The organism is Planobispora rosea (assembly GCF_014648175.1).
GTDB lineage: Bacteria > Actinomycetota > Actinomycetes > Streptosporangiales > Streptosporangiaceae > Planobispora > Planobispora rosea.
In genome coordinates this window covers 113,250-167,478 of the sequence record NZ_BMQP01000017.1, presented here as the reverse complement: position 1 = coordinate 167,478, position 54,229 = coordinate 113,250, and the positions used below count along the sequence as shown (strand labels likewise).

General features: G+C 71.5%; 55 protein-coding genes (1 of these 55 running past the window's edge). 27 read left to right on the top strand and 28 right to left on the bottom strand.

Annotated elements, in window-relative coordinates; all coding sequences use genetic code 11:
- Positions 1-1,237, bottom strand: a 1,237-nt coding sequence (locus IEZ08_RS19020) for a histidine kinase N-terminal 7TM domain-containing protein (RefSeq protein WP_189242591.1), incomplete at its 3' end; no start/stop codon positions are given.
- A 207-nt stretch (positions 1,238-1,444) separates the two neighbouring features.
- Between IEZ08_RS19020 and IEZ08_RS19015 the strand changes: the two genes are divergently transcribed.
- Positions 1,445-2,467 carry a putative dsRNA-binding protein gene (locus tag IEZ08_RS19015; protein WP_189242590.1) on the top strand — a complete coding sequence of 341 codons (1,023 nt, stop codon included), beginning with the start codon at positions 1,445-1,447 and terminating at the stop codon, positions 2,465-2,467.
- Between the two features lie 71 nt (positions 2,468-2,538).
- Here IEZ08_RS19015 and IEZ08_RS19010 read toward each other — a convergent pair whose 3' ends face one another.
- From IEZ08_RS19010 to IEZ08_RS18985, 6 genes are all read right to left on the bottom strand, one after another.
- Positions 2,539-2,730: a zinc finger domain-containing protein gene (locus IEZ08_RS19010; protein ID WP_141704306.1), complete on the bottom strand. Its 192-nt coding sequence runs from the start codon at positions 2,728-2,730 to the stop codon at positions 2,539-2,541.
- A 93-nt stretch (positions 2,731-2,823) separates the two neighbouring features.
- On the bottom strand, positions 2,824-3,480 hold the full coding sequence (locus IEZ08_RS19005; protein WP_084781118.1) for an RNA polymerase sigma factor: 657 nt from the start codon (positions 3,478-3,480) through the stop codon (positions 2,824-2,826).
- 202 nt (positions 3,481-3,682) lie between these two features.
- Positions 3,683-4,537 (bottom strand): SDR family NAD(P)-dependent oxidoreductase, encoded by an 855-nt coding sequence (locus IEZ08_RS19000; protein ID WP_229803273.1) that lies wholly within the window; start codon positions 4,535-4,537, stop codon positions 3,683-3,685.
- The gene (locus IEZ08_RS18995) at positions 4,534-5,769 is read right to left on the bottom strand and encodes an acyl-CoA dehydrogenase family protein (RefSeq protein WP_068928038.1); all 1,236 of its coding nucleotides are present in this window, start codon (positions 5,767-5,769) and stop codon (positions 4,534-4,536) included. The genes IEZ08_RS19000 and IEZ08_RS18995 overlap by 4 nt, the downstream gene beginning before the upstream one ends.
- 207 nt (positions 5,770-5,976) lie before the next feature.
- Entirely contained in the window at positions 5,977-6,678 is a 702-nt protein-coding gene (locus tag IEZ08_RS18990) for an SIR2 family NAD-dependent protein deacylase (protein WP_189242589.1), read from the bottom strand.
- Between the two features lie 146 nt (positions 6,679-6,824).
- Positions 6,825-7,919 (bottom strand): phosphotransferase family protein, encoded by a 1,095-nt coding sequence (locus IEZ08_RS18985; RefSeq protein ID WP_068928040.1) that lies wholly within the window; start codon positions 7,917-7,919, stop codon positions 6,825-6,827.
- A 144-nt stretch (positions 7,920-8,063) separates the two neighbouring features.
- On the opposite strand from IEZ08_RS18985, the gene IEZ08_RS18980 reads away from it, so the two are divergent.
- The 6 genes from IEZ08_RS18980 to IEZ08_RS18955 all read left to right on the top strand — a co-directional run bounded on the left by IEZ08_RS18980 (position 8,064) and on the right by IEZ08_RS18955 (position 13,620).
- Complete coding sequence (locus IEZ08_RS18980) at positions 8,064-9,056, top strand: phosphotriesterase family protein (RefSeq protein ID WP_068928041.1); 993 nt, start codon at positions 8,064-8,066, stop codon at positions 9,054-9,056.
- 326 nt (positions 9,057-9,382) lie between these two features.
- Positions 9,383-9,796 carry an isoamylase early set domain-containing protein gene (locus IEZ08_RS18975; protein ID WP_068928042.1) on the top strand — a complete coding sequence of 138 codons (414 nt, stop codon included), beginning with the start codon at positions 9,383-9,385 and terminating at the stop codon, positions 9,794-9,796.
- A 237-nt stretch (positions 9,797-10,033) separates the two neighbouring features.
- Positions 10,034-11,095: a polysaccharide deacetylase family protein gene (locus IEZ08_RS18970; RefSeq protein ID WP_229803271.1), complete on the top strand. Its 1,062-nt coding sequence runs from the start codon at positions 10,034-10,036 to the stop codon at positions 11,093-11,095.
- Positions 11,096-11,114: 19 nt separating this feature from the next.
- Positions 11,115-12,014, top strand: a complete 900-nt coding sequence (locus IEZ08_RS18965; protein WP_189242597.1) for a 1,4-dihydroxy-2-naphthoyl-CoA synthase — start codon at positions 11,115-11,117, stop codon at positions 12,012-12,014.
- Between the two features lie 96 nt (positions 12,015-12,110).
- Entirely contained in the window at positions 12,111-13,148 is a 1,038-nt protein-coding gene (locus IEZ08_RS18960; RefSeq protein WP_068928045.1) for a DUF2293 domain-containing protein, read from the top strand.
- Positions 13,149-13,242: 94 nt separating this feature from the next.
- Entirely contained in the window at positions 13,243-13,620 is a 378-nt protein-coding gene (locus IEZ08_RS18955; protein WP_068928046.1) for an MmcQ/YjbR family DNA-binding protein, read from the top strand.
- Between the two features lie 19 nt (positions 13,621-13,639).
- Here IEZ08_RS18955 and IEZ08_RS18950 read toward each other — a convergent pair whose 3' ends face one another.
- Together IEZ08_RS18950 and IEZ08_RS18945 are read right to left on the bottom strand one after the other, a co-directional pair.
- Positions 13,640-14,224, bottom strand: coding sequence for a hypothetical protein (locus tag IEZ08_RS18950; RefSeq protein WP_068928047.1), 585 nt, complete (start codon positions 14,222-14,224; stop codon positions 13,640-13,642).
- A 151-nt stretch (positions 14,225-14,375) separates the two neighbouring features.
- Positions 14,376-14,993, bottom strand: a complete 618-nt coding sequence (locus tag IEZ08_RS18945) for a MarR family winged helix-turn-helix transcriptional regulator (RefSeq protein WP_229803269.1) — start codon at positions 14,991-14,993, stop codon at positions 14,376-14,378.
- Between the two features lie 72 nt (positions 14,994-15,065).
- On the opposite strand from IEZ08_RS18945, the gene IEZ08_RS18940 reads away from it, so the two are divergent.
- The 3 genes from IEZ08_RS18940 (at position 15,066) to IEZ08_RS18930 (ending at position 18,502) form a co-directional block, all read left to right on the top strand.
- Complete coding sequence (locus IEZ08_RS18940) at positions 15,066-16,235, top strand: flavin-dependent oxidoreductase (protein ID WP_189242588.1); 1,170 nt, start codon at positions 15,066-15,068, stop codon at positions 16,233-16,235.
- A 131-nt stretch (positions 16,236-16,366) separates the two neighbouring features.
- Positions 16,367-16,816, top strand: coding sequence for a DUF3237 domain-containing protein (locus IEZ08_RS18935; RefSeq protein WP_229803267.1), 450 nt, complete (start codon positions 16,367-16,369; stop codon positions 16,814-16,816).
- An 87-nt stretch (positions 16,817-16,903) separates the two neighbouring features.
- Positions 16,904-18,502 (top strand): CocE/NonD family hydrolase, encoded by a 1,599-nt coding sequence (locus IEZ08_RS18930; RefSeq protein WP_189242587.1) that lies wholly within the window; start codon positions 16,904-16,906, stop codon positions 18,500-18,502.
- A 48-nt stretch (positions 18,503-18,550) separates the two neighbouring features.
- Here the strand turns inward: IEZ08_RS18930 and IEZ08_RS18925 are convergent, their stop codons facing one another.
- Positions 18,551-19,171 carry a LysE family translocator gene (locus tag IEZ08_RS18925; protein WP_068928052.1) on the bottom strand — a complete coding sequence of 207 codons (621 nt, stop codon included), beginning with the start codon at positions 19,169-19,171 and terminating at the stop codon, positions 18,551-18,553.
- A 197-nt stretch (positions 19,172-19,368) separates the two neighbouring features.
- Here IEZ08_RS18925 and IEZ08_RS18920 point away from each other — a divergent pair, with 197 nt between their 5' ends.
- Positions 19,369-20,094, top strand: a complete 726-nt coding sequence (locus tag IEZ08_RS18920; RefSeq protein ID WP_229803265.1) for a response regulator transcription factor — start codon at positions 19,369-19,371, stop codon at positions 20,092-20,094.
- 92 nt (positions 20,095-20,186) lie between these two features.
- On the top strand, positions 20,187-20,771 hold the full coding sequence (locus IEZ08_RS18915; protein ID WP_203863164.1) for a hypothetical protein: 585 nt from the start codon (positions 20,187-20,189) through the stop codon (positions 20,769-20,771).
- Between the two features lie 47 nt (positions 20,772-20,818).
- On the opposite strand, the gene kynU is transcribed toward IEZ08_RS18915, so the two are convergent.
- The 6 genes from kynU to IEZ08_RS18885 form a co-directional block, all read right to left on the bottom strand.
- Positions 20,819-22,063, bottom strand: coding sequence for a kynureninase (gene kynU, locus IEZ08_RS18910; protein ID WP_068928054.1), 1,245 nt, complete (start codon positions 22,061-22,063; stop codon positions 20,819-20,821).
- 114 nt (positions 22,064-22,177) lie between these two features.
- Positions 22,178-23,149: an amidohydrolase family protein gene (locus IEZ08_RS18905; protein ID WP_189242586.1), complete on the bottom strand. Its 972-nt coding sequence runs from the start codon at positions 23,147-23,149 to the stop codon at positions 22,178-22,180.
- 3 nt (positions 23,150-23,152) lie between these two features.
- The gene (locus IEZ08_RS18900) at positions 23,153-23,668 is read right to left on the bottom strand and encodes a 3-hydroxyanthranilate 3,4-dioxygenase (RefSeq protein WP_068928056.1); all 516 of its coding nucleotides are present in this window, start codon (positions 23,666-23,668) and stop codon (positions 23,153-23,155) included.
- Positions 23,665-24,102, bottom strand: a complete 438-nt coding sequence (locus tag IEZ08_RS18895; RefSeq protein WP_068928057.1) for a RidA family protein — start codon at positions 24,100-24,102, stop codon at positions 23,665-23,667. Before IEZ08_RS18895 ends, IEZ08_RS18900 begins: the two co-directional genes overlap by 4 nt.
- 23 nt (positions 24,103-24,125) lie before the next feature.
- Positions 24,126-24,926, bottom strand: a complete 801-nt coding sequence (locus tag IEZ08_RS18890) for a 2-keto-4-pentenoate hydratase (RefSeq protein WP_068928058.1) — start codon at positions 24,924-24,926, stop codon at positions 24,126-24,128.
- A gap of 25 nt (positions 24,927-24,951) precedes the next feature.
- Entirely contained in the window at positions 24,952-26,394 is a 1,443-nt protein-coding gene (locus IEZ08_RS18885; protein ID WP_189242585.1) for a 2-hydroxymuconic semialdehyde dehydrogenase, read from the bottom strand.
- 189 nt (positions 26,395-26,583) lie between these two features.
- Between IEZ08_RS18885 and IEZ08_RS18880 the strand changes: the two genes are divergently transcribed.
- From IEZ08_RS18880 to IEZ08_RS18870, 3 genes are all read left to right on the top strand, one after another.
- Entirely contained in the window at positions 26,584-27,147 is a 564-nt protein-coding gene (locus IEZ08_RS18880; RefSeq protein ID WP_068928060.1) for a VanZ family protein, read from the top strand.
- Between the two features lie 128 nt (positions 27,148-27,275).
- Positions 27,276-28,028, top strand: a complete 753-nt coding sequence (locus IEZ08_RS18875; RefSeq protein WP_068928061.1) for a GntR family transcriptional regulator — start codon at positions 27,276-27,278, stop codon at positions 28,026-28,028.
- Between the two features lie 126 nt (positions 28,029-28,154).
- Positions 28,155-28,373: a hypothetical protein gene (locus IEZ08_RS18870; RefSeq protein WP_068928062.1), complete on the top strand. Its 219-nt coding sequence runs from the start codon at positions 28,155-28,157 to the stop codon at positions 28,371-28,373.
- A gap of 106 nt (positions 28,374-28,479) precedes the next feature.
- On the opposite strand, the gene IEZ08_RS18865 is transcribed toward IEZ08_RS18870, so the two are convergent.
- Complete coding sequence (locus tag IEZ08_RS18865) at positions 28,480-29,532, bottom strand: DivIVA domain-containing protein (RefSeq protein WP_506330643.1); 1,053 nt, start codon at positions 29,530-29,532, stop codon at positions 28,480-28,482.
- Between the two features lie 174 nt (positions 29,533-29,706).
- Here IEZ08_RS18865 and IEZ08_RS18860 point away from each other — a divergent pair, with 174 nt between their 5' ends.
- The 3 genes from IEZ08_RS18860 to IEZ08_RS18850 all read left to right on the top strand — a co-directional run bounded on the left by IEZ08_RS18860 (position 29,707) and on the right by IEZ08_RS18850 (position 32,202).
- Positions 29,707-30,249: a gamma carbonic anhydrase family protein gene (locus IEZ08_RS18860; RefSeq protein WP_189242584.1), complete on the top strand. Its 543-nt coding sequence runs from the start codon at positions 29,707-29,709 to the stop codon at positions 30,247-30,249.
- Positions 30,250-30,331: 82 nt separating this feature from the next.
- Entirely contained in the window at positions 30,332-31,786 is a 1,455-nt protein-coding gene (locus IEZ08_RS18855) for a hypothetical protein (protein ID WP_189242595.1), read from the top strand.
- A 254-nt stretch (positions 31,787-32,040) separates the two neighbouring features.
- Complete coding sequence (locus IEZ08_RS18850; RefSeq protein WP_176728638.1) at positions 32,041-32,202, top strand: hypothetical protein; 162 nt, start codon at positions 32,041-32,043, stop codon at positions 32,200-32,202.
- 87 nt (positions 32,203-32,289) lie between these two features.
- Here IEZ08_RS18850 and IEZ08_RS18845 read toward each other — a convergent pair whose 3' ends face one another.
- The 6 genes from IEZ08_RS18845 to IEZ08_RS18820 all read right to left on the bottom strand — a co-directional run bounded on the left by IEZ08_RS18845 (position 32,290) and on the right by IEZ08_RS18820 (position 38,636).
- On the bottom strand, positions 32,290-32,571 hold the full coding sequence (locus tag IEZ08_RS18845; RefSeq protein WP_068928066.1) for a metal-sensitive transcriptional regulator: 282 nt from the start codon (positions 32,569-32,571) through the stop codon (positions 32,290-32,292).
- Between the two features lie 18 nt (positions 32,572-32,589).
- Positions 32,590-33,666 (bottom strand): glycosyltransferase, encoded by a 1,077-nt coding sequence (locus IEZ08_RS18840; RefSeq protein WP_068928067.1) that lies wholly within the window; start codon positions 33,664-33,666, stop codon positions 32,590-32,592.
- Positions 33,663-34,466, bottom strand: coding sequence for a hypothetical protein (locus IEZ08_RS18835; protein ID WP_068928068.1), 804 nt, complete (start codon positions 34,464-34,466; stop codon positions 33,663-33,665). The genes IEZ08_RS18840 and IEZ08_RS18835 overlap by 4 nt, the downstream gene beginning before the upstream one ends.
- Before the next feature lie 217 nt (positions 34,467-34,683).
- Positions 34,684-36,801, bottom strand: coding sequence for a (Fe-S)-binding protein (locus tag IEZ08_RS18830; RefSeq protein WP_068928069.1), 2,118 nt, complete (start codon positions 36,799-36,801; stop codon positions 34,684-34,686).
- Between the two features lie 324 nt (positions 36,802-37,125).
- Complete coding sequence (locus tag IEZ08_RS18825; protein ID WP_229803261.1) at positions 37,126-37,827, bottom strand: TetR/AcrR family transcriptional regulator; 702 nt, start codon at positions 37,825-37,827, stop codon at positions 37,126-37,128.
- Positions 37,824-38,636 (bottom strand): sugar phosphate isomerase/epimerase family protein, encoded by an 813-nt coding sequence (locus IEZ08_RS18820; protein ID WP_068928070.1) that lies wholly within the window; start codon positions 38,634-38,636, stop codon positions 37,824-37,826. Before IEZ08_RS18820 ends, IEZ08_RS18825 begins: the two co-directional genes overlap by 4 nt.
- A gap of 292 nt (positions 38,637-38,928) precedes the next feature.
- Here IEZ08_RS18820 and IEZ08_RS18815 point away from each other — a divergent pair, with 292 nt between their 5' ends.
- Positions 38,929-39,627, top strand: coding sequence for a class I SAM-dependent methyltransferase (locus IEZ08_RS18815; RefSeq protein WP_068928071.1), 699 nt, complete (start codon positions 38,929-38,931; stop codon positions 39,625-39,627).
- On the opposite strand, the gene IEZ08_RS18810 is transcribed toward IEZ08_RS18815, so the two are convergent.
- The gene (locus IEZ08_RS18810; protein WP_189242583.1) at positions 39,621-40,187 is read right to left on the bottom strand and encodes a phosphatase PAP2 family protein; all 567 of its coding nucleotides are present in this window, start codon (positions 40,185-40,187) and stop codon (positions 39,621-39,623) included. The genes IEZ08_RS18815 and IEZ08_RS18810 overlap by 7 nt on opposite strands.
- Before the next feature lie 152 nt (positions 40,188-40,339).
- Here IEZ08_RS18810 and IEZ08_RS18805 point away from each other — a divergent pair, with 152 nt between their 5' ends.
- The 5 genes from IEZ08_RS18805 to disA all read left to right on the top strand — a co-directional run bounded on the left by IEZ08_RS18805 (position 40,340) and on the right by disA (position 45,429).
- Positions 40,340-40,720, top strand: coding sequence for a MerR family transcriptional regulator (locus tag IEZ08_RS18805; RefSeq protein ID WP_189242582.1), 381 nt, complete (start codon positions 40,340-40,342; stop codon positions 40,718-40,720).
- Positions 40,717-41,031, top strand: coding sequence for a thioredoxin (gene trxA / locus IEZ08_RS18800; RefSeq protein ID WP_084780813.1), 315 nt, complete (start codon positions 40,717-40,719; stop codon positions 41,029-41,031). Before IEZ08_RS18805 ends, trxA begins: the two co-directional genes overlap by 4 nt.
- A 109-nt stretch (positions 41,032-41,140) precedes the next feature.
- Positions 41,141-42,682 (top strand): alpha/beta hydrolase family protein, encoded by a 1,542-nt coding sequence (locus IEZ08_RS18795; protein WP_068928074.1) that lies wholly within the window; start codon positions 41,141-41,143, stop codon positions 42,680-42,682.
- A gap of 74 nt (positions 42,683-42,756) precedes the next feature.
- Positions 42,757-44,154 (top strand): DNA repair protein RadA, encoded by a 1,398-nt coding sequence (gene radA / locus IEZ08_RS18790; RefSeq protein WP_068928075.1) that lies wholly within the window; start codon positions 42,757-42,759, stop codon positions 44,152-44,154.
- A 189-nt stretch (positions 44,155-44,343) separates the two neighbouring features.
- Positions 44,344-45,429 (top strand): DNA integrity scanning diadenylate cyclase DisA, encoded by a 1,086-nt coding sequence (disA, locus tag IEZ08_RS18785; RefSeq protein WP_068928076.1) that lies wholly within the window; start codon positions 44,344-44,346, stop codon positions 45,427-45,429.
- Between the two features lie 128 nt (positions 45,430-45,557).
- Here disA and IEZ08_RS18780 read toward each other — a convergent pair whose 3' ends face one another.
- The gene (locus IEZ08_RS18780) at positions 45,558-45,989 is read right to left on the bottom strand and encodes a MerR family transcriptional regulator (RefSeq protein WP_307815256.1); all 432 of its coding nucleotides are present in this window, start codon (positions 45,987-45,989) and stop codon (positions 45,558-45,560) included.
- A gap of 21 nt (positions 45,990-46,010) precedes the next feature.
- On the opposite strand from IEZ08_RS18780, the gene IEZ08_RS18775 reads away from it, so the two are divergent.
- Entirely contained in the window at positions 46,011-47,603 is a 1,593-nt protein-coding gene (locus IEZ08_RS18775) for an MFS transporter (RefSeq protein WP_203863162.1), read from the top strand.
- 151 nt (positions 47,604-47,754) lie between these two features.
- Here the strand turns inward: IEZ08_RS18775 and IEZ08_RS18770 are convergent, their stop codons facing one another.
- Positions 47,755-48,450: a hypothetical protein gene (locus tag IEZ08_RS18770; RefSeq protein WP_068928079.1), complete on the bottom strand. Its 696-nt coding sequence runs from the start codon at positions 48,448-48,450 to the stop codon at positions 47,755-47,757.
- A gap of 112 nt (positions 48,451-48,562) precedes the next feature.
- On the opposite strand from IEZ08_RS18770, the gene IEZ08_RS18765 reads away from it, so the two are divergent.
- Entirely contained in the window at positions 48,563-49,438 is an 876-nt protein-coding gene (locus tag IEZ08_RS18765) for an HhH-GPD family protein (RefSeq protein ID WP_229803259.1), read from the top strand.
- A gap of 33 nt (positions 49,439-49,471) precedes the next feature.
- Here IEZ08_RS18765 and IEZ08_RS18760 read toward each other — a convergent pair whose 3' ends face one another.
- The gene (locus IEZ08_RS18760) at positions 49,472-50,563 is read right to left on the bottom strand and encodes an alkene reductase (RefSeq protein WP_189242581.1); all 1,092 of its coding nucleotides are present in this window, start codon (positions 50,561-50,563) and stop codon (positions 49,472-49,474) included.
- A gap of 102 nt (positions 50,564-50,665) precedes the next feature.
- Here IEZ08_RS18760 and IEZ08_RS18755 point away from each other — a divergent pair, with 102 nt between their 5' ends.
- Positions 50,666-53,362: a helix-turn-helix transcriptional regulator gene (locus tag IEZ08_RS18755; RefSeq protein WP_189242580.1), complete on the top strand. Its 2,697-nt coding sequence runs from the start codon at positions 50,666-50,668 to the stop codon at positions 53,360-53,362.
- A gap of 51 nt (positions 53,363-53,413) precedes the next feature.
- On the opposite strand, the gene IEZ08_RS18750 is transcribed toward IEZ08_RS18755, so the two are convergent.
- Positions 53,414-54,229, bottom strand: the 3' portion of a protein-coding gene (locus IEZ08_RS18750) for a TIM barrel protein (RefSeq protein WP_068928082.1). It continues 135 nt past the right edge of the window; 816 of the gene's 951 nt are visible here — the last part of the coding sequence; the start codon falls outside the window, past its right edge; it ends in the stop codon at positions 53,414-53,416.

Sequence of the window (54,229 nt, the reverse complement as noted above, 5' to 3'; positions counted from 1 at the left end):
CACTCAACGGCCGGCCCTGGAGCGCGCACTCGGCCGCCAGCCGGGCCAGCTCCTCCATCAGATGACGGCGGTTGTGCAGCCCGGTCAGCGCATCGCGCACCGCCTGCTCGGCCAGATCGGCCCGGAGCAGCTCGATGGTGCGCAACTGCTCGTGCAGGCGGGCGTTGGCCTGCTCCAGCTCCCGCCGCTGACCGTGCAGCTGGACGTTGGCCTGCTCCAGCTCCCGCCGCTGCTCGTTGAGCGCGGTGATGTCCCGCGCGACCACGGCCCAGCCGACATGACCGTCACGATCGTCGCGCAGCGAGCTGATCCGGACGTTCAGATCCACCCCGCTGTCCTTGTAGTTCGCGTAGATCCTGTCCGCCTCCGTCCCCTCGCTGAGGGTGACGTCACACAGCACGTCGTTCAGCGGCAACCCGGTGAGCCGGGCGGGCGGCTCCGGCATCAGCCCCCGTACCAGGTGGTCCGCCGCCGGGTTGAGGTCGAGGATCCGGCCCGACGCGTCGACCGTCACGATCATGTCGTCGATCATGTCGAGGACGTTCTGCCGGGCCACGGGCACCAGTTCGTACATGGGGAAACGGACCAGGAGGAAGTAGATCACCACCACGGAGACGCAGAACCCGACCGGGGCCAGGTCCACCCCTTGCACGACTTTCATCACGTTGAGGAGGTTGCCGAGGAACGGAGGGACAGCGCCCAGGAGGGTGAAGCCGTACAGTCTCCGCTGGCTGCGCGGTCCCCACGCCCAGGCACTGAACACGCGCACCATGGCGACCATGAGAAGAACGTAGGTGTAGGCGATGTGCACCCATATCAGCGGGCCGCCCTCCGCCATCCTCGTCCCCGTGCCCGGGAGGAAGAACAGGTGGTGCCAGGGGTTGGTCGCGCCCCCGACGATGACGAACATCGGTTCGATCGCCAATAGCAGGGCCGTACGGCGCGGCAGCCGCCACGCGCGGTTCACCATGGCCTGGGACACGACGAAGAAGCCCGCAGGAACGAGGCACACGCCGACGAACGCGAGGGTCGCCAGAATGTGGCGGGTCATACCGACCTCGACCTGGGTGAGGATCCCGCTGATCAAGGACCATTCCGCGATCGCCATCGAGACGACCGCCAGCGAACCGAGCAGGGGCGCCACGTGCCGGCGGCGCCAGGCGATGACTCCCACCGTGAAGGCGATGACCGTCGACAGCCCGAAGAGAGGCAGCAGGGCCAACGGCTCCACGTCCATGTCCCGCCCCCCTTCCGGCGCCGCGTGTTTCCGCAGTACTTCACAGCACCATCGGCCGCCCGGAGTCCGGGATGAGGAGTTTCCCGCCCCTGCCGGACACCGCCTCCCACAACGACCGTTCATCGCAGACACGGAGTGTCATCGACCCATCACAATATTCGGCGGATTCCCTGACAGGACCCGGTCTCTCTGGCAGGGTGGTAAGCCGTGAGCAGGACCGATCAGCAGCCCCCCGCGGATGAGGTTCCGCCCTCCCGGCGGCGCGGCGGGCTGGCCGCGATCCGCGGCGACGGCCAGGACAACCCCCGGTCATTCTTCTGCCGCGTCTGCCATCGGTGCGAGAACGGCCTGTGGGTGCCCGCGGGCTGGTATCTGCTGGAGCGCGCCCCGGGCGGCAAGGGCCGCCACATCCGGCTCGGGCTCTACTGCAGCGTGGCCTGCCTGGTGCGGGCCGGGGAGATGCTCCAGGCCGGCGCGGCCGAGCACGCCGCCCGGCTGGGCCTGCCCACCGAGGAGCAGGTACGGCGGGAGCGGAACCGGGCCGTCGAGACCGCCCAGACGCTGCTGGCCGGTGGGATGACCGTCCGCCAGGCCGCCGACTCCCTGAACGTGCCGACGTTCACCCTCAAGGTCTGGCTCAAGGAGGCCGGGGTCCACCTGGAGCCCGGCCCCGCTCCCGCGCCACAGAAGACGGCCCCTACACCGCAGAAGACGGCCCCCACGCCACGGGCAACCGCCCCCGCGCCGCAGAAGACGACTCCCCCGCCACGGGCAACCGCCCCCGCGCCGCAGGAGGCGGTCCCCGCATCGCAAGGGAGGAGAAGGGCCGCCGTGCCCCCGGTCATCTTCACGGACGCCTCCGCACCCACGGCGGGAGCCGGCCCGTCGTCAACGCAGGCCACCGCATCACTGGCGCAGATCGCCACGCCGCCAGCCCAGATCACCGTGCCGTCGCCGCAGGCCGCCCCGGCGTCAGCGCAGTCCGCCGTCGCGCCGGGCCGGAATCCGGTGAGCGTGCTGAACGAGCAGGCACAGAAGGGCCTGATCAGCACGGTCACATGGGAGACGGCGGTGACCGGGCCGGCGCACGCGCCGTCCTTCACCGTCACCGCCGCCACCCAGCCGGCCGGACGGCCCGGACCGGCGTCGGCAACCGGCACAGGTCCGAGCAAGACGGCGGCCCGCACGGCGGCCGCGGCGGCGCTGCTGGCCGTACTCGGCATCACCTGATCTCACTCCACCCGCCGGGCCATGAAGACCGAGTCCGCCGGGTGAACCGGACGCAGGCGGGTGAACCGGGCTCAGGGCGAGCTCTGCAGTTCCGGGGGGATCCACCCCGTCGCCGACCGCCAGTTGCGCTCGGCGATCGGCATCCGCCGGGAGGGGTGGATCTTCTCCCGTTCCGCGCCCTCCTGCAGGCAGCTCGTGCCCGGCAGCGCTCCGCACACCGGGCAGGACAGATGATGTCGTTCGGCTTCGGGCCGTCCACGCATTTCCGGCTCCTCTCCCGGCATCCGACCTTGGAATGGAGCCGATCCTACGCACCTGAACCACCCAAGGGAAACTGAGAGTGACATATAAATTACTTAAAGTAGTAACGGATGCGGTCGACTCCTGCCCTCGCGGTCTCCCGTGCCGTACCGCCCTGCCCGTCTCTGCGACCGGTGGTCCTCCAGGAGAGGGGCTTCACCGGGTGCCGTTCCGCAGGGCCGCGAACAGTTGGTCCGCGGCGGGCTGAGCCCACACGAGGTTTCCGGGTTCGGTGGGGTGGGGCCGGTTCGGGACCACGAGGAACCGCATGGTGGACGCCAGGTCGGCCTTCTCCAGGCTGCGGGCGATGTCGTCAGCGCACGGGCGAGCGCCGGACGGGCCGCCCGGGCGGTGACCCCGGCGGCCACCCGGTCGGCGGGAGACTCCACGCGCTCCTCCGTCGGGCTGCGCAGCAACGCCCGGTAGCGGGCCGCCTCGGTGCGATGGTGCCGGGACAGGAGTTTGGTGACGATGCCGAACAGCCACGGCCGGGCGTCGGCGTAGGCCGGGTCGTAGCGGTCCCGCCGGGCGAAGGCGACCAGGAAGGTCTCGCCGACCAGGTCGTCGGCGGTTTCGGGGCCCAGCCGGCGGGAGACGTAGCGGTACAGCATGCCGGAGTAGCGGTCGAACAGCGCCGCGAACGCCTCCGGGCGGCTCAGGGACTCCTTGACGAGGTCGGAGTCCCCGAGCTGGACGGTGGGCGGTGCGGTCATCGTGAGCACCATGGCATGGAGGCCGGCCTTCCCGTGGGGAACATGGTCAGCCCTGTCTCGCCACTACTCCCCGTCCGGGTTCACGGGTACTCCCCGTCCGGGTTCACGGGTACTCCCCGTCCGGGTTCACGGGTACTCCCCGTCCGGGTTCACGGCGCCTCGGACCGGCCGCGCGATGCCGGCTCCGGGCGGGGAGCCCGGATCACGCCCGTGGGCCGGGGGCCCGGCGGAAGGCGAAGGGCTGGCTCTCCCGGCCGGGGATCACGAACCAGCACTCGCCCGTGCCGTCGCTGTCGAGGAGCCGGAAGAACGCGTCGACGACGGTCGAGACCTCCAGGATCGGGAAACCGATCTGCTCCAGCAGGGCCTTCCCCTCACCCAGGATCGCCGTGTCGGCGAACGACGGGCACAGCGCCTGAACCTTGACGCCGCGCGGGGCGAGGTCCTGGGCGAGGGAGCGGACGAGCCCGACGACGGCGTGCTTGTTGGCGGCGTAGATGGGATCGGAGGGGATGCCGACGATGCCCGCCATGCTGGCGGTCGCCACGATCGTGCCGCCGCCGGAGGCCAGCAGCGCCGGGAGCGCGGCGTGCGCGCCGAACACCACCCCGTCGAGGTTGACGCCCATCGCCAGCCGGTAACGCCGGAGGTCGAAGTCCTCGCCCAGCCCGCAGCCCGAGGAGATGCCGGCGTTGAGGAAGGCCAGGTCGAGCCGGCCGTACCGGTCGACGGCGGTGGCGACGGCGGCCTCGTTCTCCTCCAGCCGCGTCACGTCGCAGCGGGCGAACACCCCGCCGACCTCCTCGGCGACGCCCTTGCCCGCGGCGTCGTCGATGTCGGCGACGACGACCTTCGCCCCGCCGGCGGCCAGCCTGCGGGCCACGGCCGCTCCGATTCCGTTGCCGCCGCCGGTGACGAGGGCGACCCTGCCCTCCAGCCGGTCGCTCCGGACGGCGCCGGCCGCCTCGGCGGGCCGGTTCCCGCCGACCCCGCTGAGCATCCCCGCGCCGTCCCCGGCGAACCGGTTGTCCGTCTGACTCGAATCCGTCTGGCTCAAAGCGGCAGCCCTCCCGTGGCGGCGTTGGTCGATCCGGTGGCCCGGTAGGCCGCGATCGTGCGTTCGGCGATGCGCATCTGGTGGATCTCGTCGGCACCGTCCGCGAAGCGGGCCCAGCGGGCGTGCTGGAACATGTGGGCCAGCGGCGTGTCGGTGGAGTAGCCGAGTGCGCCGTGCACCTGGATCGCCCGGTCCACGATCCGGTTGAGGCTGTTGGCCACGAAGTGCTTGGCCATCGAGACCTCGGTGCGGAAGTCCTCACCCTTGTCGATCTTCGAGGCGGCGTGCAGGACCATGAGCTTGCACTGGTAGAGCTCCATGGCCGAGTCGGCGATCAGCCACTGGACGCCCTGCTTCTCGGCCAGCAGCGAGCCGTGGCTGTAGCGGTTGAGCGCCCGGTCCACCATCATGTCGAGCGCCGTCTCGGCCTGCGAGATCCAGCGCATGCAGTGGGCCAGCCGGGCCGGGCCCAGGCGGTACTGGCCCAGGCGGTGGCCGTTGCCCCGGCCGCCGAGGATCTGACTGTCCGGCACCCGCAGGTCGGTGATGACGATCTCGCTGTGCCCGGTCGAGCCGTGCATCGTCTCGACCTCCCGGACGTCGTTCCAGCCCTCCTGCGGCAGATCGACGAGGAAGGCGGTGTTGGCCCCGCGGGCTCCCTCGGGCGCGTCCAGCTCGGTCTTGGCGATGAGGATGGCGAAGCTCGCCCGGCGGGCGTTGGAGATGAACCACTTGTGCCCGTTGATGACCCATTCGTCGCCGTCCTTGACGGCGTGCGTGCGGATGAGCGTGGGGTCGGAGCCGGCGACCTCGGGCTCGGTCATGGCGAAGCACGACATCTTCACGCCCTTGAGGAGCGGCTTGAGGTACTTCTCCTTCTGCTCGTCGGTCCCCCAGTGCAGCAGCGTGTGCATGTTGCCCTCGTCGGGGGCCGCGCAGTTGAGGATCCACGGCCCCAGCCGGGTCTTGGCCGCCTCGGACTGCACCATGGCCAGTTCGACGTGGCCCAGGCCCATGCCGCCCCACTCCTTGGGCATGTGCGGCAGCCAGAGCCCCTCGGCCTGCGCCTTGCCGCGCAGCTCCAGGATGGTGCGGATGTACTCCTCCCGGCTGGTGACCCTTCCCTCGTCGTCGAAGTCCTTGACGGCGGGGATGACGGTCTCCTGGATGAAGGTCCGCACTCGCCGGCGGATCTCCTCGTGCTCGGGGGCGAGGGTGAAGTCGATGGCCATGGGAACCCCTTCAGGACGGCCCGCAGGGAACGGTCACCTGCATTCCTACCGTACCGACCGGTCGGTCCGCCAGGGAGCCCGAACGGGAAGCGGGGCGAGGAGGCAGGGCGAGGAGGGGCGGGGAGGCGGGGCGGCCCGCCGTACGGCCGCCTGTACCGGATCCCCGTTCCCGCCGCCCGTTCCACGCGTCAGGTGCTCTCCCAGACGTCAGGTGAGAGCGGCGCAGAGGCGGGGCACGGCGGCGCCGATCGGCTCGTTGATCACCTCATCGGCCATGTGGTCGTACGGCGTCGGCTCACCGTTGACGATGACCAGCCGGGCGCCCGCCTCGACCGCGACCCGGGCCAGGGAGGCGGCGGGCTGCACCTGCAACGAGGTGCCGATCGCGAGGAACAGCTCGCACTCCTCGGCCGCCTTGATCGCCCGCATGAGGACGGCAGGTTCGAGGGCCTGGCCGAACATGACCGTGGTCGTCTTCAGGATCCCCCCGCACTCGTGGCAGGCGGGGTCGTTCTCCCCCGCCAGGACCCGGTCGATCGCCTCCCGGGTCGTCGAGCGGGCGCCGCACGCCGTGCACACCGCGCCGAACATGTTGCCGTGCAGCTCCAGCACCCGCTCCGGCGGCGATCCGGCGCGCTGGTGCAGGCCGTCGACGTTCTGGGTGACGATCCACGCGTCCGGCAGGGCGGCCAGGGCGCGGTGCGCGGCGTTCGGCTCGGCCCGCCAGGCGGGGCTGTCGCGGCGGAACAGCCACGAGCGGCGCCGGATCTCCGGATCCGCCATGTAGTGGTCGTAGGTGACGAGCTTCTCGTAGTCCGGGTCCCTGCGCCACAGCCCGTCCGGGCCGCGATAGTCCGGGATCCCCGATTCCGTGGAGATTCCCGCCCCCGTCAGCGCTGTCACGATCATGCGCACGAGGGTAGCCAGCCGGTATCCCGCATCGAAGTCGCCAAAGCCACCAACCTGGTCATACCGCGTGTCGGCGGCCGGGCACCCGCACGGCCCCGGGCGAATCGTCCGCCGGTCGTGCGGGTTCCGGCCGCCCGACCCGCCGGTCAGCCGGTACGGCCCGGCGCCCCGGCCCCGGCGAGCGCCGAGGCACGGGCGACCAGGATCCGCACCGCGTCACCGAACGCGGCGAACGCCGGGTTGGTGGTCTGGCCTGCGCGGTAGCGGAACCAGATCTGCTGGGCGATCACCGCCAGCCGGAACAGGCCGAACACCTCGTAGAACTCCCACCGTCCCATCGGCAGGCCGGTCCGGGCCAGGTAACGCGCCACGAACTCCTCGCGGGTCGGCATCCCCGGCAGGTGCGTGGGCTGGCGGCGCAGCAGGGCGTACAGTTCCTCGTCGTCCGCCGTGATCCAGTAGGCCATGGCCGAGCCCAGCTCCATCAGCGGATCGCCGACGGTGGCCATCTCCCAGTCCAGGACGCCCACGACCCGCGGCGGGCCGCTCATGTCCAGGACCAGGTTGTCGAGCTTCCAGTCGTTGTGGATCAGCCGGGTGGCCACGTCGTCCGGCTGGTGCCCGGCCAGCCACGCCATCACGGCCTCGCCGTCCGGGACGTCGTCGGTCAGCGCGCCCCGGTAGCGGCGCGACCAGCCCTCGACCTGCCGCCGCACGTATCCCGGTCCCTTGCCGAGACCGCCCAGGCCCGCCGTCTCCGGGTCCACGGCGTGCAGGTCGGCCAGGGTGTCGACCACGGTGTGGCCCAGAGCCCTGGCTCCCGCCTCGTCGAGCACCATCCCGGGCGGGAGCTCGCGGCGCAGGATCGTGCCCTCGACCCGCTCCATCACGTAGAACTCGCTGCCCAGCACGGCGGGGTCGTCACAGAAGGCCAGCATCTCGGGGACGGCCGCGAAGTGCGGCTTGAGCTGCCGCTGCACCGTGAACTCGCGCCGCATGTCGTGCGCGGAGGCCGCCTTGTGGCCGTGCGGCGGGCGGCGCATGATCAGGTCCTGCCCGCCGTACCGGAGCAGGTAGGTCAGGTTCGACACGCCCCCGGCGAACTGGCGGACCTCGGGGAGCCCGTCCAGGCCGGGGATCCGGTCCGCGAGCCAGGCGTGCAGGGCGGCGACGTCGAACGCGTCCTCCTGCCGGACCTCTCCGGCCTCCTCACGGCCCGGGGATCTCGTGGAGCCGCTCATGCGGCGTCCCGGAGGGCGGCGGTTGCGATGGGCACGGGAAACTCCTTCGTCGGGGCCGATGACAACATACCAAACGGTCGGTACGCTCACCGGAAGGGCTGCTCCACCGGGAGGGACCGCCCAGCCCGACGGAAGGGATCGCCCATGCCCCAGGTCCACACCGTCCGCGGCCCGATCGACACCGCCGAGCTCGGCCGCACCTACATGCACGAGCACGTGTTCGTCCTCACCGCCGACGTCCAGCAGAACCACCCCGGCGAGTGGGGCGACGAGGAGGAGCGGGTCGCCGACGCGGTCGAGAAGCTCCGCGCGCTGGCGGCGCAGGGCGTGCGCACGATCGCCGATCCGACCGTCATCGGCCTCGGCAGGTACATCCCGCGCATCCAGCGCATCGCCGAGCAGGTCCCGGAGCTCAACATCGTCGTGGCCACCGGCTGCTACACCTACGGTGACGTCCCCTTCTTCTTCCACTACCGGGGCCCGGGACTCGCCGCCGCACTCGGCACCGAGCTGCCCGACCCCATGGTCGACATGTTCGTCGGGGACATCGAGGACGGCATCGCCGGGACCGGGGTGCGGGCGGCCTTCCTCAAGTGCGCCATCGACCACGCCGGGATGACCGGCGGCGTGGAACGGGTGATGCGGGCCGTGGCCAAGGCCCACCGCCGGACCGGCGCCCCCGTCACGGTGCACACGCACCCGGGCAGCCGTACGGGGCTGGAGGTCAAGCGGGTGCTCTGCGACGAGGAGGGCGTCGACCCGCGCCGCGTCGTGCTCGGGCACAGCGGTGACACCACCGACGCCGACCACCTCACCGAGCTGGCGGAGGCCGGCTTCATCCTCGGCATGGACCGCTTCGGCATCAACCTGGACACCACCTTCGAGGCGCGCGCCGACATCGTCGTGGAGATGTGCCGGCGCGGGTTCGCCGGGCAGATGGTGCTCTCGCAGGACGCCTCCTGCTACATCGACTGGATCGACCCGGACGTCCTGGCCTTCCTGCCGCAGTGGCACTACCTCCACATCGACCAGGAGGTCCTGCCCTACCTGCGCAAGCACGGTGTCACCGAGGAGCAGATCACCACGATGCTCGTCGAGGTCCCCCGCCGCTACTTCGAGAACACCGGCGCCTACTGACCCCGGCCGGGCACCCCGGCCCAGCCTGCCGCCGAAGCCCGTCTGGTCCATTCATGTCCGGATAGCGGCACGCCGACGTAAATCCTGTCCAAGGACCAGTGTGTCCCCACCGTCCGCAGGGGACCAGAAATGAAGATTCTCATGGTCCGCCCGGCTCGGGCACCGCGGATTCCGGTCCTGCGTGACGACCTTCGCAACCGGCACGGACGGCCCTGCCCGCGACTCGCGGGGAAGGCCGCGCGTCAGGTCGAGGGTGCCCCCGCCCGTCCTCCGGAGCCCGGGCCACGGCCATGAGCCGATCAGGCAGCGAGTTCAGGAGGACTTCAGTGATCAAGCGTGGTAAGCCCACCAAGAACGGACAGGTCAAGCTCACCTTCTCCGTGCCGGCCGAGCGGGCCCCGGGTGGTGTCTCCCTGGTCGGCGACTTCAACGGCTGGGACCCGTACTCCCACCCGATGCAGCGGAAGAACGGCGCCTACCAGGTGAACGTCACCGTCCCCGCCGACCGGGACATCTGCTTCCGCTACCTCGCCCACGGCGGCGTGTGGTTCGACGACGAGGACGCCGACCGCCACGACCACCACGGCGGACACCTGCACGCGATCACGGTGCAGGCGCCCCCGGTGGAGATCGCTGAAGCACCCGGCGAGCGGGCGCCCCGGCCGAAGACCATCAAGGCCCCCACCACGCGGGTCGCGGGGAACAAGTCTCTCGTCACGTCCGCGCTCGCCACGTCGTAACCCGGGAACGCCGTGCCGTACCGCGGACGACGCGGCAGGGACACGTCGTCCCGCCGTACGGCCTCCCGTCTGCCGTGACCCCGGTTCCCCCCACCGACCCGTCCTCTCCCCGCGCCCCTTCCCCCCTGCCGTCCCTCCCGCCACACCCGCCGCCGACGAACTCTTTGCCTGACACGGAGATCAGCTCACGGGACGGCGGGGACAAGGTGCGTATCATCAGTGAGCTGGGGAGACGCGATGAGCCGTCTGAAGATTGGCAGGGCCGCCACCGCGGCCGTGGTGACGGGTGCCGTGCTGACCGGGTGCATGCCATGGGACAGCGACGACGAGGAGAAGGTGGTCTCGGCCGCCGCCAAGGCCAAGGCCGCGGCGGCGCAGAAGGCCGCCGCCCTCAAGGCGAAGAAGGACAGGGCCGCCAAGGCCAAGGCCAACGAACTGGGTCAGATCCCCGTTCTCATGTACCACCGGGTGATCGAGAAACCGTCGAACACCGACGACCGCACCCCCAAGCAGTTCCGCACGGAGCTGGAGCGGCTGGCCAAGGAGGGCTACGTCCCGATCACGGCCGCCGAGTACGTCACCGGCAACATCGGCATCCCGGAGGGGCGCCACCCGGTCGTCCTCACCTTCGACGACGCCTCGCCGTCGCAACTCACCCTGGACGGGAGCGGCGCGCCGGCGCCGAACACCGCCGTCGCCATCCTGCAGGACGTCGCCAAGCGGTACCCCGGGTTCCGGCCGGTGGCGACCTTCTACGTCACCCGTGACATGTTCGGCAAGGCCACGCCCGAGGAGCAGACGCAGATGCTCACGTGGCTGCACGACAACGGGTTCGACATCGGCAACCACACCTACGACCACGTCAACCTCCTCGGCAGGTCCAAGAAGGAGGTGACCGCGGAGATCGTCCGAGGTCACCAGCTCATCACCAAGCTGATCAACACCGCCCCGGTGACGCTGGCGCTGCCGTACGGCAACCAGCCGAGCACGAAGACGTGGGGCCTCAAGGGCAGCGCCGGGGACGTCAGCTACAACTACGGGGGAGTCTTCCTCGCCGGATACACCCCCGCGCCGTCGCCGTACGTCAAGGACTTCAACGCGGTCGGCATCCCCCGGATCCGGGCGATGGACAAGAAGGGCGACTGCGCCAAGTTCTGCTCCACCGCCTGGCTCGACTGGCTGAAGAAGAACCCCGGCGAGCGCTTCACCTCCGACGGCGACGCCAAGACGGTCGCCTACCCGAAGTTCAAGGCGCCCTTCATGGTCAAGCGTTTCGCCGACCGCGCCGTCGCCTACTAACCTTTCCCGGATGACAGGAATGATCTCGGAGCTGTTCGATCCGGCGGCATGGCGTGAGGTCGAGGGCTTCGACTTCACCGACATCACCTACCACCGCGCCGTGGACCAGGGGACGGTACGGATCGCGTTCAACCGGCCCGAGGTCCGCAACGCGTTCCGGCCCTCGACCGTGGACGAGCTCTACCGCGCGCTCGACCACGCCCGGATGAGCAGCGACGTCGGCTGCGTGCTGCTCACCGGGAACGGGCCCTCGCCGAAGGACGGCGGGTGGGCCTTCTGCTCCGGCGGCGACCAGCGCATCCGGGGACGCGACGGCTACAGGTACGCCGCCGGGGAGACCTCCGAGAGCGTCGACCCGGCGCGTGCGGGCCGCCTGCACATCCTGGAGGTCCAGCGGCTGATCCGCTTCATGCCGAAGGTCGTCGTCTGCGTGGTGCCGGGCTGGGCCGCGGGGGGCGGGCACAGCCTGCACGTGGTGGCCGACCTGACGCTCGCCAGCCGCGAGCACGCCCGCTTCAAGCAGACCGACGCCGACGTGGCCAGCTTCGACGGCGGGTACGGCTCGGCCTACCTGGCCCGCCAGGTGGGCCAGAAGTTCGCCCGCGAGATCTTCTTCCTCGGCGACACCTACACCGCCGAGGACGCCCACCGGATGGGCATGGTCAACGCCGTGGTCCCGCACGCGGAACTGGAGCGGACCGCGCTGGAGTGGGCCCGGAAGATCAACGGCAAGAGCCCCATGGCCCAGCGCATGCTGAAGTACTCCTTCAACCTGATCGACGACGGACTCGTCGGCCAGCAGCTCTTCGCGGGCGAGACCACCCGCCTGGCCTACATGACCGACGAGGCCGTCGAGGGCCGTGACTCGTTCCTGGAGAAGCGGGACCCCGACTGGAGCCCCTTCCCCTGGTACTTCTGACCGGGGCCTTCGCAGGCCGCGCCCGCCGCGGGTGCTCCCGCCGCGGGTGCTCCCGCCGCGGGTGCGGCCTCCGCCGGACTCCGGCAAGCTGGAGCGGTGGCGAAGCTTGACCGGAGGGTCGTGGAGGCGGCGGAGGCCGCGCTCGCGCAGCGGAAGTTCGTGACCGCGATCGACGTGCTCACCGGGGTGCGCTGGCTGCACACCCGGCACGTGGACACCTGGCGGCAGGGCAGGGCGGACACGCTGGAGCAGCTCGCGGCCGTGGACGGCGCGAAGATGGCCGACGCGGTGGCGATCCTGCGGCGGTGGGCCGAGGAGCGGGGTCTCGTGCCCAGCGAGACCCCCTACGTGTCGGCCTCCCGCGACCGGGGCCCGCTGCGCTTCCTCACCGACGGGGACGACGCCGCCTTCCGGATCCACTGGATCTCCCCGGAGATGAGCGAGGCCCGGCGCAGGCAGCTCGCCGAACGGCAGGCCAAGGCTCCCGACCTGATGGTGGTCGAGCCGCTGAAGGCCTGGGAGTGCGCGGAGTGCCGGGACACCGGCCCTTACCTGATCATGGAGGAGGGCGCTCCCCACTGCCTGACCTGCGCCGACCTGGACCACCTGGTCTTCCTTCCCGCGGGAAACGCGGCACTCAGCCGCCGGGCGAAGAAGGAGAGCGGGCTGGCCGCCGTGGTGGTCCGCTTCAACTCCCGGCGCAGGAGGTACGAGCGCCTGGGCATCCTGGTGGAGGAGGCCGCGCTGGCGCTGGCCGAGGAGCAGTGCCTGGCCGACGAGGAGGTACGGCTGCGCCGCCGGGAGCGCGACCGCGAGCGGCGGGCGGAGGAGGACGTGCGGTTCCAGGCCGGGATGGCCGCGGAGATCGTCAGGCTCTTCCCCGGCTGCCCGCCGGAGCGGGCCGGGGAGATCGCCCGGCACGCCGGTCAACGCGGCAGCGGCCGGGTGGGCCGGACCGCCGCCGCCCGCGTCCTCGACGAGAACGCCGTCACACTCGCCGTGATCGCCTCGGTGCGGCACCTCGACACCGACTACGACCGGATGCTGATGTCCGGAGTGCCCCGGACCGAGGCCCGCGACCGGATCCGGACGGACATCGACCGGGTGCTCGGCGCCTGGCGGGCCCCCGCCTGATCCAGGCGAAGGCGGGCCCCCGCCCGATCCGGGCGAAGGCGGGCCCCGCCCGATCCGGGCGAAACTGTCGGACCCCGGGCCCACAATGGACCGCATGGAGAAGTGGCGTGAGGTCCGCCAGACGGTGCGCGAGTTCGCCCTGCGCTTCCCGGAGGCCCATGAGGACCATCCCTGGGGCGACACCGTCATCAAGGTCAACAATAAGATCTTCGTCTTCCTCGGGGTCGAGGAACCGACCGAGAAGTGGAACCCCGCCCTCGGGGTGAAACTCCCGGAGTCACACGGCCACGCGCTCGCCCTCGACGGCGTCGAGCCCTCCGGATACGGCCTCGGCAAGGCCGGGTGGGTGACGATCCCGCTCATGGGCGCGCTGCCCGAGACCGAGGTGCTGCTCGACTGGGTCGAGGAGAGCTACCGGGCCGTGGCCCCCAGGAAACTCGTCGCCACGCTCGACGCCACCGCCCACGACTGACTCCGCGGGGGCGCGGCGCTCACGGCGACGTCAGCCCCGGCCGCGGACGCGCCCGCCCGGTCAGGGCCCACGCGGTCAGCGCCGTCAGCAGCATCACCGCTCCCAGCATCGTCTTGGCGGAGGTCACCGTGTTCACCGCCGCCGCCAGAGCATCCAGCCGGGAGGGGTAGGCCAGCAGCAGCGTCGCGATGCCGGCGTTCTCTCCGTAGTCGGCCACCAGATAGATCACCGGGACCACGACGCAGGTGGTGCGCAGCCAGCCGGGCGCCCCGCGCCGCAGGACTGCCAGGCGCAGCGCGGCCGCGGTGAACCCCACGTACACCAGGGGGAACAGGAGGTCGCCGCAGAGCAGGATCAGCAGATGGCCGCGGCGCCCGTCGGGGCCGTAGGCGGTCAGCATCGCGTACGCCTCCTGCGGGGTGTAGCCGCCCGGGCGCGGGTCGAACAGGTTGCGGCCCCCGGCCAGATCCAGGATGCCCACTCCCCCGTTCGCGTCGGCGAACATCGTCGCCGCCACGCTCATCGCCACCAGCAGGGCGACCAGGGCAGCCAGCAGCCAGGCCACCCGGCGGCCGGTGGCCAGTCGATCCAACAGGTCACTCATCCCCGGACCTCCTCAGCGCGGCCGGCGCCGCCTGTTCGATGACGTCTCGTGCCCGCCCTCGCCGGGCGGGTCCGGCGAGCCGGGCGCCGCCAGCGTAGCGAGGATGATCACGCGAAGCACCCGTCCGTCCACGATCTCCTTCCGCGGCCTCCTAAGGGCTGTCGTCCGGGCGGGCGGCGAGGATGCGGGTGAGCAGGGCGGTGAGGCCGGCCCGCTCGCCGGCGTCCAGTGACGAGAACCACTCCTGCTCCCGGCGGGTCTGCTCGGCGAAGGTCTCGCGGACGGCGGCCTCGCCCCTGGCGGTCAGCGCGACCGTCACCGCACGCCGGTCCTCGGGCACCGGGCGCCGTTCGACCAGGCCGTCCCGTTCCAGCGTGTTGACCACGTTGGTCACCGCCGAGCGGGACATCACGGAGATCTCGGCGAGCCGGGCGGGCTGGGTCGGTCCCAGCAGCCAGAGCTTGAACATCAGGCGGAAGCCGGGGAGCGTCCAGCCGCGCGGGCGGTGGATGCGCGTCTCCAGGTCGGTCACGAGCAGGTAGGCCAGCTGGAGCAGGCTGTAGGCCAGCTCGAACGCCTCGGGGTCGGCCGGGGGCGGCATGGCGGCCAGACGCTCCCTGGCGTATGCGGCGTACAGCAGATCCGCCCTGCCCCCCGGAGCTTCCGCACCCGCCAGGCCGGTCACGCCTCCGGACGTCCGCCCCTGCGCGCCTTCCAGGCCCACCGCTCCCGCGGCCTCCGGTCCAGGACCGCCGTTCACCGTTTCCACCGGGCAAGTCTTGCGCAGCCGCCCGTACGACGTGAATATTGTTACGGCCATAACAATGTTCGGGAGGTCCTCGTGCGCATCGTCATCGCCGGTGGCGGGATCGGCGGTCTGACCGCCGCTCTCAGCCTGCACGCCGCCGGGTTCGAGGACGTGACCGTCCACGAGGCCGCGCCGGAGATCCGGCCCCTGGGGGTGGGCGTCAACCTGCTCCCCCACGCGGTGCGGGAGCTGACCGAGCTGGGACTCGCCGACCGGCTGGCGGAGATCGGGGTGGCCACCGCCGAGCTGGCCTATTTCAACCGGTACGGCACCGCCATCTGGTCCGAGCCCCGGGGCCTGGACGCGGGATACGCCTGGCCGCAGTACTCGGTGCACCGGGGGCGGCTGCAGATGCTCCTGCTGGAGGCCGTCGTCGAGCGGCTCGGGCCGCGGGCCGTGCGGACCGGGAGCAGGATCACCGGCCCCGGTGACGAGGACCTGCTCATCGGCGCTGACGGCATCCACTCGGCGGTCCGCGCGCACCTGTTCCCCGGCGAGGGACCGCCCCCGTGGAACGGGCTGGTCCTGTGGCGCGGCATGACGTACGGCGAGCCGTACCTGACCGGGCGATCCATGATCATGGCCGGGGACGGGACGCAGAAGTTCGTCGCCTACCCGATCGAGACGGGCGGGCGCACCCTGATCAACTGGATCGCCGAGCGGCCCCTGGACGGCGAGGCCCCCGACCGGGGCGACTGGAACCGCCCGGCGGACCTGAAGGAGATCCTGCGGCACTTCGCGGACTGGCGCTTCGACTGGCTCGACGTGCCCGGGATCATCGCCGGGGCGGAGGCCGCCTACGAGTACCCGATGGTGGACCGCGAGCCGCTGCCGTACTGGACCTCGGGGAACGTCACCCTGCTGGGCGACGCGGCCCACGCGATGTACCCGATCGGGTCCAACGGCGCCTCCCAGGCGATCATCGACGCCCGCGTGCTCGCGCACTCCCTGGCCCACGGTGACCTGGCGGCCTACGAGGCGGCCCGGCGCCCCGCCACGACCGCCCTGCAGCTGTCCAACCGGCGGATGGGACCGGAGGTCGTGATGAAGCTCGCCCACGAGCGGGCGCCCGAGGGCTTCGACGACATCGAGAAGGTCGTCCCCTACGCGGAGCGGGCCGAGATCGCCGCCTCCTACAAGCGCACGGCCGGGTTCGACCCCGCCTCCCTCAACGGGCGGCCCTCGTGGAGCGTGACGCGATGAGCCCCGGGCCGTCTTCCGGACGGTCCCCCGAGCCCTCGCCCTCCTCCGCGCGGTCCTCTGCGCCGCTCCCTTCGCCGTCCGCTGTGCCGTGCGCTGCGCCGTCCTCTGTGCCGCGTCCGGGTGCCGCCCCGGTGAACCTCGAACCGCTCGCCACGTTCCACGTGGAACTCGACCCGATCCTCGACCTCGGGGACTCGCCGTGGGGCCGCCGCCGGGTGATCAACATCGTGGGCGGGTCGTTCGAGGGCCCCAGGCTGTCCGGTGACATCCTGCCCGGCGGGGCCGACTGGCAGGTCGTCCACCCCGACGGCATGGCCAGCATCGACACCCGTTACACGCTGCGCACCCACGACGGCGCCCACCTCTACATCTCCACCTCCGGGGTACGGCACGGCCCCCGCGAGGTCCTCGACCGCCTGGCCCGGGGAGAGACCGTGGATCCGGCGGAGTACTACTTCCGCCTGTTCTGCCGCTTCGAGACCGGTGACGACCGTTACCTGTGGCTCAACCGGACCCTCGCCGTGGCCTCCGGAATCCGCACCGCCGACGCCGTCCGCTACGACGCCTACACCCTCACCTGATCCGTCTCGCCCCCGCTTGATCCGTCTCGCCCCCACCTGACCGGCCGCCGTCCCGCCCCCGTTCCGCCTCCTCCCGAGGAACCCGCGATGCCGAAGCTGAACCGCTCCCCGCTCCCCCTGACCGCCGAGCACGACACCCCCATGCCGATGCGCGACGGCACGATCCTGCGCGGCGACGTCCACCGCCCGGCCGGGGGCGGGCCGTTCTCCACCCTGTTGGTGCGCACGCCGTACGGGGAGAGCACGTTCCGGTCGGTCCCGGTCGTCCCCGCGCTGGAGGCCGGGTTCGCGGTGGTGCTCCAGCACTGCCGGGGACGCGGCAGCAGCGACGGGGAGTTCCGGCCGTGGCTGGACGAGGGCGCCGACGGCCACGACACGATCGCCTGGATCACCGCGCAGCCGTGGTCGGACGGCGAGGTCGTCATGAGCGGCATGTCCTACCTGGCCGGGTGCGCCCTCCAGGCGGCGGCCACGCGCCCGCCGGGCCTGAAGGCGGTGGTCGCCTCGATGACGCCGCACGACTTCCACGACGGGCTGAAGTACCACGGCGGGGCGTTCGCGCTGGGCTCGGCCCTGAACTGGGGATCGATGCAGGCGATGCTCGGACTGCTGCACGGCATGGAGGCGGGCGAGGACGTCGGCGCCGGGTTCGGCACGCTCCTGCCCGTCCTGGGCGACCAGGCCGCCGCCGCGCGCACCCTGCCGCTCAGCGACATCCCGGGCATCCCGTGGTGGCACGACTGGATCTCCCACCCGGACCGCGACGCGTACTGGCGGGAACTGGCCGAGACGCTGCGGCACGACCGGATCGAGGTGCCGGTCATGCACGTGGCGGGCTGGTTCGACCTGTTCCTGTCCGGGACGCTGGAGAACCACCGCCGCCTGGGCGGCCCGCTGGTCATCGGCCCCTGGACCCATCTGGCACCGGGCGCCTCGGGCGCCGGACGGCTGGGCTTCGGGTTCTTCGCCTCGGCGCAGGCGATCCGGCTGGAGCAGCGGCAGCTGGCCTTCCTCAAGGGCGAGGACACCGGTCCCGCCGTGAAGATCTTCGTGATGGGTGACGACGTCTGGCGCGACGAGGAGTCCTGGCCCCTGGCCCGCGCGGTGGAGACCCGCTACCACCTGCACGCCGACGGCCTGCTGTCGCCCGCCGTCCCCACGGCCACGGACCCGGCCACGTTCACCTTCGACCCGCGCGACCCGGTCCCCACGGTCGGCGGCCCCCTCCTGCTGCCCGATCCCACGAACGTCGGCCCCCAGGACCAGCGCGACGTCGAGCTCCGTCCGGACGTGCTCTGCTTCACCACCGACGTCCTCACCGAGGACGTCGAGGTGACCGGGCCCCTGTCGGTGACGCTGCACGCCTCCACCTCGGCGGCGAGCACCGACTGGACCGCGAAGCTGGTCGACGTGCACCCGGACGGCCGGGCCATGAGCGTGATCGACGGGATCGTGCGGACCTCCGTACCGTCCGGGGTGCACGAGATCGACCTCGTGGCCACCAGCCAGGTCTTCAAGGCCGGTCACCGCATCCGGGTGGAGATCTCCAGCTCCAACTTCCCGCGCTTCGACCGCAACCCCGGCACCGGCCGCACCTCCGCCGAGACCGCCGCGCACGAGCCGGTCCTCCAGCACCAGGCCGTCTTCCCCGCCTCCTACATCACCCTGCCGATCATCCCCCGCTGAGGACGCCCCGGACGCCCCGGACTCCGCGAGCTCCGCGAGCTCCGCGGGTCAGGGCTGCTGCCAGGCCAGACGGATGGCGAAGCCGACCAGGAGCACCCCGGTGACCTGCTCGATCCTGGCCCGTACCCGGGGTGTGCGCAGCAGCGCCCCGACCCGGGCCACGATCACGTTGTAGAGGCTGAACCAGAGGAGGTACAGCCCGGCGAAGATCGCCGACAGCAGCAGGGCCCGGCCCAGGGTGTTGCCGTGGGTGGGCAGGAACTGCGGCAGGAACGTCACGAAGAACAGCGCGACCTTGGGGTTGAGCACATTCGACAGCAGGCCGTTGCGGATGTGCTGCAACGGGGAGCACCGCTCCGGCGCGGCGTCCGGGGTCAGGGCGGCGGAGGCCGTACGGCGGCTGGCGCGCAGGGACTGCACGCCGAGCCAGAGGAGGTAGATCACACCCACGACCTTCAGAACGGTGAAGGCGGTGGCGGAGGCCAGCAGCAGGGCGGAGAGCCCGACGGCCGCGGCGGTGGCGTGGACGGTCAGGCCGATCAGGCCGCCGAACATGGTCAGCAGGCCGGCGGTACGGCCGAAGGCGAGGGCGCTGCGGGTGATCAGGGCCTGGTCGGGCCCGGGAATCATGATCATTACAAACGCCGTGACCGCGAAGGTCGTCAGCATGGAACGGGGGTCTCCCTGAACGCGTGGTGAAACAAATGCCTTGTGGGCGCGTTCATCCTATTCATCCGAATACCCCGAGATTCACCCGGCCTGAGAAAATCGACGGAGGAATGTCCCCCGGCGTGGATCACACCGGCCAGAGTCCGCTGGGACATCCGCAGCGGGCACGAAGGCGGCGTCGGCGGCGAAGGAGACATGTGGACGAGAACGTGTCACTGGCCCGGCTTGCCCACCGGCTGGAGGAGGTGGTGGGCGAGCTGCGCGGCATCCCCGTCGGCGTCGAGCGGCTGGAGGACGGCGAACTCATCCTGCAGCAGATCGCCCACGCCATGGACACCTCCGACGAGGTGCGCGCCATGTACCCGGCGGGCACGCCGGAGGTGGGCCGCCGGGGGCGGAGAAACATGCCCGAATTCCTCGACGCCCTGCGACGCGGCATGCGGGCGCGGCTGATCGTGCACACGAGCATGATGGACGACCCGGTCAGCACGGCCCGGATCAGGGAGATGCACGCCGGCGGCACCCTGTACCGGATCACCGACGAGCCGGTCCAGCAGCTGCTCGTCTTCGACCGCTCCGTGGCGTTCCTCCGGATCACCCCCGTCGCCCACGCACCGGGCGCCCTCCTCATCAGGCAGCAGAGTCTGATCGCCGCCTTCGTCGACCTGTTCGAGAAGACCTGGGCCAGGAGCAGGGAGGCCACCGAACCCGCGTACCGGCTGACCCCGCGCGAGCGCGAGGTCCTCGCCCTGATCGCCGAGGGACGCTCCAACAGCGCCGTCGCCCGTGCCCTGTCCGTCACGGAGGCCGCCGTCGGCAAACACGTCGCCAGCGTGTTCGCCAAACTCGAACTCCCCCACACCGAGGACGACAACCGGCGGGTGCTCGCGGTGCTGACCTATCTGCGCGGATCGGTGCGGTAGCGGCACGGGGTAGGGACAGGCCCACCCCGTTCTCGCCCCAGCCCCCATGCGGGCGAGATCGATTACGGACTTCAATGGACGTCATGCAACGTATGACTGGATTACTGGTCGGCGCGGTCTTCGGCGCGGTCTTCGTCGTCGTCAACGCGCAGAGCCCGTTGAACACCCTGACCGCCGGCCTCCTGCGGGTGGCCGCCTGCCTGGCGGCGGCGAGCGTCCTCGCCATGTGGTTCCTCGCCGTCCGATGGGAACGGTCCGCCGGGGCCGCCCAGCCCACCGCCACATCCACCGGGGCCGCCCGGCCCGGCACGCCGGGCATGTACGGCCGCGGCTACCTGATCATCCTCGTCGCCGAGGTGGTCCTGCTCTACGGCGGGCTCCAGGTGCTGGCCGCCTGGGACCGTCCCGTGCAGGCCAACGTCGCCTGGATCGCCCTCGTGGTCGGCGTGCACTTCATCGCGCTGGCGCCCGTGTGGAAGGACTGGATGATCGCCGTACCCGGCACGATCCTGTCCCTGCTCGGCGTCGCCGGCCTCGTCATGGTGTCCACCGGCGCCCTGGACTGGGTGCCGTTCGTCAGCGGGGTGCTCTCCGGGGTGGTGCTCCTGGTCGGGTGCGTCACCTTCGGCTGGCGCATCACGGCGGCCACCCGGGTTCAGGCCGCCCCGACGGCCTGAACCCGCAACCACGGCCTTCACGATCCTGGGAGCGCCCGCAGCCGCCCTCAGGTGACGGTGAGGCGCTGCTGGTACCTCTCCTCACGCCAGTGCTCCTTCTCCAGCACCTCGGCCAGCGTGACCGCCGCGTCGTAGACGTCCGCGAACCGGATGTAGAGCGGGGCGAAGCCGAAGCGCAGGACGTCCGGGGCGCGGAAATCCCCGTGCACCCCCCGGTCGATCAGGGCGCGCATGACCGGATAGCCGTCGGGGTGGGCGAAGCAGACCTGGCTGCCGCGCCGCTCGGGGTCACGGGAGGTGACGAGCGTGAGTCCGTACGGCGCGCAGAGCTCCTCGACCAGATCGATGAACAGCGAGGTCAGCGCCGTGCTCTTGGCCCGCAGCACGGCGAGGTCCACCCGCTCCCAGATGTCCAGCGAGGCGTTGAGCGCGGCGAAGGACAGCACGTGCGGGGTGCTCACCGTGAAACGCCGGATGCCCTCGGCCGGCCGGTAGTCCGGCTCGAACGCGAACGGGGCCGCGTGGCCGTGCCAGCCGGACAGCAGGTGCTCGGTCGCGTTCTGGTGGCGGGGGTGGACGTAGACGAACGCCGGGGCGCCGGGGCCGCCGTTGAGGTACTTGTAGGTGCAGCCAATCGCGAAGTCCGCCGGGGCCACGTCCACCTGGTAGGCGCCCGCGCTGTGACACAGGTCCCAGATCATCAGCGCGCCGGCCGCCTGCACCCGCGCGGTCACCTCGGCGGTGTCGTGGCGGTCGCCGGTGCGGTAGTCGACCTCGGACAGCAGCACGCAGGCGACGTCGTCGCCGGAACCGCGGCCCAGCGCCTCGTCGAGGCCGTCGGTGCCGTTCACGTCGCGGATCTCGTAGCCGCCCAGCGCCTTGACCAGCCCCTGGACCATGTAACGGTCGGTCGGGAAGTTCGCCAGGTCGGAGACGATCACGCGGCGTCCCGGGCGGAGCCGCAGGGCCGCCGAGACGGCCTTGACCACCGCGATCGAGGTGGTGTCGCCCACCACGACCTGGCCGGGGCCCGCGCCGATCAGCGGGGCGATCCGGTCGCCGGTGGTCTCCGGCAGGTCGAACCACCCGGCGGCGTTCCAGCCGCCGACCAGCCGACCGGCCCACTCGTCCTCGACGACCCGGGTGAGTGCGGCCGAGGCGGCCTTCGGCGGCGCGCCCAGCGAGTTGCCGACCAGGTAGATCGTCCCCTCGGGCAGGACGAACTCGTCCCGGAAATCCCTGAGGGGATCGGCGGCGTCGAGCGCGACGCAGTCCTTGCGGCTGATTGTCACGAGTCGTCTCCAGAGTGGGTCCTTACCGACCCTTCAATCATCGGGCATGCCCACCGGCCGGAGCACAGCGGGTTCCGGGGACGCGGACCCCGGCCGCCGGACCGTCTCCGCCGCTCAGCGGCCGAGGAACCGTACGGCGTTGCCGCCGAGCAGCTTGGCGCGGGCCGTACCGGACAGGAACCCCGCGCCCCGCACCAGCGACCCGACGGGCGACTCCCCGAGCGGGTAGGGGAAGTCGGAGCCGAGCATCACCCGCTCCTCGCCCATCGTGTCCACCAGCAGCCGCAGCGCCCGCTCGTCGAACACCACCGAGTCCACGCTGAAGCGCTCCACGTAGTGCGACGGCGGCAGTTCCGAGACCCCGACCAGGTCGCCCCGGCGGTGCCAGGCGTTCTCGAACCGCCCGAGCCAGAAGGCGAACGAGCCGCCGCCGTGCGCGAAGCAGATCCGCAACGACTCCGGCACCCGGTCGAAGACTCCGCCGAGGATCATCGCCAGCACCGACAGGTGGGTCTCGGCGGGCATGCCGACCAGCCACTGCGCCATCCAGCGCTCCAGCCGGGGACCGCCCGGCATGTCCCACGGGTGGACGAAGACGGGCGCCCCCACGGCGGTGCAGTGCTGGAGGAACTGCACGATCCCGGCGTCGTCGAGGTCGCGGTCCCCGACGTGGTTGCCGATCTCGACGCCCACGTGGCCGGAGGCCAGGCACCGGTCCAGCTCGGCGCAGGCCAGGTCCGGGTCCTGGAGGGGCACCTGGCAGAACGGCACCAGCCGCTCGTCCCCGCAGATCTCCAGGGCCAGATCGTTGAAGATCCTCGCGACCCGTACGGCCTGCGCCGCCGGGCGCTCGTAGGAGAAGAACACCGGGGTCGGTGAGACGACCTGCACGTCCACCCCGTCGGCGTCCATGGCCTCCAGGCGGCGGGCCGGGTTCCAGCAGTCGTCCCGGATCCGCCGGAACTCCCGGTCACCGAGGAGGATCACCGCCTCCCGCTCGGAGTCCACCCGGAGCCGGGGCGCGCCCGCCCAGCCCAGCTCCGGCCAGCCCCGGGGGACGTGGTGGGTGTGGACGTCGACGATCACCCGTCATCCCTTGCCCGGGTGGAGCGCACCGCAGTTCTCACAGGTGCGGGCCTTCTCGTCGGCGTAGAACGCCTGGAAGAGCGGCGGGAGATCGGCCACGATGTCACGCACCTGGAGCTCCACCTCGTGGACGACCGCGTCGCACTCCCGGCAGTACCAGCGGAACTTCTCCAGCACGCCCTCCGGCCGGATCCGCTCGACCACCAGGCCGACCGAACCCTCCTCGGGGCGCTGCGGCGAATGCGGCACGTTCGCCGGGAGCAGCCACATCTGGCCCTCGCGGATGTGCACGGTGTCCGGCCCGTCCGGGGTCATGACGTCGACGTGCATGTTCCCGCGAACCTGGTAGAAGAGCTCCTCATAGGGGTCGACGTGGAAGTCGGTGCGCGCGTTCGGCCCGCCGACGACCATCACGATGAAGTCCCCGGCCTCCTCGAAGAGGACCTTGTTGGCCACCGGGGGCCTGAGCAGGTGGGCGTGCTCGTCGATCCACGCGGCGAAGTCGATGGGGGGGATCATGGGCGGTCCTCTCGGGGAGGGCGGTAGGCGACGGCCTGCATCTCGATGAGCAGATGCGGGTGGGGCAGCTGGTGCACGGCCACGGTGGTGCGCGCGGGACCGGTCTCGTCGAAGTACTCGGCGTAGACCTGGTTGTACCCCCCGAAGTCATTCATGTTGACCAGATAGGTGGTGATCTGGACGAGGTCGCTCAGGTCGGCCCCGGCGGCCTTGAGGATGTCCCCGATGTTCTCGATCACGGCCCGCGTCTGCGCGGCGATGTCCAGCGTGACCGTACCGAACGCGTCGGCCTCCGCCCCGGCGATCGTGTTGTCCGGACGGCGGGCGCTGGTGCCGGAGACATAGATGAAGTCCCCGGCCCGTCTGGCGTGCGGGAAGCGCCCGCGCGGGACGGCCTTGCCCCGGACGACGATCCCGTCCTCCCCGATCCTCACCCTCGCTCACCGCTCCCCGGAGCTCACTCGAAGACCGCCCGGACCGAGCCGATGCCGTCGAAGTGGGCCTCGAACACGTCGCCCGGCTCGACGTCCACCACCGGCCCGAGGGCTCCGGTCAGCACGATGTCACCGGCCCGCAGCGGGAAACCCGTACCGTCCAGCGCGTTCGCCAGCCAGACCGCGGCGTTCAGCGGATTCCCGAGGCAGGCCGCGCCCGCGCCGCTGGAGACCTCCTGACCGCGCCGGTTCATGGTCATCCCGGCCAGCCTGAGGTCCAGACCGGCCAGCGGGGTCGGGGTGGCGCCGAGCACGAAGGCGCCGCCCGAGGCGTTGTCCGCGATCGTGTCCACGAGCGTGATGTCCCATCCGGTGATCCGGCTGTCGGCGATCTCGATCGCGGGCAGCACGAAGTCCACGGCCCGGATGACGTCGACCACGGTGAACGGCCCGCCGGTCAGGTCACCGCCGAGCACCAGGGCGACCTCCGCCTCGGCCTTGGGCTGCAGGAACCGCCCGGTCGGTATCGGCAGCCCGTCGAGGCAGGCCATGTCGGCGAACAACATGCCGAAGTCGGGCCGGTCCACGCCGAGCTGGCGCTGGGCCGCCGCCGACGTCAGGCCGATCTTCCGGCCGACGAGCCTCCGCCCCTCCGCCAGCGCCCGGCGCGTGTTGATCTCCTGTACGGCGTAGCCGGCCTCCACGGTCCGGCCGGGCAACATCTCGCGCACCGGCGGGCACGGCTTGCCGCTCCTGGCCGCCTCCAGCAACTGATCGGCCGCCTCGCTGAACACGTCGACGGCATCGCTCCACTCGTCGGTCATATACCGGCCCTCCCCTATCCCAGCCTTATTCCAGTTTGATCGTGATTGTGGTCGGTTCGGAATAGAAGTCCAGCGAGTGCGTGCCGCCCTCACGGCCGATGCCGGAGAGCTTGACCCCGCCGAACGGGGTGCGCAGGTCCCGCAGGTACCAGGTGTTGACCCAGACCAGGCCCGCCTGGAGTGACTGGGCGACCCGGTGGGCGCGGCTGAGCGAGGACGTCCAGACGGTCGCGGCCAGGCCGTACTCGCTGTCGTTGGCCAGGGCGACCGCCTCGGCCTCGGAGTCGAACGGCGCGACGTGGCAGACCGGACCGAAGATCTCCTCCCGGTTCACCCGGGAGCCGGGCGGCAGGCCGGTCAGCACGGTCGGCTCGACGTAGTAGCCGCCGTCACGATCGTCGCCGAAGCTCGGGACCCCGCCGCCCGCGTGGATCTCGGCCCCCTCCTCCTTCGCCAGCGCGTAGTAGGACAGCACCTTGTCCCGGTGCTCCGCCGAGATCATCGGCATCATCGTGGTGTGCTCGTCCCGCGGCCGGCCGAAGGTCAGCTCGCGTGCCCGCCCGGCCAGCCGGGCGACGAACTCGCCGAACACCGGCCGCTCCACGTAGAGCCGCTCGGTGCACAGGCAGACCTGGCCGCCGTTGGTGAACACCGACCGCACACCGCCCTCCACCGCCGCCTCCAGGTCGGCGTCGGCGAAGACCACCCCGGCGTTCTTCCCGCCCAGCTCGAACGAGACCGGCTTGACCCGGTCCGCCACCGACTTCATGATCGCCGATCCGGTACGGCTCTCGCCGGTGAAGGTGACCGCGTCCACCCCCGGATGCTCGACCAGGAACTGCCCGGTGGAGCCGGGACCGAAGCCGTTGACGACGTTGAGCACGCCCGGCGGGAGCCCGATCGAGGCGGCGATCCCGGCCAGCACGGCCATCGAGCCCGGCGTGTGCTCCGACGGCTTGACCACGACGGTGTTGCCCGCGACGAGCGCGGGGCCGATCTTCCAGGTCGCCAGGAGGAACGGCAGGTTCCACGGAACGATGACCGCGACCACGCCCAGCGGCCTGCGCACGGTGTAGCTCACCACGTCCGTCAGGTGGAAGGCGTCCTCCGGACGCTGGGCCGCGATCTCGGCGAACGACCGGAAGTTGGCCGCGCCGCGGGGAATGTCCAGGGTGCGGGTCTGCGTGATCGACTTCCCGGTGTCCGCGATCTCCGCCGCGACCAGGTCCTCGAACCGCTCCTCGATCGCGTCGGCGAGGCGGCGCATCCAGGCGGCCCGCTCGGCCACCGGCAGTCCCGACCAGCCGGGCAGGGCGGAACGGGCCGCCGCCACCGCCCGGTCGACGACGGAACGGTCCGCCTCGTGAATCCGGCGGACCTCACGGCCGGTCACCGGGTCGTGGCCGGCGAACACCTCGCCCTCCGCGACCGGCACCCCGCCGATGAAGTGGGCGACCTGGTCAGACACGGCTCCTCCTCGCGACCCTCGGAAATCGGAGCACTCCCTTTACCTACGGGTATAGATCGGCCCGTCACCTCCGGGCAACAACGCGGGCTTGATCGCGCGGGAGGACCTTGCCTGAAGGTCACCTTCCTGTACCCCGGGACGCCCGGGACACGGGTCGATCCGGGGGTTCCGGCCCGGGATGATTGCGTTATGAGGCAGGCGTGGGAGACATGGGGAGGCGTCGTTGCCGCGGCCGTTCTGACCGTCCCGCTCGCCGCCCTCGCCGCCTTTCTCCTCGCCCGTCTCCGCACCCGCTCCGGTCATCCCTCGCCCCGTCGCACGGCCCTCGCCGACGTGGCCATCGTGACCGGAACCGCCCCCTGGATCTGGATGATCCTCACCCCCGGGACAGGCTCGGGAGTGAACCTCATCCCGCTGGCCGACCTGTTCGATCAGCTTGTCCTGATGTCACCCGGCGCGGCGTTCGTGCAGGTCGGAGGCAACCTTCTGGTCTTCGCCGCACTGGGTGCGATGCTCCCGGTCCGCTCGCCGCGCCTCGCCTCGATCGGTGCGGTGGCGGGCGTGGCGGCGTGTGCCTCGCTCGCCGTCGAGCTCCTCCAGTACGGCCTCGGCCTGGGCCGGGTGAGCTCCGTGGACGACGTCCTCCTCAACACGGCGGGGGCCGTGTGCGCGGCCGCCGTCACTCGCCGGTGGTGGGCCCGCCGATACCGGTCGGGATCGTTCCAAGGTAACGGTCCGAGAAAACTCTCGTAGATCGCCACAGAGGCACGATCCGCTCAAAAGAAGCACGGGACCAACCTCTGTATCTGTGCGATCGTGGACAAGGCGGGGCAAGTTCTCTGGAGACGCCAAACCTGGCTGGTGACAGAGGGTGATCAAACGTGCAGCAATCCCCCGTACCTCCCGAGACCCCGATCTACCGGCGCATCGCCGACGGGCTCCGCGAAGCGATCCTGTCCGGCGAGTTCCGCGACGGGGATCGGCTTCCCGGCGAGAACGCCCTCATGGCTCAGCACGGCATCGCCCGTGCGACGGCCAGGCAGGCGCTCTCCGTGCTCATCAACGAAGGGCTGGCCGTACCCAAACGCGGCTCGGGAGTCTACGTCCGGCAGTTCCGGCCCCTCAGGCGGCACGGTTCCCGGCGGCTCTCCCAGGAACGGTGGGGGCGAGGGCAGGCCATCTGGGACTCCGACACCAGGGGCCGGCCGTACACCGTGGACGAGATGCAGATCGACAGGGAGGAGGCGGAGGAGGAGATCGCCCGCGTGCTGGACAGCGCGCAGGTCTGGGTGCGGCGCAGGCGTTACTCGGTGGACGGGCGGCCGGTCCAGCTGGCCGTCTCCTATTTTCCCGCCGCCCTGGTCGAGGGCACCGCGGTCGTGCGGGAGGACACCGGCCCCGGCGGTGTCTACGCGCGGCTGGGCGACCTCGGACACGCTCCGGCCCATTTCACCGAGGAACTGCGGGCCCGTATGCCTCACCCCCATGAGACCGTGCTGCTCGACCTCCCGGCGGGCACCCCGGTCCTCGTGATCATGCGGACGGCCTACACCGCGAACGGCGTCCCCGTCGAGGTCAACGAGATGATCCTCGACTCGGCCTCATATGTACTCCAGTATGACTTCGACGCATAGATCAAGGCCTTTCGTCAACCGATAGGTTGACCTGACCTTCGCGATCATTGATTTCTCTAGAGATGTGTCCCACCTTCGGAGATGGAACGTCACAGCGGCGGCCCTGGGCGCGGGGAAGGTGCGTGGATGTCTTTCGACCGGCATCTGGCGGAGATAGCCCGGGAGTTTCCCGACTGGACGATCTGGCGGAGTGACGCGGGACGATGGTGGGCCACTCGTCATCACCCGCTCACTCCCTCGCAGCGCGAGGCGGGCTGCGCGATGACCATCGACGCGGACGACCCGGAAGGACTGCGCGAGCAGCTCCATGACCAGGGGGAGCGATTCGACGGCACGCTCCCTTGACGACCGCCCGGTGCCGGAGTCAGCCACGCTCATGCGGCTCCGGCGCCGGGCCCCCAATCGCGGAAGCCTCTGACCCTATCGGGGGCGGGGGCTTCCGCTCACGGCCTCACTTGCGGGCGGCGAACTCCTCGTCGTCATGCCGCACGGGCTCAAGGTCCGTGTCGGTGTCGTCGGCGGTCGCGACGGGGTGACCGCTGGCGGGGGTCTCCGCCCCGTCCTCGTCGTCCTCCACGATCACCCGGACGGCCTCCACCTCGGGGGAGCGCTGCGGAGCCGGGGGGACGACCGTCCCGGCCGGGGCGATGGCGGCCTGGGCGGGCGCGGGAGGCAGGACCGCGTCCTCGTCGATCAGGGCGCCGGCGACGTCCTCCCGCTGGATCAGGTCACCGAGGACCGTGCTCATCTCGTTGAGACGGCGCATGACCTCGCGGTGGGTGTCGGTGAGGTAGGTGACCCGCCGGCCCGTGCTCTCGTCCAGGACGGCGGCACGCTGCTGGGCGGAGGTCAGGGTCGACTCGGCCTCCGCCCGGGCGGAGGTCAGCGTGGCCTCGGCCTCGGCCCGGGCGGAGGTCAGCGTGGCCTCGGCCTCGGCCCGGGCACTCCGCAGTGTCTCGTCCGCCTCGGTGCGGGCCGCGTTGAGCTTCTCCTCGGCGTCGTTGCCCGCCTGGGCCAGCATCTGCTCGGCGTTGGCGGTGGCCTCTCCGACCCTGCGCTCTGCCTCCTGCTGGGCGGAGCCCAGGATGCCCTCGGCGCGCTCACGGGCGGAAGTCAGCATGCGCTCTGCCTCCTGCTGGGCGGAGCCCAGGATGCCCTCGGCGCGCTCACGGGCGGAGGTCAGCATGCGATCGGCGTCGGCGGCGGCCTCCTCCCGGAGCTTGCCGGCCTCGGCCGAGGCGACCTCGCGCTTGGCCGCCGCCTCCTCCTCGGCCAGTTTGAGGATCTGGCTGAGCCGCTGGCCGAGCTCGTCGTAGTCCTGCGGAGCCTCGGAGAGTCTACGCCGCGCCTCGGCGAGCTCCAGTCTGCCCTGCTCCGCCTGGTCGATCGCCCGCGCGACCCTCTCCTCCAGATCGCGGATCTGGTTGCGCGTCCGGATCATGTAGTCATGGACCTGACGGCGGCTGTAGCCACGCATGACGACCTCAAACGAGTCCTCATGCATCAGGTCGGGAAAACTCTCATGCTGGTTTGTCATTGCGATGCCCGTTAGAGGTCGTGTGGCGGAAAAGGAGACGTCAGGAAACGACTCTGCTGCCATCTACTCCAGACCGCAACCGGAACGCGCGACCTCCTTGCGGAAATACCGGACACACTCACTCCCCGTAACATCGATCCCATGACGAGCACCCCCTATATCGCCTCACTCGACGATGACGCATCCCCTGATATCCACCCAGAAGCATATGTAGCTCCCGGAGCGGTGATCGTCGGTCGTGTACGGCTCGGCCGCGCCGCCGGCGTCTGGTACGGCTCGGTCCTGCGGGGCGACGACGAGGCCATCGAGGTCGGCGAGGAGTGCAACATCCAGGACCTGTGCTGCCTGCACGCCGATCCGGGCCAGCCCACCGTACTGGAGCCGAGGGTCAGCCTCGGCCACAAGGCCATGGTGCACGGGGCGCACGTGGAGACCGGGGCCCTCATCGGCATCGGCGCGATCGTGCTGGGCGGCGCACGGATCGGCGCGGGAACGCTGGTCGCCGCGGGAGCCCTGGTCGGCCCCGGGAAGCGCATCCCCGCCGGAGTCCTCGTGGCGGGAGTCCCCGGGAAGATCGTCCGGGAGCTCACCGACGACGACCGCGCCTCCTTCGCCCGCACCCCGGACAACTACATGGCCAAGGCGGCCCGTCACCGTGCCGCGCAGGCCCTCCCCCCGGCCTGAGCCCTCTCACCGGACCACGACGACCCTCCCCGCCTCCGGGTCCCGTCACCGGGCCCGGCGGCGGGGCGGGGTCGTGAGTAACATGACCGCCGTGCGGCAGTGGGACGGTTTCGCCGCCATCGAGAGCGATGTGCGCGCCATAGTCGCCGACCCCCGGTGGGCGGCGCTGCCCCCGCCTGCCCGCGCCCAGGCCGTGGCGCTTCGCGTGCTGGACACGCCGGACGGCGGCCGGTGGCTCTTCGGCGCGCATGCCCGGTGGTACCGGCAGGACCCGGCCGACGGCCGCTGGCACCTGTCCCCGCCCCCGGCCGACCGGGAGACGCGCGCCGGAGCCCGGATCGTCCGGACCACCTCCATGATCATGCCGCACCTCGTCCCATCCGGTCCCGACTTCGCCGTGGACCGGGGGTCGGTCCAGGGGTTCGTCGGCCCGGACGTGCCGTACGAGATCACCGAGCGGGTCCGGGCCCTGGTCGTCGCGCAGCGCGGCCGGCGCAGGGAGGACTTCCCCGTGCACGGCTCGTTCGCCGAGCTGTTCGCCCCGGAGGTCGCCAGCCCGGTCGCCGCCGTCTGGGGCACGCTCATGTGGTGCGCCTACGCTCCCGCCTTCGACGGCAACGAGGTACTGCTGTCGATGTTCGGGGAGTTCCTGACCCGTCCGCTCCCGGGCGACGAGTGGGTCCGCTGGCTCGCGCCCGTCCCGCTCGACGATCTGATCGCCCTGTACGGCGAGCGCGTCCGCGCGGGCCACCCCGAGGCCGGACTGCGCCTGGTCGCGCTGATGGCCGACACCGCCCAGGCCGTCCGGGGCGACCGCCGCTTCCGGCCCCGCGCCGAGGCGCTGCCGGCGATGGTGGCGCCGATCCTCCGCCGGACCGGGGAGGACGTCTCCGCCGCCCATCGCGGGGACGACGAGGTGCGGCGGCTGTGGTTGTCGCGCTGCCCGGTCCACGTGGCGCTGGCCGAGAGCTCCCCCGGGGACCGTTTCCAGCACGCTCTCTACGATCTCGTCGAGGCTCTGGCCTTCCTCGCTCCGAAGGGCGCCGACCCCCGGGCGGTGGCGGGCTCGCTGCTCGCCGCGGACGTCGCGGCCCACGCGCCCCGGGCCGCCGACGGGCTCTACCCATGGCTGGACCCGGAGCTCCGCCACATCCTGCACGTCGTCCTCACCGATCCGGGGCACCCGCTGCGGGGCTGCTGGCCGCGCTCCGGTGGCGCCGCGTCCTCCGCGTCCTCCGCGTCCCCTGCGGGCTCCGGGGGCTTCTCCACGGGGTCCTCTCCGGCGCCGCCCCCCGCAGGACCGGCCGTCCTGCCCTCCGCCCTCCATCCGCCGGACCGGGCCTCGGCGGCGGCGCTGCTGGGCGCCGCCTACGCCACGGGGCTGGCCTGGTGCCGGCTGACCGGGACGTCCGTACCGGAGCGGGGGTTCGCGACGGCCTCGGCGCTCGTGCACCGTCTGGCGCACGAGCGGGACGATCCCCTCCCAGGAGTATCGAAAGTCCCAGGGGTATCAGGAACATACCCGCGTCACTTCTGAAGCGGACCGGCCTCGCCAAAGCGGGCTTAAACCGCAGATCCAGTTATTTCATCCTTACTCCCCCTATATCCTTCTAATACCTACCGTGTCACACAATTAGCTGAATCGTGATCTCGCATTCGGGAAATGACCCTTCAGGGTGCGCGGTGGGGGCGCACCGGACTGTGTCGAATGGTCCCGATGGGCCATGGGCACCCAAGACCCCCCGCCGTAACCTCGAAGTGGGTGTGGGCTGCGGAAGGAAGGACGACGCGGTGGGGCACGACGAGTTGGACCTACGGGTCCACGACCGTGACGCGTTGGACGAGATCGCGCTCTATGCCGAGGTTCTCAGTGCCGTCGCTGGCAGCGAACGGCCGCTCACCTTGGCGGAGCTCGACAACGCGCTCGGATTGAGCGCTCCGGCTACGTGCTGAGCGCTGAAGGAACTATCTGCACCACCTAGTCCCGGACCCCCTCCAAGGGGTCCGGGACGTGGTTCGTGAAGACCCTCGGGTAACTAGTCACGACCTGACAAGCCGGGCGATCGCCGCCGACGCTTCCTTGACCTTCTCCGCCGCCTCCGGTCCCCCGGTGCCGATGGCATCGGCGACGCAGTGGCCGATGTGGTCCTCCAGCAGGCCCAGCGCCACCGCCTGCAGGGCCCTCGTCGCGGCCGACACCTGCGTCAGGACATCGATGCAGTAGGCGTCTTCCTCGACCATCCGCTGGAGGCCCCTGATCTGCCCCTCGATCCGACGCAACCGGGTGAGATAGGCCTGCTTGTCCCCGCTGTACCCATGCATGACCCAACGGTACCCTCGTCAGGCGCGCCGGGAGGCAGCCGTGATCAGCTCTTCCCACTTTTCCGCCACCACGGGCGCCTCGTGGACGGCCGCGGCTCCGAGCGCGCCCGCCGCCAGCGTCCGGCGCCTGCGCTCGTCGTCGATGAGGGCGAGCAGGGCGGCGGCGTACGCCTCGATCTCATCGTCCCCCTCCGGGACCAGGACCCCGCTGCGGCCGTGTGTCACGAACTCCCCCGGTCCGCGCGAGCTGTCGAACCCGATCACCGGCACCCCGCTGGCCATCGCCTCGATCACCGTCATCCCGAGCACCTCGGTCCGCGAGGTCACCGCCACGATCGAGGCTTTGGCGAACTCCCCTGCCAGGTCGGGAGTGGTCCCCATGAAGTAGACGTGGTTGTGCAGGCTCAGCTCGCGGACCAGGGCCCGCAGGCGCTTCTCCTCCGGGCCCCCGCCGTACAGCCGGAGCCGCCAGTCGGGGCGTTTGTCGGCGATGACGGCGAAGGCGCGGATCAGCCGGTCGCAGGCCTTCACCGGAACCAGACGGCCGCCCGCGGCGATGATGCGGTTGTCCATGCGCGAACGCGGCCAGGGCGCCGGTGGCAGGGCGTCCGGGATCAGGCTGACCTTGACGCCGCCGTCCATCAGGCGCTCCCACTCCTGACGCCCGGTCTCGGTGGCGGCGGCGACCGCGTCCAGGCGCGGGTAGAACTTCTTGATCGGCCCCGGCACCGGCGGTCGGCCCCACTCCCGGGCGATGCGCACCATGTCGCGGGGGGCGTGCCGGGCGGCCTGCACGCCCAGCCCCGGCCTGGTGGTGATCAGCGCGTCGGCCCGGAGGGCGCGCAACCGCCGCCACAGGGCGACCTCGGTGCGGATCTGCCCCCGTGGGAGCAGGTGACGCACACCCGGCCTGGCATCGACCACCCAGGAGAGCTTCACCGCGGTCTCCACCGGGAAGAACGGCCGTTCCTTGTGCCGCCGGACGCTGAGGATCTCGACCTCGTGCCGCCGTGCCAGCTCCCCCGCGAGGTTGATGACGGAGCGGACGTCGCCCCGCATGCCGTACGCCGAGGGAACGAGCAGGCAGATCCTCACCCACCCACCTCGATCATGAGCTTGTCGTCGGCGGTGTAGCAGGGCCGGATCGGCACCCCGTCGATCTGCGCGGCCGGATAGTGCAGGCGGCGGCGTTTGCCGTCCACGTCGTCCAGTTGTGAGCCCAGGCGGAGCGGCTCGGCCAGGCCGTCCACCTTCAGCGTCGGCTCCCAGGTGCCCGGTTCCTCGGATGCGGCCCCCACCACGTCGCACAGGGAGAGCGCGGCGTGGAAGCGCACGCCCTGGACCGTCGCGACGGCGGTCAGCTCGGCGTCGGTCCCGCTGCGGCGCAGCGCCAGGCGGGCCTCGTGCCGCGACTCGTCGTCGTCGAGGCCGGTGAACGCCAGCAGCCCGGTGACCTCGAAGCGGCCCTCCCGGAACCAGACCGCGCGGACCTCCGCGGCCGGCTCGACCTGGTCGACCTTGAGGGCGAGGAAGCCGTTGCGTGTCCGGTAGGCCCGGTAGGCCCGTGTGCGGCGGCTCAGCGCGTAGGCGTCGAGATGGTCCAGGGAGAAGCCCGGATCGATGCTGCGCAGCCGGGTGCGCCGTCCGGCCCGTTCCAGGTAGACGTCCCAGCGGCCGGAGCCGAGGTCGAGCGGGGCGAGGGAGACCGCGAGCGTCATGTCGCGGGTCTGCGCGCCGGACGCCTCGGGGGCGCCGAGCGCCACGGCGCGTTCCTCGCAGCTGGTCCGGTGGCGCAGCACAAGCGTGGCACTTTCGGTGAGGGGATCGTCCACGGTGAGCCGGAGGGACAGAACGTCGGCCAAAGTGACTTCGGCATCCATGACGACGACGCGCACCGCCAGCCCCTCCCCGTCGAATGAGCTACGCGACGTTGAGGTTACCGTGATTTTACTGTGATGTGGAGAAGTGTTTTCGGGCCAGTTGTCCTTTTCGTGAAAGCCTGACAAAAAGTCAGGCACGGCTCGCAAAATACGGCCGTGCCTGACTTTCGATCGGGAAACCCCGGTGGACGCGGTCAGCGCGAGATCATCCGGAGCCGGTGAACCCGGTGGTTCAGGAGGCCTCCACCGGCTCGCCCTTGATGGACTTGATCAGGAGCTGGGACACGTCCACGACCTCCAGTGTCTCCTTGGCCTCGCCCGCGTTCTTCTTCTCGTTGATCGAGTCGCCCAGCATGACCAGGCAGAACGGGCAGGCGGTGGAGATGGTGTCCGGGTCCGTGGTCAGCGCCTCGTCCACCCGCTCGGTGTTGATGCGCTTGCCGATGCGCTCCTCCATCCACATCCGCGCGCCGCCGGCGCCGCAGCAGAAGCCCCGCTCCTTGTGGCGGTGCATCTCCTGGCTCTTGACGCCGGGGACCTTGGACATGATGTCGCGCGGCTGCGAGTAGACCTTGTTGTGGCGGCCGAGGAAGCACGGGTCGTGGTAGGTGATCTTCTCCTCGATCGGGGTGACCGGGACCAGCTTGCCCTCGTCGACCAGCTTGGCCAGCAGCTGGGTGTGGTGGACGACCTCGTAGTGCCCGCCGAGCTGCGGGTACTCGTTGGCGAGGGTGTTGAAGCAGTGCGGGCAGGTCGCGACGATCTTCTTGACCCCGGCCTCGTTCAGCGTCTCGATGTTCTGCTGGGCCAGCATGTTGAAGAGGAACTCCATGCCCAGGCGGCGGGCCGGGTCACCGGTGCAGGCCTCCATCGGGCCGAGCACCGCGAACTTCACGTCCGCGATGTGCAGCAGTTCGGCGACGGCCTTGGTGGTCTTCTTGGCCCGGTCCTCCAGGGCGCCGGCGCATCCCACCCAGAAGAGGTACTCGGTGTCCTCGGGCATCTTCTCGTCGACCATCTGGACCTCGAAGTCGAGCTCCTCGATCCAGTCGGCCCGCTTCATCTCGGACATGCCCCACGGGTTGCCCTTGTTCTCCAGGTTCTTGACCATGACGCCGGCCTCGGACGGGAAGCTCGACTCCACCATCACCTGGTAGCGGCGCATGTCGAGGATGTGGTCGATGTGCTCGATGTCCACCGGGCACTGCTCGACGCAGGCGCCGCAGTTGGTGCAGGACCACAGCACGTCCGGGTGGATGACGCCGTCCTCGCCGACCAGCGGCTTCTCCAGCAGGGCCAGCACGTCCTGGCCGGCGTGCGCGCGCTGCTCCTCGGTCGCCATCAGGTACGGCGCGATCGCGAAGACGTGGTCGCGCTGGTCGAGGATGAGCATCTTCGGCGAGAGCGGCTTGTCGGTGTTCCACGCCGGGCACTGCGACTGGCAGCGCCCGCACTCGGTGCAGGTGTAGAAGTCGAGGAAGCCCTTCCAGGTGGTGTCGGTGATCTTGCCCCGGCCCAGCCGGTCACCGTCGAGGTCCTCGTCCTCGAAGTCGACGACCTTGCCGTCGATGCGCATCTCCTGCGCCGGGCCCAGCGCGTCGGGGCGGCGGGAGAACAGCACGTTCATCGGCGCGGTGAAGATGTGCATGTGCTTGGAGTTCACCACGATGACCAGGAACACCAGCATGACGCCGATGTGCAGGAGCAGCCCGATCTCCTCCAGCAGCGTGCTGGTCGGCAGGACCCGCGCCACCGCCTCGGAGATGAAGGCCCCCGACTCGTAGGGGAAGTTGCCGGTGTTGACCGCCGCGCCGCGCGCGAGGAAGAGCGTCCAGATCACGTTGAAGATCATGAACAGGACGAGCCAGGCGCCGCCCAGGTGCGAGCCGGAGAAGCGGGAGCCGCGGCCGAGCTTCTTCGGGGAGTTCTTGATCCGGATGATCGCGAAGGCGGCCAGGCCCAGGAGGCAGGCGAGCGCGATGAAGTCCTGCAGGAAGCCGAGGGCCGGCCAGGTGCCGATGATCGGGATATGGAAGTCCGGCGTGCCGGTGATCGCGCCCTGGATCAGCGCGCCGTACGCCTCGACGTAGACCGTGGCCAGGATGAAGAACGCCCACATGACGAAGAAGTGCGCGACGCCGGAGGGCGTCCACTTCAGCAGCTTCTTCTGCCCGAAGACCTCGACCAGCTGGGCCTTGACCTCGGCGCCCACGTTGTTCTTGGCGTACTCGATCCGCTCGGGGGCGGGCGGGCCGATGGTGGCGAGCTTGTACAGGAACACGACGCGGCGCGCGGCGAGCGCGAGCGCGACGACTGTCATGACGAGCCCGATGATGGCTACCCAGAGCACGGGTCCTCCCACAGACGGCGTTGGCTGCCAGCGTACGACCGCCGGTCATCCACGGTGACAAGGGGTCGCCCCAAATCCTACCCGCGAGTAACTTCTTTCCGGGATGGGACCCTCGGCAACGGTGGTCACCTTATGGTTAATTCATACTCCGGAACAATGCTCTGGACACGTCGAAACGCCGTGAGACGCGGCACAGTGAGCCGTGAGCCGCGGCGCGGCGGCCGCGGCGAACCGCCCGGAGCGGGCGGCCCGGGATCCGCCGGTTCAGGATCCGCCGGTTCAGGATCCGCCGGTTCAGGATCCGCCGGTTCAGGATCCGCCGGTTCAGGATCCGTCGATGTACCGCTGGATCGTGGGCGCGAGCAGTGCGACCAGTTCCTCGACGCCGACCGAGGCGATCGGTTCGAGTTTGATCACGTATCGCACGAGGACCACGCCGAACAACTGCGCGAACGCCGCCTCCATCCGGATCGGCGGGACCCCCAGCGCCTCTCCGACCTTCTCCAGCAGAGCATGCGTCATGAACTCCCGGATCATGCCGACGACCTGCTCGTTGGTCATCGCCGTGCGCATCAGCGCCAGCACGGGCTGGCGGGCCCGGGCGTCGGAGGTGATCGTGAGGATGAACCTGACCAGCCGCTCGCCGGTCTCCTCGCGCGGCCCCGCCACCAGCAGCGGGATGACGTCCTCCGGATTGACCGGCAGCTCCATCGCCGCGACGAACAGGCCCTCCTTGCTCGCGAAGTAGTGGTGGACCAGAGCCGGGTCCACCCCCGCCTCCCGGGCGATGCCGCGGATCGTGGCCTTGTCGAACCCCTTCTCGGCGAACGTCCTGCGCGCCGCCGCCATGATCTCACCGCGCGTGTCCGCGGACCCCGGCCTGCGTCCCGGCCTCCGCCTGCCCGCCGCCTTGCTCCCCGCCGTCACACCGCCCGCCGTCGCGATCTCGTCTCCGGCCGCCGCGCTGTTCCCCGCCGTGATCCCGCTCCCGGCCGCCACACCGCTCTCCGCGGTCACGTCGCTCACGCGTTGGCCGAGGCCGCCAGGTGGAGGCGGGCGAAGGCCAGCCCCTCGGCGAGGTCGTCGATGCGTTCGGTACGGCTGGCCGCCTTACGCGTGTTGATCTCCAGGACGACCAGGCCGTCGAACCCGCTGTTCGCCAGCCGCTCCAGGATCGGCGCGCAGGGCTGGCTGCCGCGTCCCGGGACCAGGTGCTCGTCCCGGTTGGGGATGCCCACCCCGTCCGCCAGGTGCAGGTGGGCCAGCCGGTCGCCCAGCTTCGTGAACATCTCCCAGGCGTCGGACCCCGACACCGCCGTGTGCGACAGGTCGAGCGTCACCTGGGGGAAGTCGTAGTCCACGGGGTTCCAGTCCGGGGAGTACGGGACCACCTTGTTGCCCCGGGCCCGCAGCGGGAACATGTTCTCCACCGCGAAGACCACATCGGTCTCCTCGCGCATCCTGGCCAGGCCGACCTCGAAGTCACGCGCGTAGTCGCGCTGCCAGCGGAACGGCGGGTGCACCACCACCGTCTTCGCGCCGACCCGCTCCGCGGCCTGCTGGGCGCGCTTCAGCTTCGCCCACGGGTCCTTGCCCCACACCCGCTGGGTGACCAGCAGGCAGGGCGCGTGGATGGCCAGGATCGGCAGCTGGTAGTGGTCGACCAGCCGTTCCAGCACGTCGATGTCCTGGCTCACGGGGTCGGCGCCCACCATGATCTCCACGCCGTCGTACCCCAGGCGCGCCGCCAGCTCGAAGGCGTCCGGGGTGCGCTCCGGATAGACCGACGCCGTGGACAGGGCGACCTTCGCGCTGGGCACCCGGATGACGCTCATCGAAAACTCCTCGCCTTCGCGTTCTCGACCGCGAACGACTCGATGCCCGCCTGTCCGTCTGCCCGCTCGCTTCGATCCCTCACAGTGCCAGACTAAGCGGGCCCGTTACGGAATGGCGTCCGGCCACCCCCGTGCGGTCCAGATCACACGACCGGCGGAGACACGGGCCACTTGCCCGGACGCTACCCGGATCCGGGTCCGGTTCACACTCTGGACCGGATATCCGGGCGGCGCACGATATCCGGACAGCGCACGCGGAACGCGCATCCGGGCTCATGGCTACGGTTGAAGGATGCCGCGGTTCGTGAAGGGCGCCATCCCCAGCCCCAACATCTGGAACACCCCCCACATCTACGAGCTGGAGAACCGGGCGGTCGACCCCGAGGGCCGGATCGAGGCGGCGATCGCCGCCATCCGCCCGTGGACCGGCTCCACCGTCCTCGACATCGGCTGCGGGACCGGCTACCACCTGCCCGCGACGTCCGCCACCGCGGCGCGGGTGATCGGCGTCGAGCCGCACGGCGATCTCGTCGAACTCGCCAGGCGCCGCTGCCGCGCCCTGCCCAACGTGGAGATCCACGCCGCCACCGCGCAGGCCCTTCCCCTCCCGGACGCCTCGGTGGACGTCGCCGTCGCCCGCTGGGCCTATTTCTTCGGTCCCGGCTGCGAGCCCGGCCTGGCCGAACTCTCCCGGGTCGTACGGCACGGCGGCGCGGCCTTCGTGATCGACATCGACGCCACCCGGGGCGCCTTCGGCCGCTGGTTCAGCCAGTCCATCCCGGCCTACTCCACCAGGTCCGTGGAGAACTTCTGGGCCGCCCAGGGCTGGACCACCCAGCGCCTCGACCTGCGCATGTCCTTCGAGCGCCGGGCCGACCTCGAAGCGGTCCTGCGCATCGAGTTCACCCCGGCGATCGCGGAACGGGCCATCGCCGAGACCCCCGGCCTGGAGATCGCCTACCCCAACCTCCTGCGCTGGCGGCTCTACTGACCGCTCCGGTCGCCCGCGGGGGCCATCAGCAGGGAGCCCCACCGGCGTACCACCGGGGTGCCCGCCCCCACCAGCAGCAGCACCAGCAACGGCGCCAGGATCACGCCCAGCAGGAATCCGGCCGCCACGTCGTGCGGGTAGTGCACCCCGACGAACACGCGCGAGAAGGCCATCAGCGCGGCCAGCGGCAGCACGAAGGGGGCCAGCGCGCGCCAGGCGAGGGCGAGGGTGCCGGCCGCGGCCGCCGCGATCACCGCATGGTTGCTCGGGAAGGACCAGTCCCCCGCCTCGGGACAGGCCGCGATGGTCACCAGTCCCCGGCAGGGCCGGTCCTCCCGGACAACGATCTTGATGACCTCGCTGAGCAGGTAGACCAGGGTCACGGCCACCGGGCCGAGGAGGACCAGCGCCATGTCACGCGGCTGCCGGGCGCGCGCCCTCCACCCGGCCAGGACGTACAGCGCGGCGAAGACGAACAGCCCGGCGTCCGTCCCCGTCTCCGCGAAGGCGTGCAGCCACCCGGGAGTGCCCTGGGCGAACTCGACGATGTCGTGATACACGTCCGGCTCCCTGAACGGCGATGAACGGAACATGAACAGACGATCCTAGATCTTTCCTCCGCGTTACGGTTCCCTCCGGCGCGGAACATCGCAGCCGGGCTTGACCTTGACGCTGACGTCAACGATTACGGTGACCGCGTGAGGAGGGCCGGATGCGGATCGGGGAGCTCGCACGGCGGGCGGGGATCAGTACCAGGGCGCTGCGCTACTACGAGCAGCAGGGACTGATCACCGCGCGGCGTGCGGCCAACGGCTACCGCGAGTACAGCGAGGAGGACCTCAAGCTCGTCACCGAGATCCGCTCGCTGCTCACCGTGGGGTTCACGCTGGAAGACGCCAGGCCGTTCGTGGCCTGCCTGCGGGCCGGGCACGCGTCGGGCAGCTCGTGCCCGGAGTCGGTCGCGGTCTACCGGCGGAAGCTGGCCGAGATCGACGACGAGATCCGCACCCTCCTGGCCCGCCGGGCCGAGGTGGCCGCGCAGCTCACCACGGCCTGCCCTGGATGCCTACCGAGAGAGCAGGACAAGACATGATCACGTTGACCGCCGAGAACTTCGACGAGCAGGTGCTGGGCAGCGACAAGCCCGTCCTGGTGGACTTCTGGGCCGAGTGGTGCGGGCCGTGCAAGATGATCGCGCCGGTCCTGGCGGAGATCGAGGCCGAGTACGGCGACCGCGTCACGATCGCCAAGCTCAACGCCGACGACTACCCCGAGATCTCCAGCCGGTACGGGGTCCTCGGGCTGCCGACGCTCAACCTCTACAAGAACGGCGAGGTCGTGCAGCAGATCAGGGGGGCCAAGCCCAAGCGCCTCCTCCTGGCCGACCTCGAAGGTCACATCTGAAGCAGGTCTCACGAAAACCCTCCGAACGGCAAGCAACCACTTTCTCCGAACCGGACAAACTGTCATCATTGCCACCGAACATCGTTCTAATCGGTAGAGATGAGGCAGGATGCGCATGCGTGCAGGGGCGGCCCTCGCGGCCGCGCTCGGCCTGGCCGTCGGCATGGCTCCGGCGGCCACCGCCGGGTCCGCCACCGCCGGGCCGGCCGCCGCGGCGGAGGCCCGCACGGTCAAAGTGACGTCCTTCGACGGCACCGAGATCGTCACCAACTTCTTCCCGGCCAGGAACCTCGGCGCCGGCGAGCAGGCGCCGACGGTGCTCGTCGGTCCCGGCTGGTCGGCCCCCGGCGACCGCACCGGCGAGACCCGCAGCAGCGACGCGGGCGGAGTCGTCGGCACCGGAACGCTGCGCGACAACGGCTACAACGTCGTCACCTGGGACCCCCGGGGCTTCGGCGGGTCGGGCGGCGAGGCCAACGTCAACCACGCGGACCTCGAAGGCCGCGACGTCTCCGCGCTGATCGGCTGGATCGCCGAGCAGCCGGAGGCCCGGCTGGACCGGGCCGGCGACCCCCGAGTCGGCATGGCCGGCGGGAGCTACGGCGGTGGCGCCCAGTTCATCACCGCCGCCGCCGACCGCCGCGTCGACGCCATCATCCCCTCCATCGCCTGGAGTTCCCTGACCGGCAGCCTCTACCCCGACGACGCCTACAAGGCGGGCTGGGCCGGCATCCTGTGCGCCGGAGGCATGGCCGGGACCAACCGCGTCGCGGCACCCGTGCGCAGCTCCTGCGTCTCGGGGGCGACCACCGGGACCATGTCCGCCGAGGACGAAGCGTGGTACGCCGAGCGCGGCCCCGGCGACCTCGTCCGGCGGATCGAGGCGCCCACCCTGATCCTCCAGGGCACCGTCGACACCCTGTTCCCGCTCGACGAGGCGGTCGCCAACTACGAGCGGCTGCGCCGGGCGGGCACCCCGGTGAAGATGGCCTGGTTCTGCGGCGGCCACGGCGCCTGCGCAAGCGACCCCGGTCCCGCCGGGCACATCGAGAAGATCAGCCTCGCCTGGTTCTCCCGCCACCTGAAGGGCGAGCGGCGGACCGACACCGGTCCCGCCTTCGAGTACGTGGACAACACCGGCGTGTGGCGCGGCGCCTCCCGTTACCCGCTGTTCCCCTCGGGCCTGCTGCACGGATCCGGCAAGGGCGAGCTCCAGGTACGCCCGGGCGACACCTCCGGCCTGCCGACCGCCGCCAGGCCCGCCGCCAAGGCCGTGAACGTCCAGATCAAGGCCCCGCGCACCGAGGGCCAGCTGGTCGGGGCGCCCCGGGTCATCCTCGCCTACCGGGGTGAGGCCGAGGCGGGAAGCCCCACCACCACGTTCGTGTACGCCCAGCTCGTGGATGAGCGCACCGGCGTCGTCGTCGGCAACCAGGCGACCCCGATCCCGGTCCGGCTGGACGGGCGGGCCCACCTCGTCTCCCGCGAGTTGGAGACGATCGCCTGGCGGGCCGCGCGGGACAGCCGTCTGACCCTGCAGATCACGTCCGGAACCGCGCTCTACACCCCGCAGCGCGCCACCGCCGACCTGGACCTGCGCGTCACGGTCACCCTCCCGCTGACCCGCCCGGCCGCACCCGTCACTCCCTGATCCGTCGGGCTTCCACCCGGTACGGCATGCCGTACCGGGTGAAAGTTGTCGGTGCGGGCCGGTAGCGTGCGGCCATGGCGAAGAAGGTTGGCTATCGCTGTAGTGAGTGCGGTTGGCAGACCGCCAAATGGGTGGGGCGCTGCGGTGAGTGCCAGTCCTGGGGCACGGTCGACGAGGAGACCGCCCGCAGCGGCGTGAGCGTGGCCACCGGCGGGGCGGTCACCGCCCCGGCCGTCCCGATCGGGCAGGTCAAGGCGGAGGTCGCGCACGCGCGCACCACCGGCGTCCCCGAGCTCGACCGGGTGCTCGGCGGCGGCCTGGTGCCCGGAGCCGTGGTGCTGCTGGCCGGCGAGCCCGGCATCGGCAAGTCCACGCTCCTGCTGGAGGCGGCCTCCAAGATCGCACGGCAGCAGACCGTCCTCTACGTGACGGGCGAGGAGTCGGCGGCCCAGGTCCGGCTCCGGGCCGACCGGATCGGCGCGATCCACGACTCCCTCTACCTCGCGGCGGAGACCGACCTGAGCGCGCTGGTGACCCACGTGGAGAAGGTCCAGCCGGGCCTGCTCGTCGTCGACTCGGTCCAGACGATCGGCTCCACCCAGGCGACCGGTGTCCCCGGCGGGGTCACCCAGGTCCGGGAGGTCGCCGGCAACCTGGTCAGGATGGCCAAGGAACGCGGCATGTCCACGGTCCTGGTCGGCCACGTCACCAAGGAGGGCTCGATCGCCGGCCCCCGGACGCTGGAGCACCTCGTCGACGTGGTGCTGCACTTCGAGGGCGACCGCCACTCCCGGCTCCGCATGGTCCGCGCGATCAAGAACCGGTACGGCCCCGTCGACGAGGTCGGCTGCTTCGACCTGCACGAGAACGGCATCGAGGGCATCGCCGACGCCAGCGGCCTGTTCGTCTCCCACCGCGCCGAGCCGGTCCCCGGCACCTGCGTCACGGTCACCATGGAGGGCACCCGCCCGTTGCCCGCCGAGGTCCAGGCCCTGGTCGCCCGGACCGAGGCCCAGCAGCCCCGCCGCTCCTCCTCCGGGCTCGACCCCTACCGGGTCACGATGGTGCTGGCCGTGCTGGAACGGCGGCTCAACGCCCGCCTCGGCGGCTGCGACGTGTTCACCGCGACCGTGGGCGGCATCAAGCTCAGCGACCCCGCGATCGACCTGTCGGTGATGCTCGCCGTGGCCAGCGCCGCCGGGGACAAGGCCCTCCCGCCCGGCCTGGTGGTGCTGGGCGAGGTGGGTCTGGCCGGAGAGCTCCGCCCGGTCCGCGACGTCCGCCGCCGCCTCTCGGAGGCGGCACGCCTGGGCTTCACCCGCGCCCTCGTCCCGACCGGCTCCCTGGAGACCGGCAAGGGGAAACGGGGCGAGGCCTCCCTGGTCCGCGTCAACGGCCGTGCGAGCTTCGCCCCCGGTTTCGACGTCATCGAGGCGGAGAACGTCTGGGACGCCCTGTCCCACATCACCTGAGGGGACAGTCCCGGCCGCCCCGAGAGGCCACCCGGCTCCCTCCCGGTGGCCGTCGGCGGGCCCACCGCGCAAAGATGATCGTCCAGCGGTTCCGGCCCCGGAGAGGGGCACGCCGGTAAGCTGAGTCTCCGGACCCGACCGAGGGTCCCTGTCCACGAGCGGGCTCGCAGCGCAGACCACGGGGGTCAGGTGGCAGCAACCTACAAGGGGCTCGACGAGCGCCGAAGAGCCGTCCTGGCCGCGGTCGCCCCGGGCACCGCGCTCCGCGACGGCCTGGAGCGCATCCTCCGCGGGCACACCGGCGGCCTGATCGTGCTGGGCTACGACAGCACGGTCGAGAAGATCTGCAGCGGCGGGTTCGAGCTGGACGTCGAGTTCTCCGCGACGCGCCTGCGCGAGCTGGCCAAGATGGACGGCGCCATCGTGCTGGACTGCGACGACAACAAGATCGTACGGGCGGCCGTCCATCTGATGCCCGACCCCTCCGTCCCCACCGACGAGTCCGGCACCCGGCACCGCACCGCCCAGCGGGTCTCGGTGCAGACGTCCTTCCCCGTCATCTCCCTCAGCAAGTCCATGCGGATCATCGCCCTCTACCTGGACGGCGTCCGCTACGTCCTGGAGGAGTCGGCGGCGATCCTGTCCAAGGCCAACCAGGCCCTGGCCACCCTCGAACGCTACAAGCTCCGCCTGGACGAGGTCTCCGGCACGTTGTCGGCACTGGAGATCGAGGACCTGGTGACGGTCCGCGACGTCGCGGTGGTCATCCAGCGACTGGAGATGGTCCGCCGGATCTCCGATGAGATCGCGGGCTACGTGGTCGAGCTCGGCACCGACGGCCGTCTGCTCTCCCTGCAGCTCGACGAACTGGTCGCCGGTACGGAGACCGACCGCGAACTCATCGTGCGCGACTACCTCCCCACGACGGGCCGCCGCGTGCGCACGGTCGCCGAGTCCCTGAACGAGCTCGACAGACTCTCCTCCGGCGGCCTCCTCGACCTGGCCCAGGTGGCGCAGATCCTGGGCCACACCGGCGCCGAGGCCCTGGACAGCCCGGTGAGCCCGCAGGGCTACCGCCTGCTGGCCAAGGTCCCCCGCCTGCCCACCACCATCGTCGACCGCCTGGTCGAGCAGTTCACCAGCCTCCAGAAGCTCCTGGCCGCCAGCACCACCGACCTCCAGGAAGTCGGCGGAGTCGGCGAGACGCGCGCCCGCCACATCCGCGAGGGCCTGTCCCGCCTGGCCGAGTCGTCGATCCTGGAACGCTACGTCTGATGCGCCTACGGCGCGTTGGCGCCTGCGGCGCGCACTCGCCGTAGCTGCGCCCGGCCCTGAATCGAGCATGCGATGGGCGGGTAGCGAGATCCGCGACGGGCCGTCCTGCGCCTGCCGTACAGGGCCCGTCAGGACGCCGGGGCGAGCATGGCGCGGGCGGCCCGCTCGGCCTCGGGGGGTGCGGTGGCGATGACCGCCTCCAGGGTGGTGCGGGCGGTCTCCAGTTCGTGGATGGCGGCCTGGATGCGGGCGTGTTCCCGGTGGAGATCGAGCAGGAGTTCGGGGCAGTCGGCGATGAGGTCGTCACCGTCCTTGCCCATACAGGGAAGCAGATCGGCGATGGTGGCCGTGGACAGTCCGGCAGCGAGCAGATTGCGGATGTGACGGACCGCTGCGACGTCCGGTTCGGCGTACTCCCTGTAGCCGTTGGGTTTGCGCTCGGGACGGAGGAGGCCCTGCTCCTCGTAGTAGCGCAGGAGGCGCCGGTTGACCCCGCTGCGGCGTTCGAGCTCCCCGATGCGCATGGTTCCTCCGATGTACGGCTTGACTATCACATCCATGTGACACTTTAGCTTTGCCGCATGACATCGACATCTGGACGAGAAACCCCAGCCCGGCGACCGGACGTCGCCGGGGCGCGCCAGTGGACCGGGCTCGCGATACTGGCCCTGCCCACATCGCTGCTGGCCATGGACGTCACCGTGCTTTATCTCGCCGTACCGCGATTGGCCGCCGATCTGCGGCCCAGCGGCGAGCAGATGTTGTGGATCACCGACGTCTACGGGTTCATGATCGCCGGATTCCTCGTGCCGATGGGGACGCTGGGAGATCGGATCGGGCGACGCAGGTTGCTGATGTGGGGAGCGGGAGCGTTCGGCGTGGCATCGGTGGCCGCTGCGTACGCCCCCAGCGCCGAGGCACTGATCGCCGCCCGGGCGCTGCTCGGGATCGCCGGAGCGACGCTGATGCCCTCCGCGCTGGCGCTGATCAGCAATATGTTCCGGGACGCACGCCAGCGGGGAACCGCCATCGGCATCTGGGCGGCGAGCATGTCCGGCGGAGTCGCGCTCGGGCCGCTGGTCGGCGGGGCGCTGCTGGAATCGTTCGGATGGGGGGCGGTGTTCCTGATCGCCGTGCCGGTGATGGCGCTGTTGCTGGCGGGTGGGCCGCTGCTGCTCCCGGAGTACCGGGACGCCGCCGCAGGGCGGCCTGACCCGGCCAGCGTCGCGCTTTCCCTGATCGCCATGCTGACGATCGTGTACGGCGTCAAGCTCCTGTCCCACGGAGGTGACCCGATCCTGAGCGGCGGGATCGTCGTGGCCGGTCTGGCCGCCGGAGCGGCGTTCTGGCGACGGCAGCGCAGGCTCGCCGATCCGGTGCTCGACGTGACGCTCTTCCGGAATCGCACCCTCACCGGCGCCCTGCTCGTCCTGCTCCTGGGCCTCGCCGTCATCGCCGGAACCTACCTGTTCGTCACTCGGTTCCTCCAGGGAGTCGAGGGCCTGTCCCCACTTGCGGCGGGTCTGTGGCTGATTCCCTCGTCGGCCGCCATGATCCTCACCTCCCTGGCCGCCCCCGTCCTGGTGCGGCGACTACCCGAGCGGGTCGTGGTCGCCGGGTCCCTGACGGTGTCGGCGGCCGGTTTCCTGCTGCTGGCCCTGCTCGACCAGGCGGCCGGGCTCCCCCTCCTGATCACCGGTGTCGTCGTCATCTACGTCGGCCAGGGTCCGATCATGGCGCTGAGCACCGACCTCGTCGTCGGCTCTGTCCCTCCCGAGAAGGCCGGATCCGCTGCGGCCATGTCCGAGACGAGTACCGAACTCGGCCTGGCCCTGGGCGTGGCCGTCCTGGGCAGTGCCGGCTCCGCCGTCTACCGTCAGGCCGTGTCCGCCACGCTTCCCTCCGGCCTCCCGCCGGAGGCGGCCTCCGCCGCCCGCGACTCGATCGAGGCCGCGGTCACCTCCGTCGCGCACCTTCCGCCCGCACAGGCGCAAGCCGTGCTGGCCCCCGCCCGGGAGGCGTTCACCACAGGTCTCAACCTCGTCACCGGTATCGGTGCCGCCGCCGCCCTGGCCCTGGCCGTACTCGCCTTGGTGACCCTCCGCAGACAGCCACCGGTTACGGAATCCGCACCCGCCGAGGCCGCGGAGGTTCCAGGCACTGTCGGCACCTGACGGGCCGCCCGTGTGGATCTCCGGCAGGAACTGCGGCAGGCGCCCCAACTCGGTCACGTCCCGGGACCCGCTCCAGCTCACCCCGTCCCGGGACCCGGGTCGCGCGCCCTCGTGCGGGAGCCCGGGTTGCGCGCCGTACCGGCGCGGGTCGTCAGCGGAGGTGGAAGACGACCTTACGGCTCTTCATGCCGGTGGCGCGGACGGCGGCCACGTAGGTGCCGGGACGGGCCCTGAGGCGTTCGGCGCGGCAGTCGGCGGCGGAGCGGTGGCGGTCCCACTTGAGCACCTGGACGTGCGGGATTCCCCGTTCGAGCTTGCGGAGGTTCTCGGTCTCACCGCTCACGCAGTCCGAGGACGACCAGACGCGGTCGTTGCCGGAGGTGATGCGGATCTCCAGGGAGCGGGGGCCCACGTCGGCCACGCACATCACCTTGCCGGTGTTGACCAGCGTGAGGATGAACCCGGGCAGGGCGCCCGCGCCGTACACCTCTCCGTCCGCCTGCAGGCCCAGCACGAGATCGGCGTTGTCGCAGAGCTCTCCCGGACGTTTGGACGGGCGGGACGGCTTGGCCGGTCTGGGAGTCGGAGCCGGGGAGGGCGGTGCCGAGGCGGCGTTCTGCGGGGGCGTCGGAGTGACCGTGACCGTGGGCAGGGCGGCCAGCAGCGGGTCGGGGCCGGGAGACGTGGTCTGCGCGACCTGGGCCGCCTGGACGTCCTGCGGCCCTTCCGACGACGAGCAGGCCCATGCCACGACGGCGACCACGACCAGGACGGCGATGAGGGCCGCCAGGCGGCGTCGCCAGTAGACATCCACCCCGATGTCGCTGCGGAACGTGTCCGGATCCATGCGCACAGTATGGGGATTCATGTTCGGCCGCAAGAGGCGACCCGCCGCGCCCTATACCGTCTATACCGTTTCCGAGGGCAAAGCTGCGGGTGTGCCGCACTATCGTCAAGAGGTGTCCAAGTCCCGCCCGCTGCTCCGTCCCATCCTCGACTGGTATGCCGCCAACGCCCGTGATCTCCCGTGGCGGGTCCCGGACGCCACCCCCTGGTCGATCCTGGTGAGCGAGATCATGCTGCAGCAGACGCCGGTGGTCCGGGTGCTTCCCGTCTGGACCGAGTGGATGGAGCGCTGGCCGACGCCCGCCGCGCTGGCCGCCGAACCGCCCGGGGAGGCCGTACGGCACTGGGGCCGTCTCGGTTACCCGCGCCGGGCGCTCAACCTGCACGCCTGCGCCCGGGCCATCGTGGAGCGCCACGGCGGCGAGGTGCCCGCCGACCACGCCGCCCTGCTGGCCCTGCCGGGGGTGGGTGAGTACACGGCGGCGGCGGTGGCGAGCTTCGCCTTCCGGGGCCGCCACGCCGTGCTCGACACCAACGTGCGCCGGGTCCTCGCCCGTGCCGTCTCCGGCCAGGAGTATCCGCCGAAGGCGACCACGGCCGCCGAGCGCGCGCTGGCCGAGTCGCTCCTGCCCGGCCCGGAGGACGCGCCCGTGTGGGCCGTCGCCGTGATGGAGCTGGGCGCCCTGGTCTGCACGGCCCGCGCCGCCCGCTGCGCCGACTGCCCGATCAGCGGCCAGTGCGCGTGGCGGCTGGCGGGCAAGCCCGCCTACGACGGGCCCGCGCGCAAGGGGCAGACCTACGCCGGGACCGACCGTCAGTGCCGGGGCCGCCTCCTGGCCGTCCTCCGCCAGGCTCACGGCCCCGTCCCGAAGGCCGCCCTCGACGTCGTCTGGGACGACGCCCCGCAGCGCGAGCGCGCCCTCGACGGCCTCGTCGCCGACGGGCTGGCCGAGGTCCTGGACGACGGCACCTACCGGCTCCCGTCCTGACCGTGTGGAGCGCGCCTTCCTCGGCGGGGCGGCTCAGCGGTCGTCGCGGGATTCCTCCAGCGTGGGGTAGTCGGTGTAGCCGCGCCGGTCGCCGCCGTAGAAGGTGGCGGGGTCGGCGTCGTTGAACGGCCCGCCCGCCCGGATCCGGCCGGGCAGGTCCGGGTTGGCCAGCCAGAGCCGGGCGTGGGAGACCGCGTCGGCCAGTCCTTCGCGCAGCGCGGCCGTTCCCGCCTCGACGGACGTGTGCGGGGCGGCGTCCGGCGCGGTGACCGGGTTGAGGAGGAGCACGCCGGGCCACGCCGCCCGGACCAGCTCGGTGATCTCCCGCGGGCCCGTCTCCATCACGTGCGCGTAGGCCAGGCCGTACGGCGCCAGGGCTCGCACCAGCGCGGGGTAGACCTCCTCCGGGTCGCTCTCGGTGACGCCGTTGTTGGTGTTCGCCGGTGAGATCCGGATGCCCACCCGGTCGGGTCCGATCGCGTGCGCGACCGCGGCGGTGACCTCGACGGCGAAGCGGATCCGGTTCTCGGCCGGGCCGCCGTAGGCGTCGGTGCGCCGGTTGCTGCCGTCGGCGAGGAACTGCTGGATCAGGTAGCCGTTGGCGCCGTGCAGCTCCACCCCGTCGAACCCGGCCTCGATCGCGTTGCGTGCCGCGGTCACGTGGTCCTCGATGGTCCGGGCGATGTCCTCGAGCGTCATCTCGCGGGGGACCGGGTGGTCGACCAGTCCTTGGCCGGTGAACAGCTTCTCCCCCGAGGCGATCGGCGAGGGGCCGAGCGGGAGTGCGCCGTCCGGGTAGAGGAACGGGTGCCCGACCCGGCCGGTGTGCATGATCTGCAGGAAGATCCGTCCGCCCTTCGCGTGGACGGCGCCCGTCACCACGCGCCACGCCTCGACCTGCTCGGGTGAGTGGATGCCCGGTGTGTGGACGTAGCCCTGGCCGATCACGCTCGGCTGGGTGCCCTCGGTGATGATCAGGCCGGCGTCCGCGCGCTGCGCGTAGTACTCGGCGGTCAGCTCGGTCACCAGCCCGCCGTAGGCCCTGCTGCGGGTCATCGGGGCCATCACGAGGCGGTTGGGCAGGTCCAGCTTGCCGACGGTCAGCGGCTCGAACAGCTCGTTCATTTCGTCCCTCCGTATGGTGTTCCGGCAGGTCACGAAGGTACGAGTAGGGATCTACGGGGCGAATCCGTAATCTTGCGGTACTGGACCACGTACCTTTGATCCGTGCTGTACGGGCGGGCCACCGAACTGGCGGCGATCACCAAGACGGTCGCGGAGGCGTGCGCGCACCGCCGCAGCGGTGCGCTGGTCATCCGGGGCGAGGCGGGCATCGGCAAGTCGGCGCTGCTCGACCGCGTCGCGGACCTGTCGGCGGAGATGTCGCCGGAGACACGCGTCCTGCGGGCCACCGGCGTCCAGGCCGAGGCGACCCTGGCCTTCGCCGGGCTCCACCAGCTCGTCTGGCCGGTACGGGACCATTTCGACCGGCTGCCCCCGTCCCAGGCGGGAGCCCTGCGCGAGGCGTTCGGCTCGGGCGCCGCCCACGGGCACGACCTGTTCCTCATCGGGCTGGCCGTCCTGACGCTCCTGGCGGATCTCGCCGAGAAGGGTCCGGTGGTGTGCCTGGTCGACGACGCCCACTGGCTCGACCGCGCCACCGCCGAGGCCCTGCCGTTCGTCGCCCGCCGCCTCGCCGCCGAGGGAGTGGTCATGATCTTCGCGGCCCGGGAGGACGAGGGGTTCGCCGCCTCCGGCCTGCCGGAGATCGCACTCTCCCGGCTGGGGCCCGAGGACGCCCGGGCGCTCCTCGCCGAACGGGGCGGGCGGCCCCTGTCGCCCGCCGTACGCGACCGGATCGTCGCCGCGTCCGCGGGCAACCCGCTGGCCCTCATCGAGTTCGGCGCCGCCCAGCTGGAGGAGCCGCGGGCCCTGGGGCGGCCGGCGGTGACCGACCGGGTGCTCGCCTCCTTCCAGGGTCAGATCGGCCGCCTCTCCGAACGCGCGCGGCTCATGCTGTTGATCCTGGCCGCCGAGGCCCGCGGCCACCTGCCCACCGTCCTGGGTGCCGCCACGGCCCTGGGCGTCGGCCTGGAGGACCTGGAGGAGGCGGAGAAAGCCGGGCTGGTGCGGATCGCGGGCCGGGTCACCGGCACAGCCGCCGTCTTCCGGCACCCGCTGATCCTCGCCGCCGCCTATCAGGGGGTGCCGCTCGCGCGGCGGGTGGCGGTGCACGAGGCGCTCGCCGCGACCGCCACCGACCCCGACTGCCGGGCCCGGCACCGGGCCGCCGCGGCGGTGGCCCCCGACGAGAGCGTCGCCGCGGAGCTGGACGGGGCCGCGCTCCGGGCCCGGGCCAAGTGCGGCCTCGCCGAGGCCGCACGGCTGTACGAGCAGGCCGCCGAGCTCACCCCCGCCCCGGCCGCCAGGTCCCGGCGGCTGGCCGGGGCGGCGGAGCTGGCCCTGCGTGCCGGGGACACGCACCGCGCCGCCGAACTGGCCGGGCGGGCGGCGGTGCTGGACGGGGATCCGGTGGACCGGGCCCGGGCGGCCCTGGTGAACGCGACGGTGGAGTTCGAGCACGGGGACCCGCTCGCGGCCGCCCGTCTCCTCCTCGACCCCGCCCACCACCCCGGCTCCCCGGGCGGTGCGGTTCCCGCCGATCGCGGGACTCCGGCGGTCCCGGACGGCGCGCAGGCCATGGCGCGCGCCGCCGCCACCTACGCGTGGTTCGCGGGCGACGCCCCGTCGATCCGGGCGGCGTCCGCGCTGTCGCCCGCCGATCCCCTCGTCCGGGCGCTGACCTGTCTCGTGGACGACGACTACGCGGCCGGTCTGCCCCTCCTGGCCGACCTGCTGACGCGGGACGACACGGACTGGATGCACCGCGTGCACGCCGCCGTGATCCTCGGCGCCGACGACGTCGCCCAGGAGCTCGCCGCCGCCGAGACGGAACGCTGCCGCAGGCTGGGACTGGCGGGCCGGCTCCCCCGGGTCCTGCACCAGCTCGCGCAGGCCCAGCTCCTCAACGGCCTGCGCCGCGACGCCGAGGCCACCGCCGCCGAGGGGATCGCGATCGCCGCCGACACCGGGCAGCACCGGCGCATCGGCCGGATCAACACCACGCTGGCCAGGATCGCGGCGATGGAGGGGAACGAGGCACGCCTGCGCGAGCTCACCGAGCACCGCCCCGACGCCGGGGGCGTGCCCGCCGAGTGCGGGCTGAGCCTCCTCGACCTCGGCATGGGCCGCCACCGGCCGTCCCTCGAACGGCTGGAGCGCGCCTGGCTCGGTCCCGGCCGCCACACCACGGTCCTGATGGCCGCCGTTCCCGATCAGGTCGAGGCGGCCGTACGGCTCGGCGAGCCCGAACGCGCCGCGCAACCGCTGGCCAGGTTCCGGACCTGGGCGCAGGCGGGCGGGCAGTCGTGGGCGCGGGCCGTGGCGCTGCGCTGCCGGGCCCTCGTGGACGACGACGGCGACCTCTACGCGCAGGCCGTACGGCTGCACGAGCAGGGGGGCAGGCCGTTCGAGCGGGCACGCACCGAACTGCTGTACGGGGAGTGGCTGCGGCGGGCCAGGCGGCGCAGCGAGGCCCGGGTGCCGCTGCGCTCGGCACTGCGCGTCTTCGAGCGCCTGGGCGCCACGCCCTGGACCGATCGTGCCCGCGCCGAGCTGAAGGCCACCGGGGAGTCGCTCATGCCCGCCGAGGCCACCGCCGCCGACCTGCTCGACCGGCTGACACCGCAGGAGCTCCAGGTCGTACGGCTGGCCGTGGAGGGCCGCAGCAGCCGGGAGATCGCCGCCCAGCTCTTCCTGAGCCCCAGGACCGTCGAGTACCACCTCTACAAGGCCTATCCGAAGCTGGGAGTCTCCTCGCGCAGGGAGCTGGCCCTGCTCCGTCCCCGCATCGTGTCCGCGTAGGGAGTGTCCGGCGGGCAGGCCGGGCAGGGCCGGATGAGCCCCGGCTGAGCCTCAGGCGGCCAGGCGGAAGCCGAGGGCGGTGAGGTTGACCCGGGCCCAGTCGAGCTCGTCGGCCAGCATGCTGACCAGTGCTCCGGGGCCCTTGGCCCGCACCGGCACCGCCAGGTCGTGGGTCTCGACCTCGATGTGGGCGGTGCCGTTCACCGCGCCGGAGAGCATCGCGGTCAGGGTGTCCTCCAGCACCGGGCGGGTGCTGGGAAGCTCCTGACAGGCGTCCCCCATGTGGTTGTGGACGTGGCCGAGCTTGACCACGGGCGCCCCCGCCGCGGCCAGGCCGCGCAGCGCCGCTCCGGGCTCCTCGCCGCCCCCGGCGAGGTGGCAGGCGTCCAGGCAGACCCCGAGGTGCTCGGAGTCGATGTCGCAGACCCGTTCGAGGGCCTGCTCGGTGGTCTCCAGCACGCATCCGGGCCACGGCTCGAAGCCGACCCTGATGGTCTTGCCGGTCACGCTGTAGAGGCCGCGCAGCTCGCGGGCGAGTCGCTCCAGCCGTCGTGAGGCGATGGAGTGCAGGTCGGCGGGCCAGTCACGGCGCCAGCCGATGGGGATGGTGGAGATGCTGCCGAAGCGCACGTCCTCCGGGAGGAGGAAGGCCAGGATCTTGGCCAGTGCCATCGTGTAGCGGTAACGCTCGGGCTTGGCCCAGTCGGGGCCCGGCGCCTCCTGGTTCCGGCCGCCGGTGCCGTTGAGGCTGACGACCTCCAGGCCGCGCTCCTCCAGCGAGCGGCGGAGCCGTACCAGCTCGATCCGGTCGGCGATGAGGTGGTCGGCGACGCCCGGGGAGAGCCAGAGGCCGATGCCCATGCGCTC

What these genes read in the sequence shown, in the direction of transcription:
- IEZ08_RS18775 (WP_203863162.1), top strand. Translation starts at nt 46,011, where the DNA reads ATGACATCGACATCTGGACGAGAAACCCCAGCCCGGCGACCGGACGTC.
- IEZ08_RS18970 (WP_229803271.1), top strand. Translation starts at nt 10,034, where the DNA reads ATGAGCCGTCTGAAGATTGGCAGGGCCGCCACCGCGGCCGTGGTGACG.
- IEZ08_RS18865 (WP_506330643.1), bottom strand. Translation starts at nt 29,532, where the DNA reads ATGCATGAGGACTCGTTTGAGGTCGTCATGCGTGGCTACAGCCGCCGT.
- IEZ08_RS18855 (WP_189242595.1), top strand. Translation starts at nt 30,332, where the DNA reads ATGACCGCCGTGCGGCAGTGGGACGGTTTCGCCGCCATCGAGAGCGAT.
- IEZ08_RS18870 (WP_068928062.1), top strand. Translation starts at nt 28,155, where the DNA reads ATGTCTTTCGACCGGCATCTGGCGGAGATAGCCCGGGAGTTTCCCGAC.
- IEZ08_RS19010 (WP_141704306.1), bottom strand. Translation starts at nt 2,730, where the DNA reads ATGCGTGGACGGCCCGAAGCCGAACGACATCATCTGTCCTGCCCGGTG.
- IEZ08_RS18965 (WP_189242597.1), top strand. Translation starts at nt 11,115, where the DNA reads ATGATCTCGGAGCTGTTCGATCCGGCGGCATGGCGTGAGGTCGAGGGC.
- IEZ08_RS18925 (WP_068928052.1), bottom strand. Translation starts at nt 19,171, where the DNA reads ATGCTGACGACCTTCGCGGTCACGGCGTTTGTAATGATCATGATTCCC.
- IEZ08_RS18990 (WP_189242589.1), bottom strand. Translation starts at nt 6,678, where the DNA reads ATGATCGTGACAGCGCTGACGGGGGCGGGAATCTCCACGGAATCGGGG.
- IEZ08_RS18780 (WP_307815256.1), bottom strand. Translation starts at nt 45,989, where the DNA reads ATGGATGTGATAGTCAAGCCGTACATCGGAGGAACCATGCGCATCGGG.
- IEZ08_RS18795 (WP_068928074.1), top strand. Translation starts at nt 41,141, where the DNA reads ATGCGCATGCGTGCAGGGGCGGCCCTCGCGGCCGCGCTCGGCCTGGCC.
- IEZ08_RS18995 (WP_068928038.1), bottom strand. Translation starts at nt 5,769, where the DNA reads ATGGCCATCGACTTCACCCTCGCCCCCGAGCACGAGGAGATCCGCCGG.
- IEZ08_RS18815 (WP_068928071.1), top strand. Translation starts at nt 38,929, where the DNA reads ATGCCGCGGTTCGTGAAGGGCGCCATCCCCAGCCCCAACATCTGGAAC.
- IEZ08_RS18770 (WP_068928079.1), bottom strand. Translation starts at nt 48,450, where the DNA reads ATGGATCCGGACACGTTCCGCAGCGACATCGGGGTGGATGTCTACTGG.
- IEZ08_RS18900 (WP_068928056.1), bottom strand. Translation starts at nt 23,668, where the DNA reads ATGATCCCCCCCATCGACTTCGCCGCGTGGATCGACGAGCACGCCCAC.
- IEZ08_RS18820 (WP_068928070.1), bottom strand. Translation starts at nt 38,636, where the DNA reads ATGAGCGTCATCCGGGTGCCCAGCGCGAAGGTCGCCCTGTCCACGGCG.
- IEZ08_RS19005 (WP_084781118.1), bottom strand. Translation starts at nt 3,480, where the DNA reads ATGACCGCACCGCCCACCGTCCAGCTCGGGGACTCCGACCTCGTCAAG.
- IEZ08_RS18985 (WP_068928040.1), bottom strand. Translation starts at nt 7,919, where the DNA reads ATGAGCGGCTCCACGAGATCCCCGGGCCGTGAGGAGGCCGGAGAGGTC.
- IEZ08_RS18950 (WP_068928047.1), bottom strand. Translation starts at nt 14,224, where the DNA reads ATGAGTGACCTGTTGGATCGACTGGCCACCGGCCGCCGGGTGGCCTGG.
- IEZ08_RS18890 (WP_068928058.1), bottom strand. Translation starts at nt 24,926, where the DNA reads ATGACCGACGAGTGGAGCGATGCCGTCGACGTGTTCAGCGAGGCGGCC.
- IEZ08_RS18805 (WP_189242582.1), top strand. Translation starts at nt 40,340, where the DNA reads ATGCGGATCGGGGAGCTCGCACGGCGGGCGGGGATCAGTACCAGGGCG.
- radA (WP_068928075.1), top strand. Translation starts at nt 42,757, where the DNA reads ATGGCGAAGAAGGTTGGCTATCGCTGTAGTGAGTGCGGTTGGCAGACC.
- trxA (WP_084780813.1), top strand. Translation starts at nt 40,717, where the DNA reads ATGATCACGTTGACCGCCGAGAACTTCGACGAGCAGGTGCTGGGCAGC.
- IEZ08_RS18880 (WP_068928060.1), top strand. Translation starts at nt 26,584, where the DNA reads ATGAGGCAGGCGTGGGAGACATGGGGAGGCGTCGTTGCCGCGGCCGTT.
- IEZ08_RS18760 (WP_189242581.1), bottom strand. Translation starts at nt 50,563, where the DNA reads ATGAACGAGCTGTTCGAGCCGCTGACCGTCGGCAAGCTGGACCTGCCC.
- IEZ08_RS18980 (WP_068928041.1), top strand. Translation starts at nt 8,064, where the DNA reads ATGCCCCAGGTCCACACCGTCCGCGGCCCGATCGACACCGCCGAGCTC.
- IEZ08_RS18955 (WP_068928046.1), top strand. Translation starts at nt 13,243, where the DNA reads ATGGAGAAGTGGCGTGAGGTCCGCCAGACGGTGCGCGAGTTCGCCCTG.
- IEZ08_RS18915 (WP_203863164.1), top strand. Translation starts at nt 20,187, where the DNA reads ATGACTGGATTACTGGTCGGCGCGGTCTTCGGCGCGGTCTTCGTCGTC.
- IEZ08_RS18930 (WP_189242587.1), top strand. Translation starts at nt 16,904, where the DNA reads ATGCCGAAGCTGAACCGCTCCCCGCTCCCCCTGACCGCCGAGCACGAC.
- IEZ08_RS18860 (WP_189242584.1), top strand. Translation starts at nt 29,707, where the DNA reads ATGACGAGCACCCCCTATATCGCCTCACTCGACGATGACGCATCCCCT.
- IEZ08_RS18845 (WP_068928066.1), bottom strand. Translation starts at nt 32,571, where the DNA reads ATGCATGGGTACAGCGGGGACAAGCAGGCCTATCTCACCCGGTTGCGT.